This is a genomic window from Myxococcus dinghuensis, from assembly GCF_024198235.1.
GTDB lineage: Bacteria > Myxococcota > Myxococcia > Myxococcales > Myxococcaceae > Myxococcus > Myxococcus dinghuensis.
On sequence record NZ_JAKCFB010000049.1, the window covers coordinates 1 to 55,337 of the forward strand.

At 66.1% G+C, this 55,337-nt stretch carries 61 protein-coding genes and 1 pseudogene; 56 read left to right on the top strand and 6 right to left on the bottom strand.

Going from position 1 to position 55,337, the window contains the following annotated elements:
• Positions 1–987 precede the first annotated feature (987 nt).
• Entirely contained in the window at positions 988–1,602 is a 615-nt protein-coding gene (locus LZ198_RS37085; protein WP_253976872.1) for a tyrosine-type recombinase/integrase, read from the bottom strand.
• A 142-nt stretch (positions 1,603–1,744) separates the two neighbouring features.
• On the opposite strand from LZ198_RS37085, the gene LZ198_RS37090 reads away from it, so the two are divergent.
• The 8 genes and pseudogenes from LZ198_RS37090 (at position 1,745) to LZ198_RS37125 (ending at position 8,683) form a co-directional block, all read left to right on the top strand.
• On the top strand, positions 1,745–2,542 hold the full coding sequence (locus tag LZ198_RS37090) for a BRO-N domain-containing protein (RefSeq protein ID WP_253976873.1): 798 nt from the start codon (positions 1,745–1,747) through the stop codon (positions 2,540–2,542).
• 11 nt (positions 2,543–2,553) lie between these two features.
• Positions 2,554–2,994 (top strand): annotated as a pseudogene (locus LZ198_RS37095) (terminase large subunit domain-containing protein); the annotation flags it as partial.
• 385 nt (positions 2,995–3,379) lie between these two features.
• Positions 3,380–3,988, top strand: coding sequence for a phage terminase large subunit family protein (locus LZ198_RS37100; protein WP_253976874.1), 609 nt, complete (start codon positions 3,380–3,382; stop codon positions 3,986–3,988).
• Positions 3,989–4,033: 45 nt separating this feature from the next.
• Positions 4,034–4,855, top strand: a complete 822-nt coding sequence (locus LZ198_RS37105) for a hypothetical protein (RefSeq protein WP_253976875.1) — start codon at positions 4,034–4,036, stop codon at positions 4,853–4,855.
• A gap of 50 nt (positions 4,856–4,905) precedes the next feature.
• Positions 4,906–5,694, top strand: coding sequence for a hypothetical protein (locus tag LZ198_RS37110; RefSeq protein ID WP_253976876.1), 789 nt, complete (start codon positions 4,906–4,908; stop codon positions 5,692–5,694).
• Between the two features lie 560 nt (positions 5,695–6,254).
• Positions 6,255–7,427, top strand: a complete 1,173-nt coding sequence (locus LZ198_RS37115; protein WP_253976877.1) for a hypothetical protein — start codon at positions 6,255–6,257, stop codon at positions 7,425–7,427.
• A gap of 9 nt (positions 7,428–7,436) precedes the next feature.
• A complete protein-coding gene (locus tag LZ198_RS37120; RefSeq protein ID WP_253976931.1) occupies positions 7,437–8,051 on the top strand; it encodes a 3'-5' exonuclease in 615 nt (204 codons plus the stop codon).
• Positions 8,048–8,683 (top strand): AAA family ATPase, encoded by a 636-nt coding sequence (locus LZ198_RS37125; RefSeq protein WP_253976878.1) that lies wholly within the window; start codon positions 8,048–8,050, stop codon positions 8,681–8,683. Before LZ198_RS37120 ends, LZ198_RS37125 begins: the two co-directional genes overlap by 4 nt.
• A gap of 255 nt (positions 8,684–8,938) precedes the next feature.
• Here the strand turns inward: LZ198_RS37125 and LZ198_RS37130 are convergent, their stop codons facing one another.
• Together LZ198_RS37130 and LZ198_RS43740 are read right to left on the bottom strand one after the other, a co-directional pair.
• Positions 8,939–9,190 carry a hypothetical protein gene (locus LZ198_RS37130; RefSeq protein WP_407667498.1) on the bottom strand — a complete coding sequence of 84 codons (252 nt, stop codon included), beginning with the start codon at positions 9,188–9,190 and terminating at the stop codon, positions 8,939–8,941.
• Positions 9,191–9,318: 128 nt separating this feature from the next.
• Complete coding sequence (locus tag LZ198_RS43740) at positions 9,319–10,269, bottom strand: AraC family transcriptional regulator (protein ID WP_407667496.1); 951 nt, start codon at positions 10,267–10,269, stop codon at positions 9,319–9,321.
• Between the two features lie 73 nt (positions 10,270–10,342).
• Here LZ198_RS43740 and LZ198_RS37135 point away from each other — a divergent pair, with 73 nt between their 5' ends.
• Complete coding sequence (locus LZ198_RS37135) at positions 10,343–11,179, top strand: NAD(P)H-binding protein (RefSeq protein WP_253976880.1); 837 nt, start codon at positions 10,343–10,345, stop codon at positions 11,177–11,179.
• 197 nt (positions 11,180–11,376) lie between these two features.
• Here the strand turns inward: LZ198_RS37135 and LZ198_RS37140 are convergent, their stop codons facing one another.
• The gene (locus tag LZ198_RS37140) at positions 11,377–12,273 is read right to left on the bottom strand and encodes a hypothetical protein (protein WP_253976881.1); all 897 of its coding nucleotides are present in this window, start codon (positions 12,271–12,273) and stop codon (positions 11,377–11,379) included.
• 240 nt (positions 12,274–12,513) lie between these two features.
• On the opposite strand from LZ198_RS37140, the gene LZ198_RS43535 reads away from it, so the two are divergent.
• The 47 genes from LZ198_RS43535 (at position 12,514) to LZ198_RS37375 (ending at position 51,655) form a co-directional block, all read left to right on the top strand.
• A complete protein-coding gene (locus tag LZ198_RS43535; RefSeq protein ID WP_253976882.1) occupies positions 12,514–12,714 on the top strand; it encodes a hypothetical protein in 201 nt (66 codons plus the stop codon).
• Positions 12,711–14,510 carry a phage portal protein gene (locus LZ198_RS37150; protein WP_253976883.1) on the top strand — a complete coding sequence of 600 codons (1,800 nt, stop codon included), beginning with the start codon at positions 12,711–12,713 and terminating at the stop codon, positions 14,508–14,510. Before LZ198_RS43535 ends, LZ198_RS37150 begins: the two co-directional genes overlap by 4 nt.
• Positions 14,507–14,788, top strand: coding sequence for a hypothetical protein (locus LZ198_RS37155; RefSeq protein ID WP_253976884.1), 282 nt, complete (start codon positions 14,507–14,509; stop codon positions 14,786–14,788). Before LZ198_RS37150 ends, LZ198_RS37155 begins: the two co-directional genes overlap by 4 nt.
• On the top strand, positions 14,769–15,857 hold the full coding sequence (locus LZ198_RS37160; protein WP_253976885.1) for a phage head morphogenesis protein: 1,089 nt from the start codon (positions 14,769–14,771) through the stop codon (positions 15,855–15,857). The genes LZ198_RS37155 and LZ198_RS37160 overlap by 20 nt, the downstream gene beginning before the upstream one ends.
• Before the next feature lie 271 nt (positions 15,858–16,128).
• A complete protein-coding gene (locus LZ198_RS37165; protein WP_253976886.1) occupies positions 16,129–17,412 on the top strand; it encodes a putative sensor domain DACNV-containing protein in 1,284 nt (427 codons plus the stop codon).
• Positions 17,413–17,877: 465 nt separating this feature from the next.
• On the top strand, positions 17,878–18,063 hold the full coding sequence (locus tag LZ198_RS37170) for a hypothetical protein (RefSeq protein ID WP_253976887.1): 186 nt from the start codon (positions 17,878–17,880) through the stop codon (positions 18,061–18,063).
• Positions 18,056–19,411, top strand: a complete 1,356-nt coding sequence (locus tag LZ198_RS37175) for an XkdF-like putative serine protease domain-containing protein (RefSeq protein ID WP_253976888.1) — start codon at positions 18,056–18,058, stop codon at positions 19,409–19,411. The genes LZ198_RS37170 and LZ198_RS37175 overlap by 8 nt, the downstream gene beginning before the upstream one ends.
• On the top strand, positions 19,408–20,100 hold the full coding sequence (locus tag LZ198_RS37180; protein WP_253976889.1) for a hypothetical protein: 693 nt from the start codon (positions 19,408–19,410) through the stop codon (positions 20,098–20,100). Before LZ198_RS37175 ends, LZ198_RS37180 begins: the two co-directional genes overlap by 4 nt.
• Positions 20,101–20,144: 44 nt before the next feature.
• Positions 20,145–20,756 (top strand): phage major capsid protein, encoded by a 612-nt coding sequence (locus LZ198_RS37185; RefSeq protein ID WP_253976890.1) that lies wholly within the window; start codon positions 20,145–20,147, stop codon positions 20,754–20,756.
• A gap of 337 nt (positions 20,757–21,093) precedes the next feature.
• Positions 21,094–21,471: a hypothetical protein gene (locus LZ198_RS37190; RefSeq protein ID WP_253976891.1), complete on the top strand. Its 378-nt coding sequence runs from the start codon at positions 21,094–21,096 to the stop codon at positions 21,469–21,471.
• A gap of 1 nt (position 21,472) precedes the next feature.
• The gene (locus LZ198_RS37195; protein WP_253976892.1) at positions 21,473–22,108 is read left to right on the top strand and encodes a hypothetical protein; all 636 of its coding nucleotides are present in this window, start codon (positions 21,473–21,475) and stop codon (positions 22,106–22,108) included.
• A gap of 14 nt (positions 22,109–22,122) precedes the next feature.
• Positions 22,123–22,632, top strand: coding sequence for a hypothetical protein (locus LZ198_RS37200; RefSeq protein ID WP_253976932.1), 510 nt, complete (start codon positions 22,123–22,125; stop codon positions 22,630–22,632).
• Complete coding sequence (locus LZ198_RS37205; RefSeq protein ID WP_253976893.1) at positions 22,629–22,907, top strand: hypothetical protein; 279 nt, start codon at positions 22,629–22,631, stop codon at positions 22,905–22,907. The genes LZ198_RS37200 and LZ198_RS37205 overlap by 4 nt, the downstream gene beginning before the upstream one ends.
• The gene (locus LZ198_RS37210; RefSeq protein ID WP_253976894.1) at positions 22,904–23,545 is read left to right on the top strand and encodes a hypothetical protein; all 642 of its coding nucleotides are present in this window, start codon (positions 22,904–22,906) and stop codon (positions 23,543–23,545) included. The genes LZ198_RS37205 and LZ198_RS37210 overlap by 4 nt, the downstream gene beginning before the upstream one ends.
• A 6-nt stretch (positions 23,546–23,551) precedes the next feature.
• Entirely contained in the window at positions 23,552–24,148 is a 597-nt protein-coding gene (locus tag LZ198_RS37215; protein ID WP_253976895.1) for a hypothetical protein, read from the top strand.
• Positions 24,148–25,050 carry an IPT/TIG domain-containing protein gene (locus LZ198_RS37220; protein ID WP_253976896.1) on the top strand — a complete coding sequence of 301 codons (903 nt, stop codon included), beginning with the start codon at positions 24,148–24,150 and terminating at the stop codon, positions 25,048–25,050. Before LZ198_RS37215 ends, LZ198_RS37220 begins: the two co-directional genes overlap by 1 nt.
• Positions 25,047–25,379: a hypothetical protein gene (locus LZ198_RS37225; protein ID WP_253976897.1), complete on the top strand. Its 333-nt coding sequence runs from the start codon at positions 25,047–25,049 to the stop codon at positions 25,377–25,379. The genes LZ198_RS37220 and LZ198_RS37225 overlap by 4 nt, the downstream gene beginning before the upstream one ends.
• Positions 25,376–26,911, top strand: coding sequence for a phage tail sheath protein (locus LZ198_RS43540; protein WP_253976898.1), 1,536 nt, complete (start codon positions 25,376–25,378; stop codon positions 26,909–26,911). The genes LZ198_RS37225 and LZ198_RS43540 overlap by 4 nt, the downstream gene beginning before the upstream one ends.
• Before the next feature lie 64 nt (positions 26,912–26,975).
• On the top strand, positions 26,976–27,593 hold the full coding sequence (locus LZ198_RS37235) for a phage tail sheath family protein (RefSeq protein WP_253976933.1): 618 nt from the start codon (positions 26,976–26,978) through the stop codon (positions 27,591–27,593).
• Between the two features lie 11 nt (positions 27,594–27,604).
• The gene (locus LZ198_RS37240) at positions 27,605–28,066 is read left to right on the top strand and encodes a phage tail protein (protein ID WP_141593132.1); all 462 of its coding nucleotides are present in this window, start codon (positions 27,605–27,607) and stop codon (positions 28,064–28,066) included.
• Between the two features lie 591 nt (positions 28,067–28,657).
• Positions 28,658–29,380 (top strand): hypothetical protein, encoded by a 723-nt coding sequence (locus LZ198_RS37245; protein ID WP_253976899.1) that lies wholly within the window; start codon positions 28,658–28,660, stop codon positions 29,378–29,380.
• Between the two features lie 191 nt (positions 29,381–29,571).
• Positions 29,572–32,265: a phage tail tape measure protein gene (locus LZ198_RS37250; protein WP_253976900.1), complete on the top strand. Its 2,694-nt coding sequence runs from the start codon at positions 29,572–29,574 to the stop codon at positions 32,263–32,265.
• 14 nt (positions 32,266–32,279) lie between these two features.
• On the top strand, positions 32,280–32,792 hold the full coding sequence (locus LZ198_RS37255; protein WP_253976901.1) for a CIS tube protein: 513 nt from the start codon (positions 32,280–32,282) through the stop codon (positions 32,790–32,792).
• A complete protein-coding gene (locus tag LZ198_RS37260) occupies positions 32,792–33,133 on the top strand; it encodes a hypothetical protein (protein ID WP_253976902.1) in 342 nt (113 codons plus the stop codon). The genes LZ198_RS37255 and LZ198_RS37260 overlap by 1 nt, the downstream gene beginning before the upstream one ends.
• Positions 33,130–34,413, top strand: coding sequence for a phage late control D family protein (locus LZ198_RS37265; RefSeq protein WP_253976903.1), 1,284 nt, complete (start codon positions 33,130–33,132; stop codon positions 34,411–34,413). The genes LZ198_RS37260 and LZ198_RS37265 overlap by 4 nt, the downstream gene beginning before the upstream one ends.
• A 9-nt stretch (positions 34,414–34,422) precedes the next feature.
• On the top strand, positions 34,423–35,001 hold the full coding sequence (locus tag LZ198_RS37270) for a phage baseplate assembly protein V (RefSeq protein WP_253976904.1): 579 nt from the start codon (positions 34,423–34,425) through the stop codon (positions 34,999–35,001).
• An 8-nt stretch (positions 35,002–35,009) separates the two neighbouring features.
• Positions 35,010–35,684 (top strand): hypothetical protein, encoded by a 675-nt coding sequence (locus tag LZ198_RS37275; RefSeq protein WP_253976905.1) that lies wholly within the window; start codon positions 35,010–35,012, stop codon positions 35,682–35,684.
• A 10-nt stretch (positions 35,685–35,694) separates the two neighbouring features.
• Positions 35,695–36,075, top strand: coding sequence for a GPW/gp25 family protein (locus LZ198_RS37280; RefSeq protein WP_253976906.1), 381 nt, complete (start codon positions 35,695–35,697; stop codon positions 36,073–36,075).
• A 751-nt stretch (positions 36,076–36,826) separates the two neighbouring features.
• The gene (locus LZ198_RS37285; RefSeq protein WP_323383296.1) at positions 36,827–38,338 is read left to right on the top strand and encodes a baseplate J/gp47 family protein; all 1,512 of its coding nucleotides are present in this window, start codon (positions 36,827–36,829) and stop codon (positions 38,336–38,338) included.
• Between the two features lies 1 nt (position 38,339).
• Entirely contained in the window at positions 38,340–38,870 is a 531-nt protein-coding gene (locus tag LZ198_RS37290; protein ID WP_253976908.1) for a hypothetical protein, read from the top strand.
• Positions 38,871–38,877: 7 nt separating this feature from the next.
• Positions 38,878–39,573: a hypothetical protein gene (locus LZ198_RS37295; RefSeq protein WP_253976909.1), complete on the top strand. Its 696-nt coding sequence runs from the start codon at positions 38,878–38,880 to the stop codon at positions 39,571–39,573.
• A gap of 4 nt (positions 39,574–39,577) precedes the next feature.
• The gene (locus tag LZ198_RS37300) at positions 39,578–39,973 is read left to right on the top strand and encodes a hypothetical protein (RefSeq protein WP_253976910.1); all 396 of its coding nucleotides are present in this window, start codon (positions 39,578–39,580) and stop codon (positions 39,971–39,973) included.
• Between the two features lie 9 nt (positions 39,974–39,982).
• On the top strand, positions 39,983–41,320 hold the full coding sequence (locus LZ198_RS37305; protein ID WP_253976911.1) for a phage tail protein: 1,338 nt from the start codon (positions 39,983–39,985) through the stop codon (positions 41,318–41,320).
• 28 nt (positions 41,321–41,348) lie between these two features.
• On the top strand, positions 41,349–41,894 hold the full coding sequence (locus LZ198_RS37310; RefSeq protein WP_253976912.1) for a DUF3885 domain-containing protein: 546 nt from the start codon (positions 41,349–41,351) through the stop codon (positions 41,892–41,894).
• Positions 41,895–42,042: 148 nt separating this feature from the next.
• Positions 42,043–43,953, top strand: coding sequence for a hypothetical protein (locus LZ198_RS37315; protein ID WP_253976913.1), 1,911 nt, complete (start codon positions 42,043–42,045; stop codon positions 43,951–43,953).
• Between the two features lie 11 nt (positions 43,954–43,964).
• Positions 43,965–44,402, top strand: coding sequence for a hypothetical protein (locus LZ198_RS37320; protein ID WP_253976914.1), 438 nt, complete (start codon positions 43,965–43,967; stop codon positions 44,400–44,402).
• A 127-nt stretch (positions 44,403–44,529) separates the two neighbouring features.
• Positions 44,530–44,814: a hypothetical protein gene (locus LZ198_RS37325; RefSeq protein WP_253976915.1), complete on the top strand. Its 285-nt coding sequence runs from the start codon at positions 44,530–44,532 to the stop codon at positions 44,812–44,814.
• Between the two features lie 86 nt (positions 44,815–44,900).
• Positions 44,901–45,134, top strand: a complete 234-nt coding sequence (locus LZ198_RS37330) for a DUF6900 domain-containing protein (RefSeq protein ID WP_253976916.1) — start codon at positions 44,901–44,903, stop codon at positions 45,132–45,134.
• 117 nt (positions 45,135–45,251) lie between these two features.
• Positions 45,252–45,866: a DUF2924 domain-containing protein gene (locus LZ198_RS37335; RefSeq protein ID WP_253976917.1), complete on the top strand. Its 615-nt coding sequence runs from the start codon at positions 45,252–45,254 to the stop codon at positions 45,864–45,866.
• A gap of 122 nt (positions 45,867–45,988) precedes the next feature.
• The gene (locus LZ198_RS37340) at positions 45,989–46,327 is read left to right on the top strand and encodes a hypothetical protein (protein ID WP_253976918.1); all 339 of its coding nucleotides are present in this window, start codon (positions 45,989–45,991) and stop codon (positions 46,325–46,327) included.
• 239 nt (positions 46,328–46,566) lie between these two features.
• Positions 46,567–47,526 (top strand): amidoligase family protein, encoded by a 960-nt coding sequence (locus LZ198_RS37345; protein WP_253976919.1) that lies wholly within the window; start codon positions 46,567–46,569, stop codon positions 47,524–47,526.
• Between the two features lie 86 nt (positions 47,527–47,612).
• A complete protein-coding gene (locus LZ198_RS37350) occupies positions 47,613–48,053 on the top strand; it encodes a gamma-glutamylcyclotransferase family protein (protein ID WP_253976920.1) in 441 nt (146 codons plus the stop codon).
• Positions 48,050–48,442 (top strand): gamma-glutamylcyclotransferase family protein, encoded by a 393-nt coding sequence (locus LZ198_RS37355; protein ID WP_253976921.1) that lies wholly within the window; start codon positions 48,050–48,052, stop codon positions 48,440–48,442. Before LZ198_RS37350 ends, LZ198_RS37355 begins: the two co-directional genes overlap by 4 nt.
• An 8-nt stretch (positions 48,443–48,450) precedes the next feature.
• Positions 48,451–48,681, top strand: coding sequence for a hypothetical protein (locus tag LZ198_RS37360; RefSeq protein ID WP_253976934.1), 231 nt, complete (start codon positions 48,451–48,453; stop codon positions 48,679–48,681).
• A gap of 1 nt (position 48,682) precedes the next feature.
• Positions 48,683–49,120, top strand: coding sequence for a hypothetical protein (locus LZ198_RS37365; protein ID WP_253976922.1), 438 nt, complete (start codon positions 48,683–48,685; stop codon positions 49,118–49,120).
• A 448-nt stretch (positions 49,121–49,568) separates the two neighbouring features.
• Positions 49,569–50,336, top strand: coding sequence for a hypothetical protein (locus LZ198_RS37370; RefSeq protein WP_253976923.1), 768 nt, complete (start codon positions 49,569–49,571; stop codon positions 50,334–50,336).
• Positions 50,337–50,728: 392 nt separating this feature from the next.
• Positions 50,729–51,655: a hypothetical protein gene (locus LZ198_RS37375; RefSeq protein WP_253976924.1), complete on the top strand. Its 927-nt coding sequence runs from the start codon at positions 50,729–50,731 to the stop codon at positions 51,653–51,655.
• 86 nt (positions 51,656–51,741) lie between these two features.
• Here the strand turns inward: LZ198_RS37375 and LZ198_RS37380 are convergent, their stop codons facing one another.
• Both LZ198_RS37380 and ltrA read right to left on the bottom strand, forming a co-directional pair.
• Positions 51,742–53,112, bottom strand: coding sequence for an AlbA family DNA-binding domain-containing protein (locus LZ198_RS37380; RefSeq protein WP_253976925.1), 1,371 nt, complete (start codon positions 53,110–53,112; stop codon positions 51,742–51,744).
• 543 nt (positions 53,113–53,655) lie between these two features.
• A complete protein-coding gene (gene ltrA, locus LZ198_RS37385; RefSeq protein ID WP_407667497.1) occupies positions 53,656–55,233 on the bottom strand; it encodes a group II intron reverse transcriptase/maturase in 1,578 nt (525 codons plus the stop codon).
• Between the last annotated feature and the right edge of the window lie 104 nt (positions 55,234–55,337).

A 55,337-nucleotide genomic window follows, 5' to 3' on the forward strand; every position in this document is an offset into this window, starting at 1 on the left:
GCCGCGCCAGGCCGCGCCCGTTCACTTCCCCCGGGAGCTCTACCTGGCGCCCGGATGCACACGCCCGGCGCACCAGCTCGCGTAGTTTCGCAAGGTTAGGAGCGCTGACCGCCTGGCGCTCGAGCGCCGCGGTACGAGTTCGAGCCTGAACTCGCGCCAGGAAGCACACTCCGTCCAGCGGACTGGACACCAGCGCGCCGTTCACTTTCCCGGCCCACCTCCCCTCGCCCCTGAGGCCCCGCTGGCCGCTGCGTGCCCCTTTTGATGCGCGCCCCCCGGCCAGCCTGCGCGCCAGCAGCTCTGCCGCGTGACGCCCCTTTCCTGCGCGCGTGTCCCCCAACGCTTCGGGCCGCAGGCCTTTGTCCTCGGCGTGAGCCCCACGAGCCCCCGCGCAGCCCTCGAAGCACCGGCACTCCGCCCCACGCCCACCTGGGCGCGCGTGCCGTTACCAGGGCCCGGCCGAATGGCCGGAAATGCGTAAAGGCGGCCATTCGGCGTCACGGCCCCCACGCTGTTTCGCGCGCTTACGAGCCCTCGTGAGGGGCCGAAGCGCCGAGGCGCATGGCCGCTTTCCCCAGGTTGGGGCCGCCTGCCGCCCGCCGCGCGGCCCAGCTCCTCCCCCGTCCCCTTCACCGCATGTCCTCGCCGGGCTCAACCATGCCTACCGACGACGCCAGCACGCCTACCCCGCCTACCCATGACGCCAGGGTGGGGGGTGGTGCGTTTTTTCGTGGGGGTCGCCCCGTCGGGGCGTGTACCTGGGGCCCTTTTCGAGAGGGTCAGCTCCGAAAAAGTGAACACCCCTCCCCTGATCATTTGCGGCCGGTAAGTGGACGCCTCGCGCTGTTCACTTTCGCCGGCTGCGGCGGCTGCGCCTGGAGCGGCATGCGCGAGCGTTGCGCACGTCCGTCCCCCACCGCCTCCGCGCGGCACCCCGGCCCAGCCAAGGGCTCTCGTGGGCGCTCAGCGCGGAGGCGGCATTCCCCATCAGCAGGGCAAGTCCTGCGTCACGCGCACCAGCTCGTCGTCCGAGGGGTGCGTGTAGATGACCGTGGAGTCGATGCTGCGCTGCCTCGCGAAGCGCTGGGTGAGGCGGATGTCCCGCGTTCGCCTATACACCCCGGTGCATGCGGTGTGGCGCACGGCGTGGAAGTTGAGGTGTCTCTCCAGGCCCGCGCGCTGCTGCCAGACTCCGAAGCCGTGGCGCACCTGCCGCGTGGACAGGCGCAGGCCCTTGCGGCTCAGGAAGAGCGGCGCCTGGGGGCGCACGTCGTGCCCCTGCGAGCGCTTCAGCCGCAGCAACTTCTCCAACTTGGCACGCACCGTGTCCGAGAGGACAACCTCTTGGGGGCCCGGGTGCCGGCGGCTGCCCTTGAAGACGGTCAGCGTCACATGCCGGCGTGCGCGCCTGCGCTCGTCGAAGATGTCGCCGATGTTGAGGGCCACCAGTTCGTGCTCTCGAAGGCCCGATGCGAGCGCGAGGCTGTAGAGGCAGTGGTCTCGGTATCCCTCCTTGTGCTCCCCGGTGGCTCGCAGCAGGCGAGTCACCTCCTGTTCCGTGAGGGTGCGCGGGGCTCGGGCGACAGCGGCATAGGCAGACATGGCGACTCCTTCGTGAAGAGGACGCGGCCATGCACGCTCTGGGGCGCCCACAAGACAAGTCATTAACCGCACGCCCCATTGCATCCACCGCCGGGGCCGCAAGCGGCCCTGGCATCTCCAGCGTCAATAGGGAGGAGTCCCTGTGAATCAACTTGTCGCATTCAACTTCGAGTCGCACCACGTCCGCGTCGTCATGGACGAGCAGGGTCAGCCATGGTTCGTCGCCGCCGACGTCTGCGGGGCGCTCACCCTCAACACCGAGCAGACGCGGCGCCTCGGAGACGACGAAAAGGGTCTGCGTACTGTGCAGACCCCTGGAGGCCCACAGGAGATGACGGTGGTCAACGAGCCGGGCCTCTACGTGCTCACCTTCACCAGTCGCAAGCCCGAGGCTCGGCGCTTCAAGCACTGGGTGACACACGAGGTGTTGCCCACCCTCCGCAAGACGGGCAACTACACGGCGCCAGGTGCTTCGCCACAACAGCCGCACCTGGCCCCTTCCTCTCTGCTCCAAGTCCAGGTGCTGGCCCACCTGGAAGTGGCCAAGGCGCTCACCACGTTCGTTCCAGGGCTCAAGCCGGAGCTGGCGGCGGCCTGCGCGCTCGATGCCATCCACCAAGACACAGGGCTCGCGATGGAGCCCCACCGCAAAGGGCTACCAGCTTCCGCCGAGCCACCCGCGCGGCTCAACGCCACGCAGCTCGGTCAAAAGGTCGGGCTGACCGCCCGGAAGATGAACCTCCGCCTGGAAGCATGCGGCCTCCAGCGGCGTAACGAGCGCGAGGAGTGGGAGCTGACGGACACAGGCCGGGAGTACGCCGAGGCCGTCCCCTTCAGCCGCCATGGTCATTCGGCCTACCAGCTTCTCTGGCGCCCCGAGGTCCTCGGCGTCCTGGAAAATGCCGCTCGCTCCTCGTCGATGAGCGTCGACCTCGGCTGACGGAGGACAGCATGACGCTCGTCATCGTCAAGCGCACCGAGGATGACCTCACCCAGTGGCTGGCCACCGAGTCCGGATTCATTTCCGGGCTGTGCCAGCACGACAACGAGCCAGTGGTGCTGGAGCCGTACCAGCAGTCCTTCCTCGACAACCGCTCCCGCTTCCGTTGGGTCACGAAGAGCCGCCAGGTGGGCTTCTCCTTCACCTTCGCGCTTGAGGCCCTCGCGCGCTGCCACCTACGTGACGGCCACACGGCCGTCTTCGTCTCGTACAACCTGAGCGATGCCGTGGAGAAGGTGCTCATCGCACGGCAGGTGTACGAGGAGCTGCCGACTGCCTTCCAGAAGAAGCTCGTGACGGATGCCAAGACGGAGTTGGCGTTCGAATCCAACGCCAAGGGCCGGCGCCTCTCGCGCATCATCTCTGTTCCCGCCAAGCCTCCGCGCGGCAAGCGTGGCGATGTCTACCTCGACGAGCTGGCACACCTGGTCAACGACCGCGAAGTCTACACAGGCAGCACCGCCCTCATCCTGCGCTCGCATGGACAACTCACAGGGGGCAGCACCCCGCTGGGCCGGCGAGGCATCTTCTGGGAGATAGACACCCAGGAGCTGCGGAAGTACCCGCACCACACACGCCAACTGGTGCCCTGGTGGCTGTGCCGCTTCTTCTCCCTCGACGTGCGGCGCGCCTCGGTGGAAGCCCCCTTCATGCCCACCGAGGAGCGCGTCGCGCGCTTCGGGCGCCCCGTCCTCGTGGAGCAGTTCGACTCTCTGCCGCTGGAGGACTTCTGCCAAGAGTTCGAATGCCTTTTACGTCGACGAGTCCTACAGCTTCTTGCCCTACGAGCTCATCCTCCCATGCACCACCGACGAGCTGCCGCTGGCCCAGGACGCCTCCGACGTGCCCCTGCCCCAGGGGCGCCTGGTTGCGGGCTTCGACGTGGGCCGCATGCGAGACCGCTCCGAGCTAGCCGTCTTCGAAGAGATGGAGGGTCGCTTCACGTGCCGCCTTCTGAAAAGCTTCGAGGGCGTCCCCTTCGCGGAGCAGGAGGCGCACCTGCGGCGCCTTCTTTCTGTCCTGCCGGTGGCGCGCCTCAGCGTGGACAGGAGCGGTATCGGCATGAACCTCGCCGAGAACCTGGCGCGCGACTTCACCCAGGTAGTGGCCGAGAACTTCACCAACGAATCCAAGGAGCGCTGGGCCACCGACTTCAAAATTCTCCTTCAGCGCCGCGATGTCACCCTGCCACGCCAGCGTGAGCTTGTCGGGCAGATTCACTCCATCAAGCGCAGGGTGCTCCCTTCCGGGAAGGTGTCCTTCGACGCCGAGCGCACCAACCGCGGGCATGCAGACAAGTTCTGGGCCGTCGCCCTGGCGTGCCAGCGCGAGCGGGGGCCCGAGCGACGAGGGACCGGGGAGATTGGCGTGCGGGTGATTGGATAGTCTCTACAATCCAGGATATTTTGGCGCCAGCACTTCGGGGGACTCATGGCAAAGCCCGCATCTACGAGTCAGAATCTTACCTCCGCGTTCCTCAACGCGGCCAAGCAAGCGCAGGCAATTGCCCTGAAGCATAAAGTTCGGTCCAAGCAGCAGCTACTTGCCCAGTTCGCCACGGAGCCCTGCGAGGACCAAGCGGTCGCCACAGTGGAGTACACCGAAGACGGATTTCGTTTCGTGGCCGGCGGCAGCCTTCAGGAAACCCTCTGCCACACGCAGTTCGAGCGCGTTGGCTTTGACAAGGAGAAGGGCTGGAACTTGGGAGAAGATGGCCTCCTGCTCATGGTGCTGGAAAGCCCTCATGAGGGCGAGTTCGATCAGAACATGAAGCCCAAAGGACCGGCTCAGGGTACAACTGGCGAGAACATCGGGAAATATCTGGAGCGCCAGCACCATCATCTGCCGCATTTAGCAACGGTCGCCCATGGACGCTACCGACTGGTCCTAATGAACGCCATCCGATACCAATGCTCGCTGGGAGTGTCTCCGACATCGATCTTCCGAGACTTCATCTTCCGCAAAGTGTGGGAGCAAGGCGGACGGACCAACTTCGTCACGAGGCTGAAGAAGTACCTGAAGGGCGTGGAAAACCAACTCATATTCGTTTGCTGCAGCAAGGGGGAGACAATACTGCCAGTCAAGAACGGTTCGGACATGGCAGACCTGCGCGACCTCGTCTACGATGCGGCAAAGAAGGTGGTCGCAGAAGACAGGCTCTTCCGGCGCCCGCATCCGAGCAGCGGATGGTTCTGCAGGAAGCCTTCCCTCCGGAGGCGCAGAAAACAGCCGACGAGAAGGCGGCAAAGATGACGCCTTGATGTCAGCGGCCACATTGTTTGTCACAGAGAGAAGTGATGCCAATGGAGTCACCTCCGGCAAGAGAGCTGTTCGGCCGCTACTACGCAGATGCACTGCGAATTCGCGATGCAGTCCGCGACTGTGCTCCGCTTGCCAGCTGGTTTCCTCTGGAGATAAAGCGTTTCCCACCCATTATCTGCTTTGGTTTTCCCACTGAATCCTCGGAACGCATCCCCTTGGTAACTCTCGGAATCAACCCGAGCACGGACGAGATTCGCGACGGCCATATAAGCTGCGATGAATCCCCCGACGTTCAGTTCCGCGACCAAGCGCGCTACTTCGAACGTAGACCGCTCAAGTGGTTTGAACGGGCTCAACTGGTCATGCAGACCCTTTCGGAAGATCTTCCGAAGGATCGACGCGCGACCTACGGAGGCCGCTTTTTCGGAGGCAAGCGCAACACAGTTCACCTGGACCTCACGCCAGTGATCACCGCCGCCATCGACGGACCCAAGAAGGCAGCGCAGAGAGCGAAGCGTCCGTTCGCTGAGCCGGCGGAGATTCACCTCCTGTTGACACTAGGGGCCCGGGGAATCCTCGAGCCCCTTCTCTCGGCATTCATCGAGAGGCATGGCGTAAGAGTCGTCGTGGCACTGGGTGGCTTGGACAGGCTGAACGCGGTGGGGCTCAGTACGCACACCTGCCCGCAGAAGTGGCCGAGCATCCAGTGGGCGTCACTCGGCAGCGGCCCGAGCGCCCAGTGCGCGGACAACGAGCTTGTTGCGAGAACCCGGCTACAGACCAAGGCGGCTCAGCTCGTGCAAGAAGCACTCATGGTAGAGAGTCGCTGAGGGCGCACGGCTTCCCGCCGTGGCTGTCGTGCGCGTACCACCGCCCGAGCAAATAACGACGTGGACAGAAGATATGTCCACAGGCTTGGGCCAAACTGGGTCGGAGCGGTTCATGAGGGCAGTCCAACCGATTGGGATTCCCCTCGCCCGAATCCGTTCACGTCGTATTCCGGCCCGCCCCCTACAACCATCGACCTTCAGCCAGGCCTGCCGCCGGAAGGGGTACGCCGAGCAGATGCGGCGCCACGTCCACACCTCGCCCCGCGTCCACCAGTCCGCGAGGCAGGGCAACATAGTCTGATGGCGGGAGGGGTCTCCGAGGACTCCAGGGGGTATGCGCGACACGACAACCTCGCCAACCTATACTCGGGCCCGCAGGACTATCTACCGGGGGCGCTATGAGCGATGTCGTGACCGTGACCGGAAAAATCAGGGCGGGACCGCTAGAACAATCCTCTGGCGGTGACTTCAGACAGAAGTCTCCATGACCGATCCCATCCGTTCCAACAGTCCTCCGCCTTATGAAGGAACTCCCTTCATATCCAACAAGAGCATCGACCATGACACAGCCTAAAGCGCCTCTCCTCGCCGAGAACGAAAAGCGAGATATCGCCCCAGCCCTCCTCGAACCTATTGAATATCGAAAATCCGGACTCAGCCTAAACCACATCATCGGCTGCCCACTAGACTGCGCCTACTGCGTACGCCACCTATTCCACAACTACGAAATGAAGCAGCCCCACAGGATCACAGACGACGAAACAGCAGCCTCAATGCTCGTCTCACACAAGTACTTCCAGCCCAACATCACCCCCCTACAAATATTCAATCGTGCCACCGATCCGTTCCTACCCACAGTAAAGCCGCACCTATTTCGAGTGGCCGAACTTCTGGATCAACGCGGCCTCACCAACCACTTACTCATCATCACTCGTTCAAGAGTTTCCATCGACGACTGCAACCGACTAAACGCAATCAAAAATCTAAAAATCACCCTTCTCGTCACCTACTCCGGAATTGACGACAAGAGAGTGGAACCAATTGACAGCAACATAGCCATAAAAGCGCTCACGCGCGCCCACGAAATGGCAGAGAACTATCGAGTTGTTCTCTACTGGCGCCCACTAGTATCAGGCCTCAATGACAGCCCCTCACACATCAAGCGTGCGCTCCAGCTTTCCACTCACGCACATGCCACTGTATTTACTGGCCTATTTTTTCGAGAGGAGATCCAGTCCTACTATCGGAAAATGGGCCTACCCGAACCTGCCAACCTACCGGCGCGTCGCAAGATTCTTGTTCGCAGCCTAGAAGATCGCATTCTGACCGAATGGCACAAGACAGGAAGAGGGCCTCCTCTTTTCAGAAAGACCTCTTGCGCAGTTTCGTTTGCCCACCGCCTTTCGGACTACAACGGGCATTACGGCATCAGGGAGCTTTGCGACATCTGCCCCGTCGATCAAATTCGTCGCTGTGCCGATGCTTTTCGTAAGCCCGAGGCCCAAGCCATTGCCGATCTTGCACTGTCTCTAGGCGCATCAGCAATTCCGACAATTGACGACCGTGCCATACAGACCAGCGGTCTAAACGAGGAACCACGATACTTCATGCAGCACACTTTCGGGTATCAGGTACACGACATTCGTCATCCGCATCTACCTCACAGACACGGGCGCGCGGAGATTGGCTGGACAGACGAACCTGAATCCCGAACTTCATCCAGCGAAGACTGAGGCGTGCGAATGAAAGACCCTCTATTCAAACCATGGAACGAGGCATCGTTTGTCGCCGTCGACATTGAGGGGAATGGATACAATCCCGCCGAAATCATTGAAATCAGCACCGTACTCATTACCCCCCCAGGAATCGCTCAACGACCAACCACATGGCTTGTACGACCCGCCCATAAAATATCCCGACGCGTGACCGCAATTCACGGGATAAGAAACAAAGATGTCGCAAGCGCCCCAACAATCGACAGCATTCGCGACGAGCTGAGCATTCAGCTCAGCGACCACTACTTCATCGCCCACTACGCACACGTTGACCATGAAGTCCTCAAACGGCAACTACCAGCCTGGGAACCAAGAGCCGTCATCGACACGGCAAAACTTGCCCGCAGGCTCCTACCAAGACAAGACTCCTACAGATTGACGGCAATTATTGACACCCTTGGTCTCGAGGAACAGTTACGCGCCATCGAATCCACACCCCATCGAGCCACCTATGACGCATTCGCAGCTGCGCTCATCTTCTTACGCCTCTGTAAAACGAATTCAGGCAGAGAGCTTACGCTCTCCGAGATACTCGACACAACTCGAGAACCCTCCCAAAAGCAGAGAGATCTATTCACATGAATACACTCATCATAGGGATCGCCGGAACCCATTCGACCGGAAAATCAACCTTCGTCGAAACATTACAAGAGAGAATCTCGTCTCAGGGTTTTCGGGCCGAAAAAATTGGAGACCTCGCAACGAACGCACGAAGCAAAGGTTTTCCAATCCTGCGGGACCACACATTTGAAAGCACGCTCTGGCTCATGGCCACAGGCATTCAGCGTGAACTTGAAGCACTAAACAGCCAACCAGACGTACTATTTGTCGACCGGCCGCTACCCGACGCACTCGGCTACCTCTTTGCGGCTCTCGACCATCGGGCCGAGATGATCCGAATTGAGGAACGTCGGTACCTAGTAGATCTCGCACGAAACCACGCTCAGCGGTACGGCATTGTTTTCTTGACTAGCCCGGATCAGAGCATGGGCATCGACAAATCGAAGGAGCGCGACCACGACGAGGCTTTCCGCATGAACGTAGCCAGACAGATGCCTAAAGTATTTATGGAACTTGGCATCAACACTCGGACACTCACCTTCCGAAACCGCGGCCAAGTTCTCGACGAAACAGTAGCTGAAATATTGGGCCACCTAAACGGCATCAAACCAATTGTCACATCTGGCTCTTCAACGTCTGGAGCCCTGCGCTGAATCCCAGTCCACGCACTACTCAACCAGGACTGCGCATGACCTAAGAGCCTCCCTCTCAACTCGACGAGGGAATCCCTCAGGACGCAGATGCCCGCCGGCTTCATCATAGCTACCTACAACCTGCTGCTGAGGATGTGGCTGGTTGCCGGATAGGTAGTGACGACCGCCCGCCATTGCGGGCAATCTCATCAAGGGAATCTTGCCCTCGGCTAGCAGTCCCCTCGGGCTGTCAACGCGGGCTTCCTCAAAAGCGTGCTAGAGGCTCGACAGCGTTCGGTCCTTGACCTTCAGCCAGCCCTGCCGCCGGAAGGGATACGTGGAGTAGATGCGGCGCCACGTCCACACCTCGCTCCGCGTCCACCAGTCCGCAAGCGGCTGGAGGCCTACGTCCCGCAGGTTGCCGAGGCCGCGGTAGCCGACGCCGTCGAGCCAGAAGGCGGCGTTGGACTCCAGTACCAGGACTTTGTCCGTCTCCGGGTGGAAGCCCACGACGAGGAAGGTGCCCATCAAGCGCCATTAGCCGCGCTCCTTCCTCCCAGCATTACAAGCCACTCGCAGCGAGAACGCCAAATCGTCGGGCAGGACTCATTCCAACCACCGTCGTGTCCCACAGTATCGACTCTTCGAGTTCGTCCTCACCTCCTTTGCTTTGAAGCTTGAACTAGTTCGCTGGGAGGGAGGCCGCGCACACGCTTGAAGGCGACGCTGAAGGAGAATCCATCTGCGTAACCGACTTGGGCAGCCACGCTCGTCACCGTTGCGCCGGGCTCGAGCAAGAGGTCCGCAGCAATGGCCATCCGCCAATCAGTAAGGTACGCAAGTGGTGACTGTCCAACTAGGTCGGCAAAACGGCGGGCGAACGCTGCTCGCGATAGACCGGCCTCTTTAGCGAGAGTTGCGACAGTCCAACGCCGAGCAGGAAACTCGTGCATGCGGCGTAGAGCAGCTCCGATTGCATGGTCAGACAGTGCCTTGTAGCCAATCGGCGGGCGCACATCCGCACGCGTAAACCACGACCTCAGCGACCTCACGAGGAACAAATCCAACACCCGATCCAAGACCACCTGTTGCCCGGGCTCATCGCGATCAACCTCAGCGGAAAGCAACGCAAGTAACGGCTCAATCCGTGGCTCTGGCGGAATCACGGCTACGTCTGGAAGTGCCTCTAGTAGGCGTTCCGAGACCTCTCGGTACATCGGAAACTCTGCCGTGACGAACAGATGCGAACCCGTTGCGTCGAAACCGAATGTTCGGGGACCGAGCGCGAGCTTCGCTTCCACCGCCTGAGAGGCGTTTCCAGCCAGCGCGAGCGGCAACCGACCATCAATGATCACCTGAGGTCGCGTTCGTGGATGGTCCGCAGCAGTGAACGGTCGTCCGCTTCGGATAAGGACAACTCCATGTTCGACGACCTGCACAGGCACAGCCCCTTCCACAAGGATCCACACCGCTCCTCGTAATGCGACCCCCATAACCAAGGGAGCAGGCGCGCTAAAGCGGATGGCCCATGGGGGCTCCAGAACGGACTGGCAAAACACCGCTCCCCTAGCACGCACACCCCCTAAGTAGTCGTCTAGAAGATCCATCTTGAGACGATTTCACATGAAATATGGATGCGCAACCATGGAACGTCTCAGCGCGCCCCAGTAAAGGTGGAGTATGTCCAATTCACCTATTCTCATTCTTGGTGCTCGTGGAAAAACGGGACGTCGGGTCGCCGACCGGCTTGAGCGCCTCGGAAGAAGCATCCGTACCGCATCTCGGACTGGTAAAACACGTTTTGACTTCACTGACCCTACAACGTGGGCATCGGCACTCGCCGGTGTCACAACGGTATACGTTGTACCAATGAGTGGGGAGCAACCCGCCGAGCCACAGGCAGTCCAGCGATTCTTCAAGCAGGCAGAGGAGTCAGGCGCTCGACGCATGGTGCTGCTCTCCGTGCGCGGGCCGAAGGGGACGCCTGACCCTGCCCAGGAGCCCCTTGAGCGCGCACTACAGAAAAGCAGCATGCAGTGGACGATCCTTCGCCCCTCCTGGTTCGCGCAGAACTTCAGTGAAGGCATCTTCGCTGAAGACATCCGTTCCGGTCAGCTCGCTGCTCCTGCTGGCGATGGGCACGAAGCCTTCATCGATGTCGAGGACATCGCCGACGTTGCCACCGCTGCTCTCATTGACGAGAGACACGCCGGCAAGGTCTACGAATTGTCTGGCCCCGAGGGGCTCTCCTTCGAGACTGCTGTCCACAAGATTGCCACTGCTCTCGGCAAACCTGTCCAGTACCTTCCTGTCGCTCCAGAAAAGTACGTCCCGATGCAGATTGCGGCAGGACTTCCTGCCGAGGTTGCCGAGGTCGTTGCACAGTTGTTCGATGCGATACGGGAGGGAGCAGGGAGTTACGTCAGCGACGGCGTCCGGCAAGCGCTGGGACGAGAGCCGCGTTCGTTCGACGCATTTGTGAAGGACGCCATCGTCACAGGGGCCTGGAAGGCCTAACGCGGCCAGAACCCTACGCTGGACCAGAGGGGGAGCCCCAAGCCCCCCTTTGCATTGCATGGTCTCCGTTTGTTGGACTCAAGCATGGCCGTCAATCGATACTCCCCCCACAGTTCCTGCGCGTGGTGCTCCACGTCTCGCTCGATAGATTCGAGAGCAGTAGCCTGGGCAGTAACTGGGGTTTAGGGGATTAGGGCTCAGCGCCCCGCTCGCGCCTTGATCTTCAGCCAAGCCTGCCGGCGGAAGGGATACGTGGAGCAGATGCGGCGCCACGTCCACACCTCGTTCCGCGTCCACCAGTCCGCAGGCGGCAGGAGGCCGACGTCCCGCAGGTTGCCGAGGCCTCGGTAGCCGACGCCGTCGAGGCCGTAGGCGAGGTTGGACTCCACCACCAGCACCTTGTCCGTCCTAGCGTGGAAGTCCACGACGAGGAAGGTGTGCCCCGAGCCCCACTGACTGCGCCACCCCTGGATGAGTGTCCAGGGGTGGGGCGGCACATCCGCCGACGGTGCCACCAGGGCCATGCCGGACTCGACGGCCGCCGTCACGGGGGAGAAGTAGTCCTCTGTGGAGGCAATCATCATCTGCCTGTGGCGTCGCATGTCCCACGAGAAGGCCGCGCCATGCGCCTCGGAGAAGGCCTTCACCAGCAGGGCCTCGACGAAGGCGCAGCAGTTGTTCAGGCGGGGCGGCGCCAAGGGGACACGAACGCCCGGCAGCGCCCACGGGTAGTACGCCCTGTTCACGTCGTACCGGTAGTCGACGAACGCCCACAGGAGCGCGAAGACACGCTCCTCCAGGATGGCCACCGACTCATTGGCGAACGACAGCCGGGCCATGGCAGGGGCGCGCTCCTGGGAGACGAGCGTCGCGTAGCGCTGCGTGCGCCAGCGCGTGCACACCCAGGTGTCGAGCGCGCCGAGCTTCGGCACCAGCAACCGGGCGTAGTCCGTGTCGGGCGTGGGGTAGCGGGCCCTCTCCTCGAGCACGAGGTAGTCCCCCGCTTCGACATAGTCTTCGGGTGACTTGCTCGTGTCCGGCAGTGCGAAGCCGCGCAAGCGCGCGGGCAGTCTCGCGACGCGGTAGGTGTCCATGGTGTCTCCTCGGTGTTGAAGGGCCCCAGCGCTTTCGCCATCGACGGCGCGACGAGCCGCCCCTGGCATGTCGCAGTTCGTCTCGACACACCCGCAAAGCACTCCCACCCGATGTCCCCGAAATCGGGCCCGAAGCCTTTGTCTTCGCTGGAGGCAAGGCGTGCGGCTCCCAACGCCCTCTGACGCAGGGGGCCCCCCTCCCACCGTGCGCCTTGCCTCCTCTTCGTGTGGGAGGCCCGTGTGCAGAGCGTCGTCAGAGTCTTCGTCCTCGCCTCGCCCTCGGGCGCGCCACACCCGGGTCCGGAGTTCACCGTCGAGGCCAGCACCCACGATGGCCTGCTGGAGGCGGTCCACGCCGAGCTGGCTGCCCGCAGTCAGCGCATGCGCGCCGTCTCCCACACCCCCACGGGCCTCCTGGCTTACGTGGAGGACCGTCCGTGACGGGGCCCGCCGCAGTCCACCAGGCCGAGCAGCATCTCCAAGCCATCCTCAAGGCGGTGGTGGTGGGCGCCCGCGTCGACGAGCCCGCCAGCCGCCCCGGTGGCGAAGACGCCTTGGCCTTCAGTGAGGCCGGTGCACTCACACCTCCCTATGAGCCGGAGGCCCTCTGCCTCCTCGTCGAGCACTCCAATTCACTACGGCAGAACGTCGATGCCTACGCGACGAACATCGACGGCTTCGGGTACCGATTCGAGCCCGCCATCGACTTCGACGGCGATGGGGCCCGAGAGAAGGTGGCCGACGCCATGGCTCTGGAGCGCCTGGCCGCCCGTGACGCGGGCACGCTGCCATCGGGGACGTCCCTGCGCCCCACGGACGAGGAAATCGCCGCGCATGAGGAGGAGGTGCGCATTCAGGCCCGGGTCGAGAAGGCCCGCCTGGAGTCCTTCTTCGACTTCGCGTGCTTCGACGGCAGCTTCGTCGAGCTCCGAAGACGGACGCGCCACGACCTCGAAGTGACGGGCAACGCGTACTGGGAGGTGCTGCGCGACGGCAAGGGCGACATCGCGCGCTTTGTGTACGTGCCCTCATTCACCGTGCGCCTCCTCTCTTTGGACAAGGAGGCCGTCGAGGTCCGCGAGCGCGTGCGCATCTCCGCCATCAGCTTCGACACGGTGAGCACTCGACGACGCCTGCGCCGCTACATCCAGGTGCAGGGCAGCGAGCGGGTATACTTCAAGGCCTTCTCTGACTCGCGCATCATCTCCCGCCTCACAGGCCGCGCCTTCCCGGACGTCGCCGCCCTCAAGGCTGCGGACGCTTCGGACGGCCCGGCGACAGAGCTCATCCACTTCGCCATCCACTCGCCGCGCTCTCCCTACGGCATCCCCCGCTGGGTGGGCACCCTGCTGTCCGTCCTCGGCTCCCGGCAGATGGAGGAGGTCAACTACCTCTACTTCAACAACAAGTCCGTCCCGCCCCTGGCCCTTCTCGTCTCAGGAGGACGGCTCTCCGACGCATCAGTCCCGAGGATCGAACGCTTCATCGAGGAGAACCTCAAGGGGAAGGCCAACTTTCACAAAATCCTCATTCTCGAGGCGGACGGCTCCGGCACCGCGGACGGGGGACGCGCGAAGATTGAGCTGCGCCCACTGACGGACGCGCAGCAGCAGGACGCCCTTTTTCAGCAGTACGACCAACGCAACATCGACAAAGTTGGCAGCGCCTTCCGTCTGCCACCGCTGTTGCGCGGCGACGGGCGTGACTTCAACCGCTCGGTGGCGGAGGCACAGTTGCGCTTCGCTGAGGACCAGGTCTTCCAGCCCGAGCGCGACGAGTTCGACTTCCTCCTCAACCGCAAGGTGCTCGCGGACATGGGCGTGCGCTTCTGGAAGTTCAGGTCGCAGACGACGGCCACCCGAGACCCGGAGCGCATGACGGAGATGGTGGAGCGCCTCGTGCGCGTGGGCGTGCTGACACCCGAGGAGGGCCGCCAGTTGGCTGGCGACATCTTCCACAGGGAGTTCCGGAAGATTTCGGACGACTGGGTGAAGCGCCCGCTGACGCTCACGCTGGCGGGCATTCAGACGGGCGTCGAAGACCTGAAGCCCCAGAAGGACAAGGGCTCGCTGCTGGGCGAGGCCAAGCGCCTGCTCGGACTACGAGAAGAGCTTCGTGCCGAGGAGGAGCGTCTGGCCCAAGGACGCCTGGCGCTCGCCCGCCGGCACATGGACACCGAGCACGTCCCCGTGCCGCAGGAGGAGTTCGACAGGTGGTTCTCGGCGGGTGCGGCATGACGCCAGAGCAGCTCCAGCACGCGTGGGTGCTCCAGGCCCAGGCCGACGCCGAGCGCGGTGTCCTGGAGTGCCGCATGTGCCGCAGGCGCGGTCCCCTGGACGAGACGACGACGCTGTGGCGCAACGGCCTCCTCGTCCTCGCGCTGTGTGACAGGTGCGCGGCCAGCCACGACGTCGTCTTCAGCCCCACTCCGGCCGGCGTCGAGGTGCGCGCCAGGCGCCGCCGCCCCGTGGAGTTGGTAACGCAGGAGGCTCCTCATGTGCCTGGCCCCCGCTGACAGCCTGCTCGTCATCCACGAGGCGCGCGCGGTAGCGGACACCCTCCTGGGGGACGCCTTCCGGCTGCCGGTGGCCAAGGCCCTGGACGTCGGCACCGCCGCGGGCATGGACCGCGCCGTAGCCCTGCTTGCCGCGCGACTTCGCCGCGCCGTCGGGCGCGCGGACGTGGACGCCATGCGGGAGGCGGTGTCCGTCCTCGACGTGGACTGGCGGAAGACGACGGCGGCCCAGCGCAGACGCCTCGTCGCCCAAGCCCTGGAAGCCGCTGGCCGGCGGACGGCCGTCATCCCGTCCCGCATTCAGGCGCCCCTCGGCGACGCAGCAGACGAGGTCGTGGCGTCCACCCGCAGCCACGCCCGGCGCGAGCAGGGCCTCGCCCTCGCTGCCCGCTTCAACGCCCTGGACAGGCGCGTGGCGCAACACATCGTCCGCACCCAGGGCAACTTCGTGCGGGACGAGTACGGACGCCGGCTGAACGCCTTCGGCGCAGAGGCCCGGCGCCTCGTGGCTGAGGGACTGGAGGCCGGCCTCGGGCGAAGCGACATCGCCGAGTCCTTGGAGCGGGCCGCGCGCGGCGCGCTCATCGAGCGAGCCCCCTTCTACTGGGAGGTGGTGGCAAGCCACTTCATCGGCCAGGGGCGCTCCTTCGCCCAGATGAGCAGCTACGCGGAGGCCGGCATCCGCCGCTATCGCATCGAGGCGGTGCTCGACGAGGTCACCACCCACACGTGCCGTTTCCTTCACGGGAAGACATTCGCCGTGGCGGATGCCCTCCAGCGCTTCGAGCGTGTCCAGTCACTCGAGCATCCAGAGGATGTGAAGCAAGAACTGCCCTGGGTGCGCGAGCGCCTCGATGCGGACACCGGGCGTGCCCTTCTCTACGTCAACCGAGGCGGCCAACAGACGCGCCTGGCCGAGGTGCTTCGCTCAGCCGCCGGCACCCGCGACGACGTCGGCGAGTTCCGCGCCCTCGCTTCGGACAGGCAGCTCGCGGACGCGGGCGTGGGCTTCCCGCCGTACCACGGCCTCTGCCGCACCACGACACGCGCTATCACTGACGGTACCTAACAAAGTCAGGACTGTGCGGGGCAACGACAATGGGACTCCCCAGCTTGTGGGTATGAGTTGCAAACTCGGGCTCGACGCCTTCTGGCAGCGCATAGCGCTGCGGCTGTTTTATGCCTCCGAGGAACATCTCTGCGCCGCCCCTCCCGACAAGCCACACAGGATTCGGGACTTGCCCCTGCAGGAAGCCAGGGGACAGCGGCGAGCACAGGAGCATGAATCCGGACCGATGTCAGGATAGATTGGTCTCCATCCTTTAATGAAGGGATATTGAATGGCCGAGCCTGTCTACCCCACTGAATTGGTGCAGCGCCTAACGGAAACATGGGAGCCGCCTCACTGGCGCCCATTTTGGGAAGAAGGGAAGACACCTCAAGTGAGTGGCAACCCAATTCAACCATCGGTGCTCAAAGCGGTTCTGAACGCGGCCTTCTTCGCGTCGCTTCGTACCGAGGAGGGCCATCGTCATGCCCTCGCCATAGTGCTCGTCGAAAACCACTCTCAGCTTACGGAACTCAGATTCCCCTGGAGAGTGCATATCTTGAGTTCACCCGTTGCGCTAGATGCGGACCGGCTGACCAAGCTTGCGCCTGCGCTACTGGGAGGCCATCGTTTCTTGATCGTGAAGATCTCCGATAAAGAGCCAACGATCGTTGGGATAGGTGATGCCCCCAGCGAAGGATGGTTCCTGGGCGAGGATCGATATCCTCGCGTTCGAGTCGTCGGGCCTGGAGACATGGTTTTCTACAGAGGGGATAACGCTGCGTTCCGGTATCGGGCAGGCGTCATTCACGAGCTTCGACCCGACTTCTTCACATCAAACGATGAGCCCGCTGACGCGATGACTGGAATCGGGCAGCGGCTTTCCGCACAGTTGACACCTTCAGACCCTCAACTCCTGCGCAATATCGTCATCTCCTTCCTTTCGGATCTCATCGAGCAGGTGGCAGAGTTGGGGCATGGTGGGATGATCGCGATTCTAGCGCCTGATGATCCCAAGTTCGAGGAACTACGTCAGGCGTGCGCTTACCCCATTGCCCCTTTGGATTTGGGAGCATCCCTGGTGGACGCCCATGAGTCTGCGCTGGTCGCTGATATAAATGACTTACGCATCATGGGACCGGGGCCAGACCATGCTCCGATTCGGGCGAAAACCTCCCAAGAGATGGCCGCGGAAGCGGCATCTCAGGAGGCGAAGAATACTTCGGGGTCACATCGCCGCACTGTCGCGGGGCTGACCGCCGTTGATGGAGCGGTACTCTTGACACATGACCTAAAGGTGCTTGGCTTTGGCTGCAAACTCCCGGGCCTCACAGGCCATGCGCCCCGTATCATCCACGCCCCCTCGGATTCCAGTCGTGAGCCTGAGCCGTATGACTTGACTAAGCGAGGCACTCGCCACACGTCCGCAGCATTGTTTGCGAACGAACGGCAGGGGCGCATGGCCTTTACCGTGTCCGCGGATGGGCCTGTCGCCTGCTTCTTGTGGAGCCAAAGGCTTGATTCGGTCATCCACTGGCCCGTGCGCGTTGGCATCTTCGGCACTAGGTTGTGGTGAGTGGAGCACTTCGCTCGGGCGCAGGTAGCAGTAGTTCGACCAGATGGATACCTCTGGTGGGCACTGACTGGTCACACCTAGCGAAAGGTCGGGCCTCTGCAGTGAGGCTATACCGTGTTCCGGGTTGGCAACTTCGAGCTGGGTCGTTTCGACAGCGACCGAGGCGGCGTGTTCCGGCCGTGGACTCGCGGCTGGAGCCGACGGATGGCGGGGCCCTCGCTGAGGTCTACGATGACGCGGACGTCATCAACCAATCGTTGGATGGCGATGGAAACACCGCCCTAGACCTGTACCAGGCACCGCGACAGTTACTGACGCGCCCGCTGGGCGATTTCTTGAGGATGCGCGACCTGCCAGCGAGGCCCAGGACGCTCATCGCGTCATCTTTCGATTACCAAGAACGCGTCTTAGCGATGTCCCCGATTTCGCGCCGCAGGCCTTTGTCTCTTCCGGAGACGAAACGCCATGCCGGCCACCTCAAGACCTACCCCCACCGCACCTCCGACGGCGGAGGGCAACCCGACGCCCTCTGAGTCGCCTTCCACCGCCAAGGCCGAGGCGACGCTCGTCGTCTGGCCCCGCGACCTCAATCTCCCCACCTCCGGGGAGCTGACGTGGGGCTTCGACCCGGAGGGACTGAGAGATGGGTGAGACCCTCTCGAAGGCCCTCGCCCGGGCCCGGCAGGTCCTGGAGTCCCTCCAGGGCAAGGAACCAGTGGAGAAAACCATCTGGGGCAGCCCCGCGGGCAAGAAGCGCCTGGCGAAGCGCCTGGTGGCCATGCTGCCTGCGCACAAGACGTACGTGGAGCCCTTCGCCGGCAGCGCCGCCGTGCTTTTCGAGAAGGAGGCTGTGGACGTCGAGGCCATCAACGACGCGGACACCGAAATCGCCGACGCCTACCGCCTCCTCCAGAAGCTGACGCCCGCGGGCTTCACCAAGCTGAAGAAGCTGCCGTGGAAGGGGGACGAGAAGACCTTCAAGAGCCTCTTCGACGCGAAGCCGAAGGGCGACGTCGAGCGCCTGCACCGATTCCTCTACCTGACGCACTTCAGCTACGGAAAGCTGCGCGGTCGCAGCTTCAGCCCCAACGGCATGGGCGTCGAGGCGAAGACGCTCGCGCGCATTGAGCAGTTCGCCCCGCGCCTCAAGCGCGTGAAGGTGTACGGCGGCGACTACGAGAAGGTGGTCCGCAAGTACGACGGGAAGGACACCGTCCTCTTCCTGGACCCGCCATACCCCGGCTACGACGTCGACGTCGGCGAGGGCGACTTCGACGAGGAGCGCTTCTACGGCGTCCTCAAGTCGCTGAAGGGCCGCTGGCTCATGACGTACGGCATCCGGGGCAAGTTGCCGAAGCTGTTGAAAGACTCCGGCTTCGTGGTGAAGCGCATCCGGACGCCTCGCACGATTGCCGCCATGCGTGGCGTGGGCGGATCCTCCGTGCTGACGCAGCTCCTCGTCTCCAACTACCAGCCCGCCGCGAAGGCGCTGGAGGGTGGCGACGACTTCGCCGTGGACGACTGGCAGCCGGAGGAGGCGCCCGGCACCGCCCCGTTCATCACCACGACGTCCCTCCTCAAGGGCGTTGAGCCCGACGACGAGCGGTACGTCCTGGGTGTCGTGCTCGAGCCAGAGACGGTGGACGCGCAGGGCGACGTCTACTCCGCCGCGGAGATTCGCCAAGCCGCACACCGCTTCATGGAGGAGTTCGGAGGACTGGGCCTCATGCACCAGATGCGCGTCAACGGGCAGGTGAAGGTGCTGGAGAGCTACCTGGCCCCCGTCGACTTCAACCTGGGAGAGGTGCAGGTGCGCAAGGGCACCTGGCTTCTCGCCGTGCGCGTCCTCTCCGACGAGCTCTGGGGGCGTGTGAAGGACGGGCAACTGACGGGCTTCAGCATTGGGGGCACCGCGCGCCGTCTCCCCGAAGCCTCCCCCGCCGCTGGGCCGCCCCCATCCGCCCCTCCTGCCGCTGACACCCCACCGGAGGCCGCATGACGACCACCGACCAAGGCCCCGCGTCCGTCCACCGCCTCGTCGACATGGTGGTGGAGGAGGTCTCCCTCGTGGACCGAGCCGCCAACAAGCACCGCTTTCTATTGGTGAAACGAGACGGAGACACCATGGACAACGCTTCCCAGGACACCACTCAAGCCGAGGGCGCGAGCAGCACCACCTCGGCCACCCACAAGGCAGAAGACGCAATCCTCGCCGCGGCCCAGCAGGCCCTCGAAGCGGTGACGGCACTCGTCGAGGCGTTGACCTCTACTGACGGCATCGACGGCGTGCACGTGGTGGAGGTGGCCCAGCACCTGCGCGCGCTGGCCGACGCGCTGGAAGACGAGGAAGACGACTCCGAGGACGAGGAGGACGTCGAGGCACGCGCCAAGGCCGCCAACCCCGCGCCGGCTCCTCAGCCGACTCCGCCCGCGCCGAGCCCCGACGCCTCCGGCGTCATGGAGGGCCTGGCGAAGCTCACCGACGCCGTCCGCGCGCTGGAGGGAAGCGTGAAGGAGCAGCACCAGCGACTGGGGCGCGTGGAGAAGCAGTTCGGCCTGCCCAACAGCAGCGCCCCCGCGGAGCGTCCGCCCAAGCCTCCCGTCGAGGACGTCGGCTGGCCCCTCGACATGAACAAGCCCCTCAACCGGGAGAGCGTCGACAAGGCCCTCTCCTTCCACGACGTCTGAAGTCCCACCCGCCCAAGGAAGCCTCACCGCCCAAGGAAGCCCTCATGAGTCGTCTCGACAACAGCGCCCTCTTGGCCAAGGCGGACCTGGCCCTCGCCGACCTCACGGCCGGCGGCGGCGTCCTCCAGCCCGCGCAGGCGCAGAAGTTCCTGCGTCTGCTCATCAAGCAGTCGGTGCTCCTGCAGCAGTGCACCGTCGTCCCCATGGCTGCCCCCAAGCAGCAGTTCAGCAAGTTGAAGTTCGGCAGCCGGATTCTGCGCCCGGGCCAGGAGGCCACCGCCGTCCCCGCTGCGCAGCGTGTGAAGCCCGACCTCTCCCAGGTGGAGCTGGACGCCAAGCTCTTCAAAGGCGAGGTGCGCCTCTCCGACGAAGTGCTCGAAGACAGCATCGAGCGCGGCGAGCTGCGGCAGACGCTCATGGAGATGCTCGCGGATGCCATCAGCCGCGACATGGAGGAAATCCTGGTCAACGGGGACACGGCCTCCGCCGACCCCTTCCTCGCCACGATGGATGGCGTGCTGAAGCAGGCCACCAGCAACGTCGTCGACGTGGCGGGCGCGCCCATCTCCAAGGACGTCCTGGGAGACTTGCTCAAGTCGCTGCCCTCGGAGCACCTGCGCGACAAGAGCAGCATGGGGTTCCTCTTACCAGCGTAGACGCGGACCTGGACTACCGCAGCACGCTCGCGGAGCGGGCCACGGCGGTCGGCGACAAGTTCCTCGAGGGCGATGCGCCCGTCCTCTACTCAGGCGTCCCCCTGCGGCCCATTCCCCTCTGGCCGGAGAACCTCGGTGCCACGAATGACCGCACGGCCATCCTGCTGACCAATCCCAAGAACATCCACGTCGGCATCTGGCGGCAGATTCGTATCGAATCCGCGCGCGACATCTCCGAGGGCACGTTGAAGGTGGTGGCCACCCTGCGCTTCGACGCGAAGTTCGCCGAGGAGTCGGGCACGGCCAAGGCCATCAACGTGCAGTTGTGAGGCCCCCCATGGACAACACCTATCTCGTCCGACTCAAGGCCTACGACGCGCGCCGAGGCCACGTGCTGCGGCGCTACACGTACGCCGGAATCAAATTCCAGGAGGAGCGCGGCTGGTACCGGGTGGAGAAGCCGGTGGCGGACTACCTGCGCACGGTGCGGCAGTTGCCCGGCGACGCCTACTCGCCGCTCGCCTTCGACGTCAGCACGGACGCCGAGGCGAAGTCCCTCGACGCCACCGAAGCCGACGAGGCGCGCGTGAAGCGCAGCGCCAGCGACGAACTGAAGCTGAGCCCTGCGCGTCCCTCCGGCACGCTGACGACGGAGGACCTCCCGAAGGCCAACGAGGAGAAGGACACGCGCCGCGCCAAGCGGGAGAAGGACTGACGTGTACGCCACGGTGGCCGACATGCGAGCCGAGGGCGTCACACCGGCCATGGCGGGCGACACCCGACTGGCCGTCATTCTCGACGAGGCAACGCGCACCATCGACAAGGTGACGGGGTGGCACTTCGAGCCGCTCTCGGCGACGTTGCACTTCGACGGGCGCGGCACCCCGTCCCTCTGGCTGCCGGTGCCGCCCATCCGCCTCTACCGCCTGGCCCTCTACGGGGCGGACGTGTCCTTCTCCAAGGAGCGCCTGGTGGTGGTGGGCGCTCCGGTGGGCCCAGGCTTCGACGGGCCTCGCCTCACCTTCCGTCATGGCGTGTTCCCGCGTGGCGAGGGCAACGTCACGGTGGGCGCCCGCTGGGGATACACCGAGGCTGACGGGACGCCAGAGGGGTGCACGCCGCCCGCCATCCGCCGCGCCTGCATGCTCCTCGTCTTGCGCAGCCTCTCGCCGCTGGCGGACGAGGCCTCGCAGGAGGAGCGCACGCGCTGGCGGGTGGTGGAGGAGCGAACGCGCGAGCAGAGCTACCGCCTCGACAGCGTCCGCCCCTCGGTGCGGCCTCTCACCGGGGAGCCGGAAGTGGACGTCCTGCTGGCGCCCTATGTGAAGCCCGCCTTGCCCGGGGCCGCGTAGTGAGAGGCCGCTTGGTGTTCCCCTTCCTCGCGGAGCTGTACCGCCTGGACACCGCCGCCATGGCGGGGCCCGGCCCAGGGCCCCACGTCAGCGGGTACGACGCGGACTTCCGTGAGCCGGTGCTGGTGGACGCGGACGACGACGGCCTGGCCGAAGCCTTCCGCCGTGAATTTCCGCCCGTGCGTGTCCCCTGCCAGGTGGAGCCGGAGGCCTTTGAGTCATTGCGCATGACTCCCTCCGGCAACAGCCCCCGGACGAGCTTCGAGCTCGTCTTCCACTTCAGAGACTTGGAGCGCCTCGGCCTCGTCGACGCGGCCACGGGCGACGCCCTCATCCGCCCCAGCGACAGGCTGGGCGGCCTCTACGACGTCACGGGCGCTCTCGTGCAGGCCGTGAGGACGCCTCCCGGGCTGTACGTGACAGAGGCGCGCCCCACGGGCTTCGGGCTCCACCGCCGGCGGCCTCGCCGCAACCTCCTTCTCGTCACCCTCCAGGACAGGCCCCAAGCCCGAGGACTCGCATGAAAGCCCTGCTTCTCGCCCCACTGCTCGCCACCGCCCTCCTCACCCGCTGCCGCGCGCCGGACGGCTGCGCGCCGGTGGCCACGCGCTGCGCCGGCAACGTCGCCGAAATCTGCAACGCGGACGGCAACTGGCAGGTAGCCGCCGACTGCGACACCGTCAGCGAGCACAGCCACGCTGTCTTCACCTGCACCTTCGTCAGCGAGGACGGTGTGACTGGGCACACCTGCGTCCCGGCAGCACCGGACGCTGGCACTGAGACTGGAGGTGTCCTGTGAAGGGCTACCTCCAGTCCCTGCCGGTGGTGGGCGGCCTCTTCCAGCGCGACTTGCAGCCCGCCGAGGTGTGGGCCTTCTGGCAGCACATGCAGGAGCGCTTCCGGACGAAGACGGCCGACAAGGCCGACGCCCTCGAAATGCAGCTGGCGGCCGAGGTGCTGCAGCGCATGGGCATCCTCGACAGGCAGCGCTTCCTCGAGCGCTACGCCACCACCGTGGGCCGCACCCTCTACGTGCCCTTCGAGGTGGGAGTGCCCCAGTCGGGCTGGGACTTGTGGGCCCAGGTGGTGGTGTGCGTCCACGAGCACCAGCACGTCGTCCAGCATGACGAGGAGGGCCCCAGCTACGAGTTGGGGTACCTCACCAGCACCTCCGCCCGCGCTCGTTACGAGGCCGAGGCCTACACCTGCAACCTGGAGCTGTACTTCTGGCGCTACGGCACCGTGCCCTCCGTCAGGGCGCTGGCGGAGAAGCTCCTTGGGTATGGCTGCCGGCCCGAGGACGTGGACGTCGCCGCCCACACCCTGGGCCTTGCCTCCGTGTCCGTCCGCCGAGGCGCCGTCATGAGTGAGGCCACCCAGGTGGCCCTGGAGTGGCTCAACTCGCACGTCCCCCACCTGCGCAAGGGGAAGGCGTAGGCGCCCATGGCCGTCTCGCGCACCGGAGACTGGGCCCGGGCTCGCCAACTGCTGGAGGTGGGTGCCTCGCGGCTGGAGGGGGCGCTCCAGACGGCCCTACGCCAGGAGGCGCACGCCCTGCGCAACGAGGTGGTGCAGGGACTCACCCAGCAGGCGCCGGGTGGCGAGCCGCTCCGCCCGCCCTCGCCCCTCACGCTGGCGGCTCGCCAGTTGGCGGGCTTCAACGGCTCGAAGGCCCTCCTCGTCTCCGGCGCGCTGCGCAACTCAATCTCCATCGTCGTGGAGGGCGACGAGGCCTTCATTGGCGTGTCGCGTGCCGCGAAGAGTCCGGACGGAGAGTCCCTCGTCGACGTGGCGCAACTCCAAGAGTACGGGGGGCCTCCCGTCGTCATCCCCATGACGCCGAAAATGAGGCGCTACCTCTTCGCGCTCATGCGCAAGGCGGGTCAGGCGCCCACCGGCGGCAACGGGCGCGGCGTCGTGGTGACGCAGACTCCCGCGCGCCCGTTCCTGCGCCCCGCCTTCGCGCGGTTTCGCCAAGGGGCCAGTCGCCGCTTCCTTGCGAGGGTGGCGAAGGAGTTGGGCCTGGGAGGGCCCGGATAATGGCCCGCCCCTTCCTCACCTTCGTGACGCCGTCGTCGGGCCCCACCAGCGGCGGAGACATCCTCCGCCTCGCCGGGACAGGCTTCTCCTCACGGGTGGCCGTGCGCCTGGGCGGCCTGAGCGCGGAGGTGCGCTCCGTCCGCGAAGAGGCTGGCACTCACTTCGTGGAGGTGCGGACGCCCCCTCGTGAGGTGGGCCGTGTCGACGTGGAGCTGCTCAACCTCTCCGTGGATGGGAATCCCATTCCAGGTGCAGCCAGCGTCCTCCGGGGGGCGTACCGCTACCTGCGCCCGCGTGTCGCCAAGGAGGCGGACCTCACCCGCCTCCTGCGCACGCTGCTGCGGGAGTTGAAGCGCCAGGTGGTGGCCAACGTCAGCGCCAGCGTCTCCGTCGACTACGACGACTCGGTGGCCGACGGCCTCAACGTCATCGCCATGGCCTCGCTACCCTCCGTGGTGTTGTCCGGCCCCACGCTGCGCGAGAGTCGTCGCTACTCCACCAACGTGTTGCGCGAGGACGTCGTACAGGGCCCCTCCGGCGCGGAGCTGGTGCGCAGGCGCCCCGCGTACACGGTGGACCTGGCTTTCACCCTCACGGTGGCCGCTGAGCGCACCGCGGAGCTCATCAACCTCATCGCCGCCGTGGCCACCTTCCTCAACCGCAACCGCTGGCTCTCCATGGCCCGAGACGCGGAGGACGCCTCGCGCGGCACCGTCCGCTGGGAAATGGACGCGGACGGTGAGGCGCGCACGCAGCTGGGCAGCCGCGACGACGTGCGCGCCTTCACCTGGGGATTCCTCGTGCGCGGCTTCGACGTGGACGAGGGGCTGCCCCTCGACATCGGCAAGGCCGTCGCCCAGGCGCGCCTCGACACGGACTCTCTCTTTGGAGGCACCTCATGAGTGTCACCCTCACCAATACCCAGGGCAGGCTCGTCACCTTCCTCTTGCCCCACGAGTCGTACTGCGTGGCGCGCGACGCGTGCGGCTGTGGCGTGCAGCCTGGCCGCGGCGGCCGGCGCCTGCCCTCCTCCCTCACCCTCGCCACGGGAGTGACGCTGGAGGACGTACCCGAGGCCGCGCTCTCCGTGCCTACGGTGGCGGCTGCCATCCGCCGGGGCGACGTCGTCCTGAAGCGGCAAGCCCCCTCTGTCCCGCCGTCCTCTCCATCCCTCCTCCCTGCGCCGGAAGCGTCGGCGCGCGCGTCCCGCAAGAAGCGAGGTGCCTCATGAGTCGTGAGTTGCTGTCGTCGAAAATCGTGGTTGAGGAGGAGGAGCCGCGCGTCCGCGGCATTCCCTCCGCGCCCACCTCCGTCGCGGGTGCCGTGGGCCTGGCGGAGCGCGGTCCCATCGGCCAGGCCGTGCTGTGCACCTCCTTCGAGGAGTACCGGGCCACCTTCGGCGGCTTCACACCCGACTCCGACCTGGCCCTCGCCGCCATGGGCTTCTTCGAGAATGGCGGCAGCCACCTCTGGGTGGTGCGCACCGCCCACTACGAGGACGCCTCCAACCCCGATTCGCACACGGCCACGCGCGCGGCGGCGGCCCTCACTACGGGCGGCGGGCCCACGCCCGCTGCCGTGCGCGGCACCTTGCGGCCTCCCTTCACCCTGGCCGACAGCCAGCGCCTGGAGGTGTCCGTCAACGGCGCCGAGGCGGTGGACGTCGTCTTCTCCGGCTCACCGGCTTCCGTCACCGCCGGGCGCCCTGGGCCCTACGCCCCCACCGCCGGCAAGGCACTCCGCGTGCGTGTGGACGGCGGGCGGGACGTCTTCATCTCCTTCAACGAGGGGGACTTCGACGACATCGCCCAGGCCACCGCGCAGGAGGTGGCCGCCGTCCTCAACGCAGGCCTCGTCGGGGGCCGCGCCACGGTGGAGGACGGTGTGCTGAGAATCGCCAGCGACACCCAGGGCGCCTCCAGCCGCCTGGAGGTGGGCGACGAGGTGGCGGGTACCGTCTTCGGCTTCCCTGGCGGCCCGCAGGTGGGGAGCGGCAACGTCCAGAGTCTGCGCGCCGTCGAGCTGGCGGAAGTCCGCGCCCTCGTGGAAGCCGCCGTGGCGGGCGTCCGGGTGGCACCGTCCTCCCTGGGGGCCCTGCAGTTGCTCACCCAGTCCACGGGGCCTGGCGCCTCCTTGCGTGTGCAGGGAGACGCGAGCTCCGGCCTCGGACTCGACACGTTCCTGCACGCGGGCGACGCCTCCGGCGCCACCGACGTCCTCCACCTGGAGGCCCGGGACGCGGGCGCCTACGCCAACCGCCTCGAGGTGGAGGTGCGGCCCCCGACGAATGGCGCTCCCGACACCTTCGACGTCCTCGTCCTCGAGGACGGCGCCTACCGCGAGTCCTTCCCCAACCTCTCCTCGGCCCGGGGCGACGCACGCTACGTCGAGCGCATCCTCAACGACGAGCGCACCGGCTCCACCTACGTCCGGGCCTTCATGGTGCAACCGGACGCGATTCCGGACGAGCAGACAGTGGCGCTCTCGGGCGGCGCGGACGGCCTCGTCGGCCTGGACGACATGGACTTCATCGGCTCCGAGGCTGGCCGGAGCGGCCTTTTACGCGCTCGACGCCGTGCAGGACCTCACGGTGCTCCTAGTACCCGGGCGAGCCACGCCCGCCGTCCACAACGCCATGGTGCGCTACTGCGAGGTGGCCCGCGACGGCCTCGTCTTCGCCGTCCTCGACTCGCCCGCGGGCTACAGCGCCACGGACATCGTCTCCTACGTCTCGCAGGAGGCCGCCCTCGAAGGGCTCTCTGAGCACGCGGCCCTCTACTGGCCGCGCGTCAAGGTGCTCAACCCCGCCCGCGGCGTCTTCGGCAACGTGGAGCAGCTCGTCGTCCCACCCTCCGGCATCATCGCTGGCGTCTTCGCGCGCAACGACGGCGCGCGCCCCGGTGGTGTGTATGAGGCTCCCGCGGGCATCGAGGCCGGACGCATGTTCGGCGTCCTCGGCTTCGAGTCCAAGGAGTGCCTCGATGAGAAGAAGCGGGACATCGTCTACCCCCGCCGCATCAACCCCCTCACTTCCGGGCCCGGCCTGCCGCGCTTCATCGACGGCAGCCGCACGCTGAAAGCCAGCGGGAACTTCCCCTACGTCGCCGAGCGGCGCGGGGTGTCCTTCATTGAGCGCAGCCTCAAGGCGGGCCTGCAGTTCGCGAGGCACCGCAACAACACGGAGGGGCTGCGCGCGCAGGTGCGCCGCTCCATTGCCGCCTTCCTGCTCGCGCAGATGAAGAACGGGGCCTTCCGCAGTCAGGAGCCCGCCAAGGCCTTCTTCGTCGACGTCTCGGACGCGCTCAATCCGCCGTCCGTCGTCTTCGCCGGCAAGCTGGTGGCGCGCATCGGGCTCGCCACCAACAAGCCCGCCGAGTTCATTGTCCTTCGCATCGCTCAGGACACCCGCGCCCTCGAAGCCGAGCTGGCTTCGGCGGGCCTGTAAGGAGCCTCGCCATGGCCATCATCGGACAGCCGCGCAGCTTCCATAAGCGCTTCAAGTTTTTGTGCGAGGCCGACGGCCTCGGGCACTCGGGCTTTCAAAAATGCTCCGAGCTGTCCGTCGAGGTCGCCAACGTCCAATACTTCGAGGGCGGCAGCCTCATCCCCAACAAGTCGCCGGGGCGCCTCACCTTCTCCGACGTCACCCTCGAGCGCGGCGCCACGCAGGACCATGAGCTCTTCGACTGGTTCCAGGACGTCGTCCACACCACCAGCGGCCTGGGCCTGCCGGACAGCCTCTACAAGCGCAACCTCGACATCGTCCAGCAGGACCGGGACGGCACCACGCTGCGCCGGTGGAGTCTCTCGCGCGCTTGGCCGGTGAAGTTCGTTGCCGGGGAATGGGACAACGAGAGCGACGAGAACGTCATCGAGTCCGTCACCCTCACCTACGACTTCTTCGAGCTGGCCAAGTAGGACTCAGCCAGCCACGTAGTGTTCCTGAATCCTGCACGCAGGTGGGCGATTCTTGTTCAAACGGGGCGCCCACTGATCAACCAGAGTGACTTCGACGCAGCGAGCACAAAAGTCCTCGCACGTTCCCCAGCTCAGGTAGAGCGCCCATGGATGAATCTTGTTGTCACGGCACCACTCCCAGAGCTTCTGCCCACCGCTGTGGTGCCCAGTCCCACCGCCGTAGAAGCCGTGCATGTCGGCGACCAGGTCGCCTATGCGCGTGCAGAACCTCTGGGACTTGCCGGTATTGCTCCCTACATAGAGCGGTTCGCACATGAAATTCGGGGAGCCCGTCCACGCGCTCCGCGAGACCAGATACACGCCGCGCCATGCAGGAGGCCAGGGCTGCGCATCATTCATGCACTGCGCCAACAGCTCTGAAATCTGAAACGGACCTGACCAGACCAGTGGCTTCATGAGTCCCCCGCGCAGGTTGGGTGCTGCGTTTGCTGATGTCCCCGATTTGCCGCCCGAGGCCTTTGTCCTTCCCGGAGGAAGGACATGGCGGACATCATTTCATGCCCCTCGGGGCTGACGGGCCGTATTCGGGGCATGCGAGTGCGGGAGGAGCGCGTCCTCGCGGACAGGAAGCTGGCGAAGAGCGGCGGCCAGGTGGATGAGCTGCTCTCCGCGTGCTGGGAAGAGCCGCTGGAAGCGGGCCCCTACGCCTTCGCCGATGGGAAAGTGGATTGGGGCCAGGTGCTTCAGGGGGATCGCTTCTACGCGCTGCTCCAAGTACGCGTCCTCACCTACGGCCCTGAGTACGTCTTCTCCGTCCCCTGTCAGCATGCAGCCTGCCGGGCCCGCATCGACTGGGAGCTGGACTTGACGCAGCTCCCGGTGCGCCCCCTCTCGGACGCGAGCCGTGCAGCCTTCATGGCTGGCAACCGCTTCGAGACGACGCTGCCCGACGCCGGCAAACCCGTGCGCTTCAAGTTGATGACGGGGGAGGACGAGCGGCGACTGCCGCAGCTCCAGCGCGCCTCGCCGGAGAAGCTGCTCTCCTCCGTCCTCGCCTACCGGGTGCTCGACGTTGACGGCGTGGAGGCGCGCGACAAGCGCCGCTTCATCGAGGACCTCTCGCTGCGCGACGCCGACTTCCTCGTCGACGCGTTCGACGCTGTCGACTGCGGCGTGGACACCACTCTCGAGGTCGAGTGCCCCGAGTGCTTCGCTCGCCAGGAGGTGGAGCTCCCTTTCGACCGGGGCTTCTTCCTCCCGGGGACGCAACGGACAACGAGGCGTCGGGAGCGCTCCACCTCTTCCCCGGCGTGACGTTGGAGACCTGGCGCGAGGGCCTCTTCCAGTTGTGCTGGCACCAGCACGGCGGCAGCGGCCTCGCAGCTCCCCTCGGTGACGCCCTGGAGCTGCCCACCTCGGACAGGGACTGGCTCCTCGAACGCATCGGCCAGCAACGCAGACGCGAGGCGAAGGCCTTGGCGCAGTCCGCGAAACGAAGGTAGCGCGTGCTCAACAACCTCGGCCTGGGCTTCGTCTTCACGGCGCGCGACTTGGCCTCTGGCACCTTTCAAGGCGTCGAGCGCAACTTCACGTCCCTCGACAGGCGCGTGGGGTTGGGCACCGCACGGATTGAAGGCGCCTTCCAGCGCCTCGGCGTCGCCATGGCCCTCATCACGGCCGGCGCCGTCACCATCGGCGCCTCGTTCTCCCTGGCCAACGCCGCCGGCGAGTTCGGGCAGGCCGTGGCGGGGGTGGCCGCCGTCTCCGGAGCTTCGACCGAAGAGCTGCGGCAGCTACGTGACGCTGCCCTCCAGGCCAGCCTCGCCACGCAATTCACGCCCACGGAGTCCGTGCTGGGCCTGCGAGAACTCACCCAGGCTGGATTCACCGCTGCGGAGTCCATGGCGCTGCTGCAGCCCGTCCTGGATTTGGCCGGTGGCTCACTGGGGGAGTTGACGCCCCAGGGCGCGGCCGGCCTTGCGTCCCAGGCCATGAAGGCCTTCGGCCTCTCCATCGACAAGGCATCCCTCTCCGTCGACCAGATGCTCCAGGCCGTCAACGTCTTCGCCCTCTCGGCGAACGAGTTGCCCCTGGCCCTGGGCACCGCGGCCCGAGGCGCGCAGGCTCTCAACCAGGAGCTGCCCGAGACGCTCATCGCACTGGGATTGGTGAAGAATGTCGTCCCCGGCGTGGAGCGGGCGTCCACTGCCGTGGCCGTCGCCATGGAGCGCATGGCGGACCCGGAAGTGCAGCAGCAGTTGCGAGGCGTCGGTGTCGCCGTCACAGACGTGGGCGGAAACTTCCGCACCTTCCTCGGCATCCTCGACGAGCTGTCTCCCGCCCTCGAACACATGACGCAGGCGCAGCGCTCCGCCTTCTTGCTGAAGACGTTCGGGCGCGAAGCCTTGGGCGGTGTGAATGCCATCCTCAAGCAGCTCACCGACGGCGTGCGCAAGCAAACCGGCGAAGTCGTCCGCGGCGGCGCGGCCCTCGAGTACCTGCGCGACGAGTTCAAGCATGCAGGGGGCACGGCCGAGCGGTTCCGCCAGCAAATGCTCGACACCTATGAGGGGCAGACGAAGCTGCTCGCCGGGCGCATGAAGGCTCTGGCCATCGTCCTGGGAGAGCCCTTCGAGGCGGTGCTGAAGCCCCTCGTCACCCTCGTCGCCAGCGCGGTGCAGCAGGTGCTGGGTGTCTTCCAGGTGTTGCCCGGCCCGGTGAAGCGCGCCTTCGCAGCCTTCGCGCTCGGAGCGGGTGCCCTGCTGACTCTCGTCGGCGCCGTCATCGCCGCGAAGGTGGGCCTGGCGCTGATGGTGGTGGGCCTCAAGGTGCTGGGCCTCACGCTGGGCAGCCTCCTGGCCACGGTGCTGCCGGCGGTAGCCGCTGTTGTCCTCCTGGGCGTCGCCGTGGCCGGCCTCGCCTACGCCTTCCGTCACAACCTCGGGGGCCTGGGCGACTTCGCGCGGCGTGTGCAGGAACGGGTGACGCTCGCCTTCCGCGGCCTCGTCCAGCTCTTCGAGGACGGAGGCTTCTCCGGCGCGGTGCGCGAGGAACTGGGCCGTGCGGAGAACTCCGGCCTGAAGGACTTCCTCATCAACGTCTACCTGTGGGGCCATCGCATCCACAGCTTCTTCTCGGGCCTCGCCGACGGCTTCTCCTCCGGACTCGAAGCCGCGCGCCCCACCCTCGAGGCCTTCCAGGCGACGCTGGGGCGGGTGGGCGTGGCGCTGGGCTTCCTCTCCGAGAGGGACGACGCGTCCACCGCCGCCGCGAAGTTCGCCGCTTTCGGCGAGGCGGGGGCCACAGTGGGACGCGCCCTCGCCCGCGTCTTCGACTTCGTCGTCCTCGGCATGACGGCTGCCGCGGAGGTGGTGGAGGGCCTGGCGGGGCAGTGGGGCTACATGAAGGCCGGCGTCGACGTCCTCCTGGGCAGTCTGGCGCACCTGGGCCGCGTTCTCGGAGGCGCGCTCTCTGGCCTCTTGGGCACCAACTCCGCCTTGCAGCAGGGCAGCAGTGGGTGGGCGCTCATGGGGGAAGCCATCGGGTTCGCCATCGGCAACATCGCCACCGTCGTGGGCGTACTGGTGTCCGCCGTCTCCCTCGCAATGTCCGTGGTGGGCGGCGTCCTCAACGCGGCCCTGGCGGCCTTCTCCGGCATCGTCGACGTCTTCTGGGGCGTGGTGATGACGCTCAGTGGCATCCTCACTGACGACTGGGCCGAGGCGTGGACGGGCATGAAGCTCGTCGTCTTCGGCGTCGTGAATGCCATCTCCGGCGTCCTCCTGGAACTGGTGGGCGCCATCCTCGGCGTCGTGGACGCGGTGGCGAGCCTCTTCGGCACCGACACCGGCCTCCAGCAAGCCCTGCGCTCAGCTCGGCTGGGCCTCCACCGGGACTTGTCCGTCGCCTTCGGCCTCGAGGACTCCACCGGCAGCGCCACCACACCCACCTCCGTCGTCACCAGCGCTTCTCCCACCTTGTCCGTGGACTGGCCCCTGGAGTCCTCGTCCATGCCTGCGATGGCTACCCTCCAGGCCTCGCTGCCCCAGGCCGAGGTGCTCTCCTCGCAGCCGGCCTCGCATCCAAGCGCCCCCGTCCTCGTGAGTGTCCAGGTGGACGGCCAGGTGCTTGCCCAGGCCACAGCGCGCGCCGAGAGGGACGCCGCCTCCCGCGCCTTCTCGCCCATGCCGTCCTACTGAAAGCCAGGCCCCACGTGTCCATCGCCGCTGGCCTCGCCCGTCCTCCTCGCTGTGTGTTGGTGAATGTCCTCACCGCCGAGTCCATGCAGTGCCTCTTCAACCCCACGCAGCTCACCGAGAAGCTCCAAGTGAATTGGAACCGCTTGGCCGTGCCAGGCCTCTCCCACCAGGTGCTCCAGTTCCAGGGCACCTCCAACCGGCAACTCTCAGGCGTGGAGTTCTACCTCGACGCCTTCTTCGCCACGCAGCAGGCCGACACCTCCAACATCATGGCGTTCCGCGGCTTCCTGCGGGCGCTCACCGTGCCCCCGGCGGGCACCGAGAGCATGCTGGCGACAGCACCACCGCGTGTCCTCGTCCTCTGGCCCGGCATCCTCACCGTCGAGTGCGTCGTCGCCAGCGTGGAGTTCCAGTACCGCCAGCTCGCCGTCGATGGCCGCGTCCTCGTCTACACCGCCACCGTCACCTTCGAGGAGGTGTTGGACACGCGCGTCACCTCCGAGCAGCTCCGCCAGGAGGTGCCATAGTGGCCCCCCACTCCGGCAGCCGCTACTCCTTCTGCCTCGGTGTGCGGGACGACGTGGGCCGCCTCGTGCTCACAGAGAGAGTCCCCTACGGCTTCCAGCCGCACGCGGACACGCGCGTCCACCTCGTCGCCCAGGGTGACTCCCTCTGGGGGCTCGCCGGGCACTACTTCGCGCCCCTGCCGCGTGCCTGCGGCTTCTGGTGGGCTCTCGCGGACTTCCAGCCCGAGCCCATCGTCGACCCGACCTTGGAGCTGGAGGCCGGGCGGCGCGTCTACATCCCCTCGTTGCGCGTCCTCACCGACGTCATCCTCAGCGAGCAGCGGCGGAGGGCCGGCGAATGACGCGGCCCCTCGACAGGAGCGCGCCTGGTGTACGTCTCACGCTGCTGGCACACGAGAAGGCTCGCAGCGGTGAGCCCCTCTCCCTTGAGGGGCGCGTCCTCAGCCTCACTTTCGAGGACTCCTCCACGACAGCCGACAAGCTGTCCCTCCAGTTGGACAACTTCGACCTGGCGCTCTTCGACAGGGCGGAACTGGTGGGCGGCGCGGTGCTGGAGGTGTCCTGGGGCTACCCGGGCCTCATGGCGCCGCCTCGGCGGGTCGTGGTGAAGAAGCTGAAGGGTTTCCAGGTGCTCACCGTCGAGGGCCAGGCGCTCTCCGCCCTCATGCACCGCGAGGCCAAGACACGCACCTGGCAAGGCAAGACGCGCGGCCAGGTGGTGCGCGAGGTGGCCGCCGAGTACGGCTACGAGGGGGACTCCGTCCACGTCGAGGACACGGGAGAGCCCCTCGACACCATTCACCAGGCCGGGGAGACGGATGCGCGACTCCTCCGGCGCCTGGCCGCGCGAGAGGAGTACGAGTTCCACGTCGACGACAGGGGCCTCACCTTCGCCCGTCGAAACCAGGCCTCTGCCCCCACTCATGTCCTGTGGTGGTACGCCGACTCGGGCCGGGGCGACATCCTCTCCGTCAACGTCGAGTCCGAACTGGGCCGCCGGGTGGGCAAGGCACAGGTGCGTGGCCGGGACGCCTTGTCCAAGAAGAACATCGAGGCCCAGGCGAGCAGCGGCACGGTGGAGCGCACCACCCTCGCCGACTTCCTCGAGGTGGTCGACCGAATCACAGGCACCACCGCGCTACAGCTTCGCAACGCCACCACCAGTGTCCAGCCTACCTCCGCTTCGACTCCGGCGCAGGCCCAGCGCGAGTCCGAGGCCCGCTTCCGGCGAGCGGAAGCCGGCACCGTCAAACTGGCCCTCCAGGTGGTGGGCAACCCCTCCTTGCGCGCCAAGTCCGTGGTGGAGGTGCGCGGCATCTCCCGCCTCCTCTCGGGCAAGTACTACGTCACCGAGGCGAAGCACGTCCTCTCCTCCTCCGGCTACACCACGGACTTGAAGCTGTCGCGCGACGGCACCGGCCGTCGGCAGCAAGCCAGCCCCGAGAAGGAAGGCCAGCCCCAGGGCGGTCAGCCCAACGTCTGCATGCCCGCGACGGGCGGCGTGTTGACGGAGCTGGAGGTCGTCGACAAGCGGTCCGGCACCACGCACGTCGAGTATCGCAGCAACGGGCAATCCATCGGCGCAGGGGATCCCGAGTCGGGCATCAGCCCCCCGAAGTGAAAGCAAACCATGAGCACCTTTGACGACGACATCCTCGCCCATGACACGCGCCTCCTCGGCATGTACGTGGGCTACGTCACCAGCCGCGACGACGAGGCGCAGTTCGGCCGCGTCCGCGTGTGCATCCCCGGTGTCCTCGAGCCCGAGTCCGCCTGGGCTTGGCCCCTAGGCACCTCCGGAGGGGGCGCCAAGGACACGGGATTCTTCGCGATTCCCATGGTGGGCGCCGAGGTGGCCATCTTCTTCAACCAGGGCGACGTCGACTGCCCGTACTACCTCAGCGCGCACTGGGGGCGGCCCGGCGGCCAGAGTGAGGTGCCCGAAGAAGCCCAGGTGTCTCCGCCCGACAACCGCGTCCTCGCCACGCCCACCTTCCGCGTCGAGTTGGACGAGTCCGCGGGCCACCGCAAGCTGAAGCTCACCAACCGGCAGACGGGCGACTGCCTCACCTTCGACGCGGAGGAGAACACCGTCACCTTGGAGGCCACCACTGCCCTCACCCTGCGCGCGGTGGGCGCCATCTCCCTGGAGGCGGCGCAAGTCACCATCGCCGGCCGCGTCGTCCGCCCCATCGCCGAGCCAATTTGAGGACGCCCATGGCACTGCCCATCTGCATCCACATCTCCCCGTTGCCCGAGGCGCCCACGCTCACCCTGCCTGGTGGCGCCACGTTGCAGCACCACCAACTCCTGCAGGCCGTCCAGCCGGCGCTCGCGCCCCTCACGCCCCTCTTCGACATCATCGGCGCGGTGCTGGCCCTCGTCGAAGTCGTGAAGGCCATACCCGACGCGCTGGGGCCGCCGCCGGACCCAACAGCCATCGCCGCGGCCCTGCCGAATCTGGCCGAGAAGGTGTCCAAGCTACTCCGCCTCGTCCCCCAGCTCTCGGTGCCGTACACCGTGGTGGGCGTCATCGACATCGTCCTGGGCGAGCTGGGCCGTGCGAGAAACCAGCTCGTCCACCTGCATCTGCGCCTGTCGAGTGTGGCGCGGGCCCGGCAACGCGGCGCCCAGCTTGGAGACGCGGGACTCCTGGAGGTGGCCGGCTGCGCGGAGGCCAACGTCGCCCAGGAGGCCGCCAACGTCGGCAAGGCCCTGGCCGCCCTCTCCCAGCTCATGGCCCTCCTCAACGTCCTCCTCGACCTGGTGGGCGGCCCCCAGGTGCCGGACTTCTCCACCATGGAGGGGAGCGCGATGGAAGAAGCCATTGCCCCCCTCGACGCCATCGTCCGCACGCTGCAGCAGGTGCGCGCGGCCATCCCGGTTCCGTGAGGAGGACATCATGAGTCGAGCGCCCCAGAACCTCCTCGTCCCCTTCCGGCGCGACAAGAAGCGCGACTTCGCCTCCGGCACCGGAGCCGAGTTGCTCGCCTCGAAGGCGCGGCAGGTGCTGCTGACTGAAGGCGCCACACCCCACTCCACCGGCGAGCTGCCCTGGCGCACCAGCTTCGGCGCGGGCCTCTCGCGGCTGCGCCACCAGCGCAACGACGCCGTGCTGGCAGAGCTCGCGCGGGTGTACATCCGTGACGCCCTCGCTCGCTGGCTGCCTGGCGTCCAGCTAGTGAAGGTCCGCGTCGAGCAGGCAGGTCCTCTGTTTACTCTGCATGTCCGGGTGAAGGAGCGCGATGCGACAACTTCCGTGAGCGTCTCGTTGGAGATGTGAGATGTCCCCGAACACACCACGTCCGATGCCTTTGTCTCTTCGGAGGCCTTCGCATCGTGGGCGATTCTCATGCCAACCCCCTCGCATTTTCCCCACCACTCGACATCGATGGACTCTTTCCGCCAGAGCGACGCACGGGACAACCCAGGAAGAACTGGGTACGCGAGGACTACTTCGAGGAGCCGTTGGACGTGGAGCGTGCGTACTGGCTCGGGTTCATTTACGCAGACGGTTCAGTCGTCTTCAAACCGCGCTGGGCACTCAGAGTTCACCTTGCCGCCAAGGACGAATCCCACCTTTCCACGCTTCATGCGCAAATTGGCGGACGACTGAGTTGGACCAAGAGTGGGCTGAGGAGCCTGATGGCTTGCTCCCGCAAACTTTGTCTCTCTCTTGGCCGACTTGGAGTGGTGCCGCGCAAGACGTATGTACCTCGCGCTCCACCCAATCTCGTTGGACAGGAGCGCCAGGCATTTCTCCGTGGCCTCTTTGACGGCAACGGCTGCCTTCACGTCACCAAGCGTGGCTACCTCCAAGCCGCCTACTGCGGCCATCCCGCAACGGTCTATTGGCTTGTGGAGCAGCTCGGAATCGACACCAACGGCACGCCTCGTCAGCGAGGCGGTGCGGCCTACGCTCAATGGACTTCCGAGAGGCGCGCCATCGGCATTGTGCAGCTTCTTTATGGAGCCCCCGGACCAAGACTTGAGCGTAAGGCGCTTATCGCCCAACGATATCTTTGAAAGCGAGCATTCCGGTGCTGCCTCACAACACCGACTACACCACCAGAGACTATGATGCTCTGCGCGCACGCCTCGTGGCGCTCGTGAAGAGCGTCTTCCCGGACTGGACGGACTTCGACGTCGCGAGCTTCGGCAACGTCCTACTGGAAATGTACGCCTTCGTCGGCGACGTCCTCGGCTTCTACCAGGACAACCTCGCCCGTGAGTCGCGCCTCTCCTCCGCCACCCAGCGCCGCAACGTCATCGCCCTGGCGCGCATGCTGGGCTACCGGCTTCACGGCGCGCAGGCGGCCATGGCCGAGGTGGAACTGCGCCTGGCCCTGCCTCCCGCCGCCGCCGTCACCTTCCCCGCCGGCACCGTCGTCCGCACCCAGGAGGTGACAGAGGCCGTCCGCTTCCAGCTCCTCTCGTCCGCCACTATTCCGGCTGGCACCACCCCGCCGCGCGTCGTCGCTGTGGTGGAGCACTCGAAGACGCACACCCAACTCCTCGACGCCCGCGGCCTCGCCGACTTCGAGGCGCGACTGGACTTCGGCCCGTACCTCGACGGCTCCTCCCGGGTGTCCACTGCCCAGGGCGCCTTCACGGAGGTGGACACCTTTCTCAACTCGCGCGCCTCCGACGCCCACTTCCTCGTCAGTGTGGATCAGAGCGACAGGGCCACCATCCGCTTCGGCAACGGCATCAGCGGACTTCCGCCCGCTGGCACCGTGGCGGTGGTGTACAAGACGGGTGGCGGCGCCGCCGGCAACGTGGACGCGGGGCGACTTGTCGTCATGGAGGGCAGCTTCCGGGACGCTCACGGCCACGCGGTACAGGTGTCCACCCATAACCCAGCCCCCGCCTCGGGTGGCGCGGACAGGCAGACGGTGGCCTCCGCGAAGCTGCTCGCCCCCGAGAGTCTCCGGGCCCTGACGCGCACGGTGTCTCGCGAGGACTTCGAAATCAACGCCCGGCGCCTGCCCGGCGTGGCCCGCGCCCTCATGCTGACGTCCAACGAGGACGCCAGCATTCCGGAGAACGCCGGCATCCTTTACGTGGTGCCCCAGGGTGGCGGAGTGCCCACGCCCGCGCTCAAGGCTCAGGTGCTGCGCCAGGTGACGGAAGTCTACCCCTGCACCCTCACCTTCCAGGTGTCCGTCCAGGAGCCGGTGTACCGGCGCGTGGACGTCGCCGCGCGCCTCTTCCTACGCCAGGGCGCTTCGGCCCAGGACGTCGCCTCGCGCGTCCGCCAGGCGCTCGCCGCCTACTTCCGCGTCAGCGAGCCGGATGGCACACCCAATCCGCGCATCGACTTCGGCTTCAATTACCGGGACGCCCAGGACCTCCCCTCCGGCGAGGTGGCCTGGTCGGACGTCTTCAACGTCATTCGCGATGTGCCCGGAGTGCGGAAGCTGGGGGACGCGCGAATGGACCTGACGCTCAACGGGTTGCCCGCGGATGTGCGGCTGACGGTGCGCGAGCTGCCGGTGCTGGGCAGCGTCACGCTCCAGGACGGGGACACCAGAGGGTTGCTCTGACATGGCCCTCCTGAATCCCAGCTTCGAGGACGCGGGCGCCCGGCCCGGCGAGGCTGCTCACTGGACGCTGACGGCGGGGACGCGCCTCGAAGTCCTGGCGGGCTTCGGCGTGCCGGAGGAGGCGTGTGAGGACTTCGAGCGCTGGTACGTGTGGCGCGCCGCCCTCTCCGACGTCCCTGTGGCCCTCGCCTTCTTCTCCGGCCTGCGCGAGGGCTTCGAGGCGTTCTCTCGGGGCTGGGACAACGACGGCTTCCTCTTCGAGCTGCCGCCCGCGCTGCTCGTCCCGCACCGCTTCGAGGGGAACATCGTCGAGACTTGGGGCCAAGGGCCCTTCCTCACGGACTGGGTGGACGCAGCTTCCGTGGAGGGCCTCTTCAGCGACTCACCGCGGGAGGACTTCGAGCAGCGCTGGCACACCAACGAGGCCTACGCCTGGCGCTGGGAGGACGTGACGGCGCGCGGGGCCCTCTTCAACACCACGCAGCCCACCGAGGACTTCGACACCGGGTGGCCTCTGGCCGCCACGCAGTGAGGACACCATGGCACTCGCAGACTGGACCTACCTCAACGGCGGACTGGACATCGCCACCGTGGACAGGGGCGTGACGGCGGGCATCGCCCGTCCCCCGGGCGGCGGCAACTTCCTCTTCGCCTTCAACTCGTTGTCGGCCGCCCAGGGCGCCGTCGCACTCTTCGCCAACCTCCCCGACTTCGCCCCCATGGCCAAGGGAGGCAGCATCCACGGTTGCATCCAGCGAGGGCCCGGTGGCGGCCCCACCGGCTTCGCACCCTTCCTCTTCCTGTGCAGCCAGGGCACCTCCGTCAACGACTCCGCCTACCTCCTCGGCCTCTCCGACGACGAGCCGCATCGGGTGGTGCTGCGCAAGGGCGCGGTGGCCACGGGCCTGCCTGACGCGGACGGGCCCGGTGTCCTGCTGAAGTCGTCGGCCAGCTTCACACAGGGCACCTGGCTGCACCTGCGGCTGGACGTCATCGTCAACGCCAACGGCGACGTCGTCCTCAAGGCCCTCCAGAATGACTTGGCCGCGCATCCGCTCGGCACGCCCCCTGACTGGCAGCCCGTGCAGGGCATGGCCGACTTCATCGACGACGCCCTCGGCATCAACTCCGGCAGCCAGCCCCTCACCTCCGGCCGTGGCGGCTTCGGCTTCGCGGTGCGGGACGTCACCCGCCGGGCCTACTTCGACTCGCTCGAGCTCTCCCGGCAGGTGTGAAGCCATGGCCGTCACCGCATTCACCAATCGCCTGGGCTTGGGCCAGGGACGCATCCGGCCCCAGCGTGCCGCCCCTGCCTCAGGCGAGTACCTCTTCGTGCTGGGAGACGAGGAGTCTGGGCGCCGCTTCGAGCTGGCTCCCGGAGACTGGGCCGAGGTGACACAAGCCGTGGACGTCACCGGAGTGGACCTGGTCCGCGCCGCCTTGCGCCTCCGTGTGCCGCCATGTGTCCCGGCGGGCCTGGCCTGGGAAGCGTCCCTCGTCGTGGACGGGATGAAGTACGCCCGCTGCCTCGGACGCCCCGGCCGCGAGCGCCTCGTCACGGACATGGCCGCCAACGTCTCGAAGCTCGCCGGCGTTCACACGGTGGGCATCCGCCTGGAGCTCGTCTCCCCGTGAGGAAGCCCCATGGCCACGGTTGAGCTGCCCACCCTCTACGCCGACACCGTCTCCCTCTTCGCCGAGACGCGACGCCCCCTCCTCCTCAACCGCGCTCCGGGCCCGGGGGAGGTGGACGTCCATGTCGACTCCGTGCTGGAGCTGGAGCTGGCGGACGTCGGCGCGGACGGCATTGCCCGGGCGGCCACGCGCGTCTGGGTGGACAGCTTCCTTGCCTTCGAGGGCGGGGCCAGCGTCGAGGTGCAACCCGCCTTCGCGGGGCCGCTGGCGGAGGTGAGGCAGACGGCGGACACCCTGCGTGTGGTGCTCCACCCGGCGGTGCCGCTGGTCAGCCAGGCCACCGTCTCCGTCCGCGTCGTCTCGGCCACGGCCGGCGGCGCGCACCTCCTCGACGAGACGTACACATTCAGCGTGGAGGACAGGACAGCGCCCCGTCTCGTGGGTGCGCAGGCCCTGGCGGCAAAGTCGGTGCGCCTCGCCTTCGACGAAGCTGTGCGGGTGCCACCCACGGCGCGCTTCACTTTCACACCTCGCGGCGCTCCCGCAGTCCCGGTAGCCGCCCTTGAGGCCGCAGCGGACGGCTCCCTTGTCCAACTCGTTCTCGACACGGAGCTGACGCCGGACGTGGTGTACGAGGTATTCGTTCAGGGGGTGACGGACGCCCACGGCAACCTGGTGCTCGCCCCCTACCACCGCGCCACCTTCGCGGGCTTTCGTCCGGCCAGGCCGCCCTCCCGGAGCTTCCAGCTCTGGGACATGCTGCCCCGGCACAACCGCCGCGACGATGTGACGGGCGACCTGCACCGCTTCATCTCCTGCCTCCAGGAAGTGACGGACTTGCTCCTCGCGGACTTGGACGCGTTCCCCGACGTCTTCGACCTGGAGCGCGCGCCGGAGGCCTTCCTGGACGCCATACTCCAGGACTTGGGCAACCCCTTCGCCTTCGAGCTGGACGTCCTTGGGCGGCGCCGCCTGGCCAGCATCCTCGTGGACATGTACCAGCAGAAGGGCACCGCGCTGGGCCTGCGCAACGCCATCCGCTTCTTCCTCGGCATCGAGGTGCGGGCCGTCTCCCCCTTCGCGTCGGACACCCTTGTACTGGGCGAGTCCGAGCTGGGCGTGGACTGGGTGCTGGGCCCCTCGGAGCGATTCTCACGCTACGCCTTCAACGTCGAGGTGGAGCGCCTCCTCTCTCCGGCGGAGCGGCAGCGCCTGCGCACCCTCGTCGACTACCTCAAGCCCGCCCACACCCACTTCGTGGACTTGGTGGAGCCCCTCCCTCCCGTCGTCCCTGAGCACTGGGAGCTGGGCCTCAGCGAGTTGGGCGAGACGAGCGACTTGCATTGAGCCATGCGTGCGGTCGAAATGGCTGGAGATGGATGACTTCGAGCGCTGGTTCCGTAATCACTTCGGCACGACCGCCCCGGTTGGCTACTGCCTCCGCGCTGACCATCACGAGCGGTGGGTGAGGCTCCACTCGCTTCCCGAGTCGAAGCGCTACGCGGAGGACGCATCTGAGCGGGCAGAGGTAAGGCGCCGGGCGTGGGCAGCGGCCTCCGAGGTCCTTCCAACCGGTAGCCCCGTCTGGTTGGTCGTTCCCACCTTCGAACCAGAACACCAGGGACTCCAGAGCCTGTCCTTGGCCTTTGAGGACGCAGGCCGCTACGAGCACGAGCTGTTCGAGGAGCCCCTCGAGGCTCGCGTCGCGCGGACGACCTGGCCCCACACTGGGTTCGACCAGCTCATCGATGAAGTCGCTGCCGACGCTCTCCGCGCGGTTTGGTTTTCGATGACCAGCGGTGAGGTCTTCGCGCCCTACGACGGTGGCATCGACCTCATCGTAGAGAGCGCGAGACGCGCGGGAACGTTGCGCAAGGTGTTCCCGCCGGATTGGTTCTCGAAGCGCACTGACGGCTTCTGACTCGATTTTCGCCATTCTGCCTCGTCGCTCAGGCAACGTGCGCCAGCGGCGAGCGAGCTGAGCGAGACATCGACGCTGCACTGAGCGCCCTGCTGGATGTCCCCGATTTCTCGCGCCGTGCCTTTGCCTTCCTCTGGAGGGCCCAGGCATGAGCAACCGGCTGGATTTTTTCTTCAGGCAGCGTGTCAGCGAGGCCGAGTTGGATTTGGCCTTCGCGCAGTTGGAGCAGGCGGACAGAAACCTCGCCTCGGACTTGGGCGTCCACGGCGTCATCTCCGGGGCAGTGCCCGCGCCGCATGCCCCCGTGCCCAACCTCACCGTCGACTTGACGGCCGCGGGACGCGCCTACGACAACCTCGGCCAGCGCATCTTCTTCGGCACCGGGCAGACGGTGGACTGCGCGGTGGACATGTCGGGCATCCCCACCGACGTCTCCACCTCCGGCAGCGAGCGGTGGGTGGGTATCTTCCTGCGCTTCACGCGCCTGCTGTCCGAGCCGCGCACGGACGGCAACTCCCAGCAGGTGTACTTCCGGCGCGACGAGTCCTTCGAGTTGGTGGTGCGCCAGGCGCCGGAGGCCCCCGTCGGCCAGGCGCCCAAGCCCGCCCTCCAGCCCGACGAGCTGTTGCTGTGCGACGTCCGGCGCCAGCCTGGGCAGACGCAGATTCTCGCTGCGGACTTGGACACCTCTCGCCGCCAGGCCTTCATCTTCGCGAGGGGCACCTCTGTGGCCGTGGAGAGCGGCGCCTGGGACGTCCTGAGTCCCGGCGCGGACACGGTGCAGGCGACACTGGACGCGGTGGACGCCGAGTTGGCCGGCCACTTCTCCGGCACCGCCCGGAGGCACGAGGCCCGTGCCGTGGACTACGTGCCGCACGGTTTCGTCGCTGGCACGACGGTGCAAGCCGCCATGGACGAAGTCGTCGACAAGCTCTCCTCGGCTGTCTCCGGCACACCCGGCGCCTCCCGTGTGGGCGCGGACGCGGTACCTGGCACGCCCCACCTCCTGCCGGCGGGCACTGTGGACGCGCAGCTCTCCTCGCTGCTGGGCTTCCTCAACACCCACCAGGGCGCGGCCACCGGGGCCCACCACGCCAGCGCCATTGGCGCCACGCCCCACGGCTACGTCAGCGGCACCAGCGTGCAGGCCCAGCTTCAGGAAGTCGTCACCCGCCTCGGAGAGACAACGGCCAACAGCCCCGGCTCCTCTCGTGTCGGAGGAGACGCACTGGCCGGGACGCCCCACGCCCTCCCCGCCAGCAGCATGCGGCAGCAGGTCGCCGCGCTGCTGGGCTTCCTCAATGGGCACGTCACCCAGTCCGCTGGCGCTCACGCGGCCTCCGCCGTGTCTGTCGCGGACGCGGGCAACCTGCTGACGGCGGGCACCGTCGAGGCGGCCCTCGCGGAAGTCCTCTCGGCCTTTAGCGGCGGGCACTTCCGCGGCAACGAGGCGGCGGCAGGCCAGCACAAGGCCATCCTCCAGCCCGTCCTCGGCGCCGGCCGCATCCTTCTCCTCGACGCCCAAGGCGCGGGAGGCGTCGCCGCGCGGCTGCGCCTCTACGCCGACAGCGACTCGGTGTGGTTCACCCTCAACGCCGCATGGAGTGGGAGCGCCTGGGCCCGGGACACCACCGGCGCTGCTGCCGCCGGGTTCCGCCTCTCGCGCAACGAGGCCGAGTTCCTCCATGACGCCAGTCTCACCGCCAGCTTCGCCTCCTGGACGCGCACGTTGCGGCTCCCGCTGAGCAGCACAGTCAGCAACACCTCCTTCGAGCTGGCGGGCAGCGTGCGCGAGGTGGGCCGGCTCGGCCTCCAGTACAGCAACAGCGACACCGCCGCGCACGACAACCTGTCCGGGGGCGGCTCGGTGACGTTCCGCAGCCGCTTTCCCACCGCGCCCTCCTCCATCACCCTCAGCCCCTACGCAGTCCCCGGAGGCTTCGTCGGCAATCCCACCGTCATGGTGCCGGACAGGGACGGCTTCGCCTTCTACACCCACCAAACCCTCCAAGGCCTCGCCTCGACGTACTGGTTCGGCGCGTACACCGCCGTCGCGTGAGGACTCCACCCATGGCCCTTCACGAAATCACTAACGAGGACGTGCTTCAGCGCTGTGCCCAGTGCGGCAGCGGCAATCGCCTCTCCCTTGGCACCCTGGAGGTGGGCGTCGCTCGTCGGGAGGACGTGGACGACGGCCTCATCCAGCTTCCGCCGTGCCCCGCCTGCCGCTCCACCGAGTTCCTCATCCGTGCATCCGAGGACGAGCCGCTGCACCCAGCGACAGGCAGCTTCGGGCACCTTCACCAACTGCTCGTCGGCCACCTCCACGCGGAGCTCGTCCAGCGCGGGCGCCTGCACACCGCCCTCACGGCCAAGGGGGGACGCGCCAGCAAGGTGGTGCTGCGCCCCCTGTCCCAAGAGGCTCGCGCGCGCTGGTTCCCCCAGGGGCTCCGAATTGCGGTGCCTCCCGACGAGCCGCACCGCGCCCCGGAAGAGTCCAGTCGATAAACATACACCGCCAGCAAAGCCCCCTGTTCCCGGGGCATCGCGAAGCCCTCGCCACCGGCTTGCTATCCCATCGAGAGAGAGCGTGTATGTCTTCACGCGCCGCCCACCGCGCGCCAGGAAGACACGCATGTTCATTGGCACCGACACCACCTACCTCGGCAACGAAATCCCCGGCCTCCAGGGACAAAGAGTCCGCATCTTCGGCGTATTGCGCGGCGGCCTCCGCCCCGACGCGGACCCGGACGCGGACGACTACTATGTGAACAGCGACGAGAAGCTGGCGCGCCTCGGGGGCGTCACGGCAGAGGACTGCATCGACGCGGCCCTCATTCTCCCGGACGGCACGACGCCCTTCGTGCATGTCGACCCGCGCGCCATCGACTTGGCGTGCTTCGCGCACCTTCGAGAATAGCGACGGCAGCGACTTGCATTGAAGCGAAAGCAGAGCGTGTATGCATTCACGCGCACGCAACACCGCGGGCCGAAAGGGAGGAAAACATGAAGACTTCCAAGCCCCCCACCAAATCCAATGGCAGCACCAAACGCCCCGCTTCCGAATCCCTCGAAACGCGCCTTGAGTGCATTGCACGCAGACATACGAGTTTCGAGACGCTCGAGACCCGATTCGGCGGCATCGACTTCAAGGAAGTCTCCGTGTGGGGACTGAAAGCCGCCCTCGAAGAGGCGTACCAACTCGGGAAGGCCGACGGCAGCAAGCCTCTCGGGGCGTAGCACCACCCCCATAGAAACCTCAGCCCCGCCGACGCGGGGCACCACCCGCATGAGGACTTCCGGACCGCCTCATGGACGGCAGACGTGTACCCACGGCCCGCCAAGGAAACAACCGCCATGCCCCGTAACGCCGCACCGAAAAAGCTGGAGTCCCTGAGTCTGACGGAGCTGCGCGCCCGCTACCGCGAAGTGGTGGGCGAAGAGACGCGCAGCCCCAACAAGAAGTACCTCATCCGCCGCATCGAGGAGTGCCTCGCCGTGAAGAAGCAGCGCAGCCCCGCTCGCCGAGGGGCTGCCACCGCGCCCAGCGCGCCACCTCCGACGCCCCCTGCCCGGGCCACGCCCTCGTCAGAGGAGACCACGCCCCCCTCCCGCCAGCGCGGGCGCTTCGGCACCATGTCGCTGCAGGAGCTGCAGGCGGAGTACCGCAAGGTTGTCGGTCGCCCCACAGGCAGCAGCAACGTCTCCTACCTCCAGTGGAAGATTCGGGAGGCAGAGGCCGGGCGTGTTTCGGTGGGCCCGCGCCCCGAGAGAGAAGTGAAGGTGCGGGAGGACGGCAAGCGCGTCATCCCCCTCTCTTTCGACGCCGAGGCCCTGGAGGCCTTGGACAAGGCATGGCGCGATGCGGGCCTGCCGAGCCGGACGCGCTTCTTCCGGCAGGCGGTGCACCATGAACTCACGGCCATGGGCGCCACCGAGGCTGCCGCGCTCTTCGCTCCGGAAGAGGCGTGAGGAACCGTGGCCACCAGGACATCGAGGAGGGCGAGCAGGAGATGAACCGCGCAGAGCAAGGCGCAGCGAGCAACGAATAGGACGCCCCAGCAATCCCCCTCCACCTCACAGGAACACCCACCATGAGCGCCTCGGCCATTCCTTTTCACGTCTTCCCAGTCAAGGTGATTGATTTCAGCGACGCCAGGATGAGTCTGGCCCTCACCCAGAACCAAGCCGGCACGGCCCAGCCGCAACTGGACATCCTCCTTCCGGCCGGCGCCACCCACCGGCAGTTACGCGCGCTGCTTCATGCCTTCTCGGCCAACCTCGAGCTGAACACCCCGGCCAACGAGCGGTGGCTCATTCACAACGACTGCTGCGTGGGGCCGAACCATGGCCGCATCTACCTGGAGCTGGCCGAAGGCGACGAGGCGGAGGCCCTGCGCGGGATGCTGCTCCTCGACACCCTGAGGGGCTGAAGCGGGGGAAGAGCCCCTGCGCCGGGGCACTTCGCGGCCACTGGCCAGCCCGAATCACACACACTGGAAATCGCCTGCAAGAGCCCTCGTGAACCCCGCGAATTCTCGCGCCGATTTCAGACGCCAGAATTCGCACCCACGCCGACCGAAGTGGACTTGCCTCATTCGCACACAAGAGCGTGTATGTGTTTCGCGACGGAGGCCACACCGCCCCGCGCAAACGCGAGAGGCGAACTCCCATGAAGACGCTCCGATTTGGCATTGAAATTGAGACGGTGGGCGCCAGCCGCCAGAAGCTGGCCCACGCCATTCGGGACGCGGTGGGCGGACACGTCTCCGACGACTTACGGGGCTGGCAGGTGACGGACTCCCAGGGCCGCGCATGGAAGGTGGTGCCGGACGCCTCGCTGAGCGGAGGCGACTGCAACAACGGCGAAATCGTCTCCCCCATCCTCACCTACCAGGACATGGAGACGCTGCAAGCGGTGGTGCGCGCCGTCCGCGACGCAGGTGCCCGCGCGGATGCCTCCACCGGCATCCACATTCACGTCGACGGCAGCCGCTTCGACGCCAAGGGCGTCACCAACCTGGTGAAGATGGTGCATAAGCAGGAGCGCCTCCTGGAGACAGCCCTCGGGGTGAGCGCCACGCGGCTGGCCCGGTACTGCAAGCCCATCGACGCGGCCTTCCTCCAGCGCCTGGAGGCTCGACGCCCCCGCACCCTGCAGGACGTCAACGCGGCTTGGTACGGGCGCCGCAACCCCACGCCCCTGCGCTACGACTCCAGCCGCTACCACGGCCTCAACCTCAACAGCCTCTTCTTCCGGGGCACGATTGAATTCCGCTACTTCAACGGCACGGTGCATGCCGGCGAGGTGAAGGCCTACGTCCAACTGGTGCTGGCCCTCGCCGCCCGCGCCCTGGCCTCCAAGGCCGCCTCCAGCAAGCGCCGCGACTTCAACCCCGCCACCGCCAAGTACGACTTCCGGGTGTTCCTCCTCCACCTGGGGCTGATTGGTGAAGAGTTCAAGACGGCCCGCCTCCACCTCCTCAAGCGGCTGGAGGGCAGCGCCGCCTGGAAGGGCCAGCGCCGCGACCGGGCCAACGCGGGCGGCAGCGGGACGCCCGGCAGCGAGGGCCCGCTGGGCGGCACGGGCGGGGCCTCCCAGGGCAACCCCCATGAGGCCCTGGCAGCCTGACGTGGCCCTCACGCCGGGGGCCTTGAAGGCCCCTGGCGCCCCACCACGCGGGCCACAGGCCCGCCCTCCGTATTGGGAGACACCCCATGCTCTACTTCGCCTACGGCTCCAACCTCGACAGGGAACAGATGCGCGCCCGTTGCCCCACCGCCACCGTCGCAGCCCGCGCCACGCTGCCAGGACATGCGCTGGTATTCGGCGGCTACAGCCGCCGTTGGGGCGGTGCTGTCGCCAGCCTCCAGCGCATGCGCGGCGCCCACGTCGAGGGACTGCTGTACTGCCTCACCCCGGACGACCTCCTCGCCCTCGACGCCTTCGAGGGGCATCCCTTCGCCTACCGCCGCGCCACCCGGCTGGTGACGGACAGCGCCGGCCACCGTCGCCGAGCCCTGCTGTACCTCCAGCCCAAGGAGGATTTCGAAGTCTGGCCGCCGGCTGCCCGCTACTTTCGGGTCCTCTGGCACGCCTACGGACGCCTGGGCTTCAACCGCGCTGCGCTCGCCAGTGCGCTCGGAGGTGCCGCATGACGGCATCTTCCGCCGCCCCCACACGCGTCTTCGTCTACGGCACGCTCATACGGGGACAACCCAACCACCCGCGCCTTCGCGGAGCGCGTTTCCTGGGGCCGACACTGACGCCGGCCTCATTCAGCCTCTTCGACTACGGCCCGTTCCCTGCCCTCGCCGCGGGTGGCCAAACCACCGTCGTGGGCGAAGTGTACGAAGTCGACGCTCTCACGCTGGCCGCGCTCGACAGGCTCGAGGGCCACCCGCACTTCTACGAGCGCACGTCCATTGCGCTCGACGGCTTCGGCCGCGTCGAGGCATACCTGTTTCCAGAGGCGCGCCTGGTGGGCCGCCCCCTCATCGCCTCCGGCTGCTGGCGCACACACCTGGTGAAGGAGAAGAAGCCGTGATGATCATCATGCGAGACGGCCGTGTCTTCCAGGGCACGGCGGTCCAAATCGTGAAGGGCATGCAGGACATCGCCTTCGGCGTGGAGCGCCTCTCGTTGCCTGAGTACGTCGACTGGGTGGTGGCAAACGCCCTGCGCGTCGAGTCCATCGCGCTGCGCGTGCATGGCGAAACCAACGAGGCGAAGGCCGCCTCGCTCGTGGACGAGATGGTCCGCGAGGGACTGGCGACGCGAGGGTGACATGACTGGCAGCGCCCAGCCCATTCTCATCGAGGGTTACACCGTTGAGGAGGTGCTCCGCCTGACGGAGCAGGAGCTTGCCGCCTTCGCGCTGACGGGCGAGCCCGTCGTCATCCGCATCGGCTCCGCGGAGCTGCTCGGCTCCTTCCGGCTTCAGCCCGACACGTTCTTCGTGGAGTTGGCCCACATCGACAGCGGCGGGGAGGGCATCCTCCCCACCTTCTGGCGTCTGGTGCGCCGCTTCGCCCAGGAGAGGGGCATTGGCCGCATCGAGTGGGTCGTCCACGCGGTACGGTGTGCCCGCCCCAACCTCAAGCTCCGGCGAGTCCTCGTAAGACGCGGGTTCGTCGTCCGAACGCTGCCCGGCATCGGCGAGGCCTACCACCTCGTCGACATGCTCCCGGGCCGCAGCGCCCCTGCCTCACAGGCCCAGCGGTAGGCCTCCACACGCCTCGAGTTCCTCGACCAACGCAAGGGCCGCGCGCGCCGAATTCCGCCAGCACCGCCGCCTCCGCGTCGCCATACTCCCGCTTCGCCAGGGCCAGCAGCATCCGGCACTCCGGACTGCCGTCCGCCATCGCCCGCGCAAGCTGCAACCCCATCTCCGCCCGTCCCAGTCGCTCCGAGAGCGCCCGCCGCCTCTCCATGTCCATGAAGGACCCGCGGAGCAGAGACCGTGCCAGTAGGCTCGGCGCTCCCCGTCGCTTCGGGAGTTGCGACGTTCGTCGCCACGGGCTGAACTGCCTCCCTTCATGGGCACGACTGCCGACGTCCAACACTTTCTGCGCACGGGTGAGCACGACGCGCACTGCCGAGCTTGGCCCGGCGACCGCATTGAGCGGGAGCGACGCGCGCATGAAGAGCTCCGGCAGGCGCTCGTCGAGGAGGTGCAGCGACGAACAGCGACGCTCCCCGCCGACGAGCGACTCCGGGGCCTCGACATCGTCGCGCTCACCCGGCGGAAGGTGGAGCCCATGGTGCGCGGCCTCTTCCCCGCCTTGGAACAGGGCGCCGTCCTCTCCCTTCTGGAGAAGTCCGTCGTCATCCTCACGCCGGCCAACATTGCCCAAGTTTTGCGGGAGTCCTCCTGGCTGAGCACGGCCTGGGACTTGGCCAACCTGTACCTCCTCAGCGCCGGTGCCGAGTTGCTGGGGCCCGAGGCGCCCCAGCTCCTGGGCCTCAGCGAGGGCACCACGTGCTACGTCTCCCTCTCCTACTTCGACGAGGAGACCCCCTTCGCCGACTACCTCGTGCATGAGGCGGCCCACGTTTTTCACAACTGCAAGCGACACACGGTGGGCCTGCCCGAGACACGCCGGCGTGAGTGGCTCCTCGACATCGACTACCGGAAGCGCGAGACGTTCGCCTACGCCTGCGAGGCGTACAGCCGCATCCTCGAAACCGGCAGCAACCGCCAGGCACGCATGACGCTCGCCGACGACTTCGCGGCCTGCGCGGCGCCGTCCGATGAGCGTGTCTCGGTGAGCGAGGTGGTGGAGATCGTCCGGGAAGCCGCGGCAGCGCGGAATGGGTGGAAGCACATCCTCATGCGGTGCAGCCCGAAGGCACGGAAGGTCACACGTCCACCCGAGATGAATGGGGCACCAGCATCCCAGCTTCGCGGTCAACAAGGGGCGGCGGGCGACACGCCTTGAATTCTCTGATTCGCTGAGGACTCCGCCGCCTAGCCTACGAGAGTGAGCGGCCGTTCTTCGGACCGCGCGCGCGCCACGGCCGCCGCCCAGTGCTGGGGCTGCGAGAGCTGCGTACGGCGACAGCACCATTGAAGCGCCAACGCCCTGGGACCTCAGTGATCACCTATCGGCCCCTCCGCCCCCGTCCCGGGGCACGGTCACACCCAAGCAATCCGGATTACGTCTCCGCAACCACGCACGCTTGCGCATGTCCTACTTCCGCGTCCCCGGCGCTACACCAGCGAGACACCTCGGGGGGGTGACCGCACCATTCTCCGGGATGTGCTTTCCTTCCCCACGACGCTCACCTAGTACTTCGACCGAACGGGGTTCACGCCTTGGAGGCAATCGGGATGACGCAGCGTCAAATCAACACCCTGGCTGTACGCAAGCTGCTTCCTTGGCGCAAGAGGTTCCTCATGCTTTTTGGTGGACGAAAGCCGGACCCACTCACGGCCAGAAACTGGCGAAATCCCGCTATCGCACTCCTGTTCGCGTACTTCCCTATTCAATGGATTGCATCCTGGCTCGGAGGCAATGCCCCCACATACGCCATGGGAATCCTCTATCTCTCAGCCTGCCTGTTTGCTGTCGCAGCAGCACTGGAAACAGTCGCACTCCTAAAAACCAATCTCGCAAAACTCATCAGCCCAACCCTCGTAAGTATCGGGGTGCTCATCGTAGGAGGAATCGCCACCATCGTCGCCCGCAGCGAAGTGAACGAGCTCGTCAGAACTGATCCATCCGCACTTCCGTACGCCGTAAGTGCACTGACTGGGACGCTGCTACCCAGCATCTGGCTCACTCTCGTTGGCGCCACCCTCGGCCTTGGAGGAATTCTCTCCATTTCATTTGCCACCTGGTTGCAAATCCTGGAGCGTTCAGGGCTTCTCACAACAGCCCTGTTGATCCGCAACAGCACCACCTTCCGGATTCTGTTCGCTCGCTCAAGAAGCAAATGGACCGCACCTTCCTCGTCGACGGTAAGTGCCAGGGGATTTGGCCTGGTCTTCCTAGGAATAGCAACTCTTTGGCTAGGCATCTTTGCCGGCGGCGCATGGCGAAAGCCGCTACTGAAACCGCTCATAGTCTGGTCCCAGTATTCCCAGTTCAGCCAATGCATAAACCACAAGAGCGGCGAGCTCGTAGCATTCCTCTCAGAGAGTCGCATTAGCGTCGCAATAGAGGACGAGACAGGTGACATCACCTTCAGCTCCCGTCCATGCGAATTGCCTTCGACGACCGGCACACCATCAGGCCAATCCGCACAATTGAACTAATACGATTCGATTACGCCCCAGTGCTGCGACTCTCCGAAAGGGGGAATCCTCCTCGGAGAGTTCCCGCCCCTCTGTGACACTAGAACCTACTCGACATTGTCGATAATCGTGTTCCCTGGGGCCAAAAAAGTTCCAGCGTTGCCGCTCCCGATGTGCAGCAAGCGTCGTAGCTCAGAGGGGTCTGGACGCATGCTGCTGGAGCCGTGCCGAACAAAGTACTCATTCTGGGCCGAGGCGTAGGGGGGCTGATCGCCGGCCTTCACGTCAACGACGATTACTGGACGCCCATCTTTGTCATGCACCTTGAGCCTGTAGCTAGGAAATGGCTTAACATTGGCCCTAAACAATTGCTCAAGACGATCCGTCACCGATTTCAATTGAATATCCACACCATCATCCGCGCGCTTGGTCGCCTTCTTCAACTCCGACAACCCCTGAGGATTTCCATTGTCGTCAACACCGACATAGAGGCGCCCACCTTTCGAGTTAGAGAACGCCACAATCGTCTTGACCAATTCCGCCTCTTTTTGTTGATCCTTAGCATCCACGAACGGCTTATACTCAACAAGCTCGTTCTCTCCTGACTTCAACTCCATCAGGATCCGCTCTTCCTCGGATACACTGACTGCAGACGTGGCGAGCTTGGCTTCGGAGCGATGCACACTACGCTCCGCCAGGACGTCCCCAGACTCATCGACAACGAAAATTTTGGCCGACTCCACTTCTTCAGGAATTTCCAACCGAAGCATAGGCGCAGCACGGACAATATCGTATCGCCTTGTCCTGCTCCCCACATAGAGCACTTGAACTTCGTAAGACTGCTCAGGCACATTCACTTCGAGTTCGATCTCCAAGAACGCATCCCGCCACTCTGCATTCCTGATTCGAATTCGCGCATCCGGAAGGATGGTGATTAGCTCCCATAAAAACTGACTACTCTCCCCCTTCCACGCATCTCTGTCATCAAAGAGCCACTCTCGCAAAGCATGTGCTCCACTTAGAAAAGGCCGCATGCCGCGCGCGATGATGGGCTCACTTGGGAGAGCATCCTCGCCAACGAACTCTACTCGCGCCAACCTCGACCGAATGCGCCACTCCCGCCAAACAGACGTGCTCTTAAACCATCGCCCAGTGGGCTCGATGTACGCGTCAGAACTAGTGCCTGAAATTGGAATTGAGCCAAGACTTCCCTGCCCTGCCAAAATCTCCTTCAGTCGTTGAACGGCAACCGACCCTCCGGGTATCCATTCCTCAACCAAAGTCATTTGAGGATTCAAAATTGCCGTCCTGGCCTCAAGCGGCTCGTCCCAGAACATGACCTTTCCACTAATCAAGAAGGACCCCTGTTGAGTGTTCCGCAGAACCATGGAGAACAGGGCTCCAGCTGGGTCCCTCGCGCGTTTCAGAAACAAAGCGCCAAGTTTCTGCGCAAGCTCTTCTGGAGTGATTTTAGCCATGAATTCCTCTGGGTGGCACGATGCGGCGTGTCGATAGAACAGCGAATAGCGGTAGTGGTAGACCCAGCACCAGGGCTCACCTCATGGATTCAGCACCAGGGTAGCGGCATCCAAGACTCACCGCACTGGCTAGCGCCGAGTCAAGCGCTGCGACTCTAGCCCGGGTGACCCCTCATCCAATAGAACTACCCGGTCACGTGGACTTATGCGAGAGTCCTGTTCGACTACCGGAATCACGCCTACGCAGTTCGAGAAGCTCGACGAGCTGATGGGCACCTATCCAGAAGCAATAGTCTTCTGGCAGGACCACAGGCGTGACAAGGATGAGTACGTAAAGGGCCTGTGGACGGACGGGGAGTGCATGGGCATTCATTTGCTGGCGGTCCACATATTCGAGGACCGTCCCTACCCCCAACTCGGTCGCCACATCCTAAGCGCGACACTGCCCCACTCTGCAGCGCGTCACTGCGAGGGTCGCGGTAGGGACGGCTCTTCACCCGTGAAGGCTGGAGCCGCCCCCCGCACAGATCCCAGCGGGCGCTGCTAACGCACTGGGCTCTTGCCTCGAGTGGTGACGTCGAAACGCTCTTCTGGCCAGGGATGCTGGATACGGGCTTTCGGAAGCCATCGGTCCACCAGGGCCTTCATCCTCCCCCAGTTCGTCTGGTCACGCTGGCTTCGGCGCCGAAGCGCCTGGTACCAGTGCCGGCCGACCTGGGTTCGGAATCGTCCCATGGCATAGATGTTGGTGGGAACTGCGTGGTACGCGAAGTAGCCACGTACCACCGCGGCAAGCCAGTTCCCCTGCTCCGGGATGGGCAGATGGCGGCGTCGCTGAATTTCCGCTTTCACGTCCTTCAGCTTCGCGTTCATCCGCTTCCGCATCGTGTGCCGCTTCATCAGGTAGAAGCCTGCCTTCGACTTGCCGCAGATGTGAGTAAACCCGAGGTAGTTGAAGGTTTCTGGCTTCCCAAGCCCACGCTCCTTTCGCATCTGGGAGGCGAACCTCCCGAACAGAATGAGGCGCGTCTTCTCTGGATGCAGTTCCAGGGCAAACGTCCGCAACCTCTCGCGGAGGAGCCCCAGGAACTGCTCGGCATCCGAGCGATATTGGAAACCCACGATGAAGTCGTCCGCGTAACGCGTGATGATGACATCACCTCGCGCCCGCGTTCGCCTCCACCGTTGGAACCAAAGGTCGAGGACGTAGTGGAGGTAGATGTTCGCCAGCAGCGGCGACACCGTCGCTCCCTGGGGCGTGCCCTCTTCGCTCGCCCGCCACGTCCCCTTCTCCATCACGCCTGCGCTCAGCCACTTCTGGATGAGTCGCAGGACCCGCCTGTCTGCAATCCGATGCTCGATGAACTTCATCAGCCACTCGTGGTCGATGGCGTCGAAGAACCCACGAATGTCCGCGTCGAGCACCCAGCTCACCCTCCTTCGTCCAAGTCCGGCCGCGAGTGCATCCAGCGACTGATGCTGGCTGCGCCCCGGCCGGAACCCGTACGAGAAGCCAAGGAAGTCCTCTTCGTAGATGGCGTTCATCACCTCGACGACGCTGCGCTGGACAAGTTTGTCTTCCAGAGCCGCGATGCCGAGCGGTCGCTGCCGCCCGTCCGCCTTGGGGATGTACGTTCTGCGCGAGGGTTTCGCCCGGTACGCGCCTCGGTGGAGGCGTGCGTGCAGGTCCCGAAGGTTCTCTTCGAGCGCTGCGCCGTACGTCCCCCACGTCACGCCGTCCACTCCCGGAGCGGCGTTGCGGCGCAGGGCCGCAAACGACGTCCGAAGGCTTTCGAGCGTGACGTGGTGTAGAAGCGCGGAGAACTTCGCCTTCCTGTCCTTCCTTGCAGCTTGACGTACGCGGGCGAGTTCACTGGGCAGGCGTGTCCGGCACTGCGTCCGGGGCCTGTTTTGCTCTCCCGCGTTCCTCTTGGCCAGGCTCCTTCCCTCCACCGTCTCCGCAGCTCGACTGCGAGCGTTGTTCGACGACTTCACCGGTACTACGAGCCTGTCCGACTTCCTCTGCTCATGCGTCATCGGATTGCGGTCTCCGACCTTCCCGATGCGTCCCGCCTCGCCAACTTCGGCGGGCGAGCAGAGGACCTCCCGGTTCTCGTGCATGGAGTTTCAGTGCATGCGTGGGGTCTCCGACTGCGCAGGACCGTCCGCGAGCTCACCCTAGCGCTCGCGTCCGTGGGGCCTTCCGCTTCGGTTAACAGCGTCGG

What these genes read in the sequence shown, in the direction of transcription:
- LZ198_RS37155 (WP_253976884.1), top strand. Translation starts at nt 14,507, where the DNA reads ATGACGCCAGAGCAGCTCCAGCACGCGTGGGTGCTCCAGGCCCAGGCC.
- LZ198_RS37220 (WP_253976896.1), top strand. Translation starts at nt 24,148, where the DNA reads ATGGCCCGCCCCTTCCTCACCTTCGTGACGCCGTCGTCGGGCCCCACC.
- LZ198_RS37375 (WP_253976924.1), top strand. Translation starts at nt 50,729, where the DNA reads ATGACGCAGCGTCAAATCAACACCCTGGCTGTACGCAAGCTGCTTCCT.
- LZ198_RS37360 (WP_253976934.1), top strand. Translation starts at nt 48,451, where the DNA reads ATGCGAGACGGCCGTGTCTTCCAGGGCACGGCGGTCCAAATCGTGAAG.
- LZ198_RS37320 (WP_253976914.1), top strand. Translation starts at nt 43,965, where the DNA reads ATGGCCCTTCACGAAATCACTAACGAGGACGTGCTTCAGCGCTGTGCC.
- LZ198_RS37355 (WP_253976921.1), top strand. Translation starts at nt 48,050, where the DNA reads ATGACGGCATCTTCCGCCGCCCCCACACGCGTCTTCGTCTACGGCACG.
- LZ198_RS37170 (WP_253976887.1), top strand. Translation starts at nt 17,878, where the DNA reads ATGCCGGCCACCTCAAGACCTACCCCCACCGCACCTCCGACGGCGGAG.
- LZ198_RS37340 (WP_253976918.1), top strand. Translation starts at nt 45,989, where the DNA reads ATGAGCGCCTCGGCCATTCCTTTTCACGTCTTCCCAGTCAAGGTGATT.
- LZ198_RS37315 (WP_253976913.1), top strand. Translation starts at nt 42,043, where the DNA reads ATGAGCAACCGGCTGGATTTTTTCTTCAGGCAGCGTGTCAGCGAGGCC.
- LZ198_RS37190 (WP_253976891.1), top strand. Translation starts at nt 21,094, where the DNA reads ATGGACAACACCTATCTCGTCCGACTCAAGGCCTACGACGCGCGCCGA.
- LZ198_RS37160 (WP_253976885.1), top strand. Translation starts at nt 14,769, where the DNA reads ATGTGCCTGGCCCCCGCTGACAGCCTGCTCGTCATCCACGAGGCGCGC.
- LZ198_RS37105 (WP_253976875.1), top strand. Translation starts at nt 4,034, where the DNA reads ATGGCAAAGCCCGCATCTACGAGTCAGAATCTTACCTCCGCGTTCCTC.
- LZ198_RS37165 (WP_253976886.1), top strand. Translation starts at nt 16,129, where the DNA reads ATGGCCGAGCCTGTCTACCCCACTGAATTGGTGCAGCGCCTAACGGAA.
- LZ198_RS37295 (WP_253976909.1), top strand. Translation starts at nt 38,878, where the DNA reads ATGGCACTCGCAGACTGGACCTACCTCAACGGCGGACTGGACATCGCC.
- LZ198_RS37120 (WP_253976931.1), top strand. Translation starts at nt 7,437, where the DNA reads ATGAAAGACCCTCTATTCAAACCATGGAACGAGGCATCGTTTGTCGCC.
- LZ198_RS37270 (WP_253976904.1), top strand. Translation starts at nt 34,423, where the DNA reads ATGAGCACCTTTGACGACGACATCCTCGCCCATGACACGCGCCTCCTC.
- LZ198_RS43540 (WP_253976898.1), top strand. Translation starts at nt 25,376, where the DNA reads ATGAGTCGTGAGTTGCTGTCGTCGAAAATCGTGGTTGAGGAGGAGGAG.
- LZ198_RS37180 (WP_253976889.1), top strand. Translation starts at nt 19,408, where the DNA reads ATGACGACCACCGACCAAGGCCCCGCGTCCGTCCACCGCCTCGTCGAC.
- LZ198_RS37345 (WP_253976919.1), top strand. Translation starts at nt 46,567, where the DNA reads ATGAAGACGCTCCGATTTGGCATTGAAATTGAGACGGTGGGCGCCAGC.
- LZ198_RS37130 (WP_407667498.1), bottom strand. Translation starts at nt 9,190, where the DNA reads ATGGGCACCTTCCTCGTCGTGGGCTTCCACCCGGAGACGGACAAAGTC.
- LZ198_RS37300 (WP_253976910.1), top strand. Translation starts at nt 39,578, where the DNA reads ATGGCCGTCACCGCATTCACCAATCGCCTGGGCTTGGGCCAGGGACGC.
- LZ198_RS37305 (WP_253976911.1), top strand. Translation starts at nt 39,983, where the DNA reads ATGGCCACGGTTGAGCTGCCCACCCTCTACGCCGACACCGTCTCCCTC.
- LZ198_RS37140 (WP_253976881.1), bottom strand. Translation starts at nt 12,273, where the DNA reads ATGGACACCTACCGCGTCGCGAGACTGCCCGCGCGCTTGCGCGGCTTC.
- LZ198_RS37330 (WP_253976916.1), top strand. Translation starts at nt 44,901, where the DNA reads ATGAAGACTTCCAAGCCCCCCACCAAATCCAATGGCAGCACCAAACGC.
- LZ198_RS37135 (WP_253976880.1), top strand. Translation starts at nt 10,343, where the DNA reads ATGTCCAATTCACCTATTCTCATTCTTGGTGCTCGTGGAAAAACGGGA.
- LZ198_RS37240 (WP_141593132.1), top strand. Translation starts at nt 27,605, where the DNA reads ATGGCCATCATCGGACAGCCGCGCAGCTTCCATAAGCGCTTCAAGTTT.
- LZ198_RS37290 (WP_253976908.1), top strand. Translation starts at nt 38,340, where the DNA reads ATGGCCCTCCTGAATCCCAGCTTCGAGGACGCGGGCGCCCGGCCCGGC.
- LZ198_RS37205 (WP_253976893.1), top strand. Translation starts at nt 22,629, where the DNA reads ATGAAAGCCCTGCTTCTCGCCCCACTGCTCGCCACCGCCCTCCTCACC.
- LZ198_RS37115 (WP_253976877.1), top strand. Translation starts at nt 6,255, where the DNA reads ATGACACAGCCTAAAGCGCCTCTCCTCGCCGAGAACGAAAAGCGAGAT.
- LZ198_RS37185 (WP_253976890.1), top strand. Translation starts at nt 20,145, where the DNA reads ATGAGTCGTCTCGACAACAGCGCCCTCTTGGCCAAGGCGGACCTGGCC.
- LZ198_RS37225 (WP_253976897.1), top strand. Translation starts at nt 25,047, where the DNA reads ATGAGTGTCACCCTCACCAATACCCAGGGCAGGCTCGTCACCTTCCTC.
- LZ198_RS37350 (WP_253976920.1), top strand. Translation starts at nt 47,613, where the DNA reads ATGCTCTACTTCGCCTACGGCTCCAACCTCGACAGGGAACAGATGCGC.
- LZ198_RS37325 (WP_253976915.1), top strand. Translation starts at nt 44,530, where the DNA reads ATGTTCATTGGCACCGACACCACCTACCTCGGCAACGAAATCCCCGGC.
- LZ198_RS37265 (WP_253976903.1), top strand. Translation starts at nt 33,130, where the DNA reads ATGACGCGGCCCCTCGACAGGAGCGCGCCTGGTGTACGTCTCACGCTG.
- LZ198_RS37085 (WP_253976872.1), bottom strand. Translation starts at nt 1,602, where the DNA reads ATGTCTGCCTATGCCGCTGTCGCCCGAGCCCCGCGCACCCTCACGGAA.
- LZ198_RS37110 (WP_253976876.1), top strand. Translation starts at nt 4,906, where the DNA reads ATGGAGTCACCTCCGGCAAGAGAGCTGTTCGGCCGCTACTACGCAGAT.
- LZ198_RS37310 (WP_253976912.1), top strand. Translation starts at nt 41,349, where the DNA reads ATGGATGACTTCGAGCGCTGGTTCCGTAATCACTTCGGCACGACCGCC.
- LZ198_RS43740 (WP_407667496.1), bottom strand. Translation starts at nt 10,269, where the DNA reads ATGGATCTTCTAGACGACTACTTAGGGGGTGTGCGTGCTAGGGGAGCG.
- LZ198_RS37365 (WP_253976922.1), top strand. Translation starts at nt 48,683, where the DNA reads ATGACTGGCAGCGCCCAGCCCATTCTCATCGAGGGTTACACCGTTGAG.
- LZ198_RS37275 (WP_253976905.1), top strand. Translation starts at nt 35,010, where the DNA reads ATGGCACTGCCCATCTGCATCCACATCTCCCCGTTGCCCGAGGCGCCC.
- ltrA (WP_407667497.1), bottom strand. Translation starts at nt 55,233, where the DNA reads ATGCACGAGAACCGGGAGGTCCTCTGCTCGCCCGCCGAAGTTGGCGAG.
- LZ198_RS37215 (WP_253976895.1), top strand. Translation starts at nt 23,552, where the DNA reads ATGGCCGTCTCGCGCACCGGAGACTGGGCCCGGGCTCGCCAACTGCTG.
- LZ198_RS37125 (WP_253976878.1), top strand. Translation starts at nt 8,048, where the DNA reads ATGAATACACTCATCATAGGGATCGCCGGAACCCATTCGACCGGAAAA.
- LZ198_RS37335 (WP_253976917.1), top strand. Translation starts at nt 45,252, where the DNA reads ATGCCCCGTAACGCCGCACCGAAAAAGCTGGAGTCCCTGAGTCTGACG.
- LZ198_RS37245 (WP_253976899.1), top strand. Translation starts at nt 28,658, where the DNA reads ATGCGAGTGCGGGAGGAGCGCGTCCTCGCGGACAGGAAGCTGGCGAAG.
- LZ198_RS37175 (WP_253976888.1), top strand. Translation starts at nt 18,056, where the DNA reads ATGGGTGAGACCCTCTCGAAGGCCCTCGCCCGGGCCCGGCAGGTCCTG.
- LZ198_RS37280 (WP_253976906.1), top strand. Translation starts at nt 35,695, where the DNA reads ATGAGTCGAGCGCCCCAGAACCTCCTCGTCCCCTTCCGGCGCGACAAG.
- LZ198_RS37380 (WP_253976925.1), bottom strand. Translation starts at nt 53,112, where the DNA reads ATGGCTAAAATCACTCCAGAAGAGCTTGCGCAGAAACTTGGCGCTTTG.